We start from the raw sequence: 55852 nt of genomic DNA on the forward strand, positions 1-55852 counted from the left end.
CGGGTGGGCAGGGCGGACACGTAGGCCGACGTAAGACCGTGCCAGAGACCACCGCGCCCGCGATGGCCGCTGACCAGCGGCTAACGAGAGGCCCGCTATCACGGTCGGCCGGAGTGTCCGCCCTGCCCACCCGCTACGGACCCCAGCCCTCCAAAGGTACGGCGAGAACCTCATCGCCCACCCGGCTACACACCAGCCCTCCAAAACGGCACGGCGAAAACCTCACCCGGCTACAGACCAGGTCCCCCACAAAGCAGTCCGCCGCGTGACCAAGGGCACACGCGGCGGACAGGAATATCTGGTGGTCAGGTGTTGAAGACGTGGTCGACCACAGCCGCGGCGGATTTGCCGGAGTCGTGGGGGGCATACGTGCGGGCGAAGGCCGCGTACCGGTCCGCGAGGCGGAGGGAGACCGTGTCGATGGTGCGGAGGACCTCGACCACCTCGGCGGAGCTGGCCAGGCGAGGGCCGGGGCGGTTGGCTTCCAGGTCCAGGTAGAGGCCGCGGGTGGAGCGGTACTTGTCCAGGTCGGGGGTGAACAGAACGACCGGACGGCCGGTGGCGACGAAGTCGAACAGGGCCGAGGAGTAGTCGGTGACCAGCACATCCGCGATGGCCATCAAGTCCGCCATATCCGGATAAGTCGTGACGTCGATGGCGAAGCCGTCATGCGAGTGCACGTGCGGAAACGCCTGCATCAGATGACCCCGGACCAGCACCACATGATCGTCACCCAGCGCCCGCTTGGCATCGGCAAGATCCAGCTTGACCGCCGCGTTCCTGCGGTCGTAGTCCCGGAACGTCGGCGCGTACAGCACGACGCGCTTCCCCTCCGGAATGCCGATGCGCTGCCTGATCTCGGCGGCGGTGTCGCCGACGTTGAACAGGCTGTCGTTGCGCGGATAGCCGGACTCGAGGATCTCGCCCTCGTAGCCGAAAGCCTTGCGCAGGATCGAGGACGCCCACGGCGATTGCGAGAGCAGCACATCCCAGCCGCGGACCTCGGCCGCCTGGCGGTGCCAGACCGGCGGGCGCGGCTCGCGGCGCATGTGGGCCAGGTCGCGGCCGACGTGCTTGACGGGGGTGCCGTGCCAGGTCTGCAGGCAGACCTGCTCCTCCCGGGTGCGGAACCAGGCGGGCAGGAACTGGTTGCCGACGATGTAGCGGGAGCGGGCCAGCGCCTCGTAGTGCTCGCCGCTGCCCTCGCGGACCACGGTCGGCTCGATGCCCTCGCCCAGGCCGAGCTCGCGCGAGCCCGGCGGGACGAAGGCGCCGTCCCGCACCACCCAGATGTGCTCGCTGTCGTCGCCGCGCCGCAGCCGCTCCTCGTAGATCGCCCGCGGGTTGTCGGAGTACGCCCGCCCGTCGAACGAGGAGTAGACGGTCGCCTCGCGGATCGGCTTGGCCCGGTGCGCGGGGTAGAGGTTGCGGCTGAGCGCCCAGAGCCCGGCCGCGCTGCGCTCGTCGCCGGGGCGCTCCTCGGCGGCGACCAGCACCGGCACGTCGAAGCGGGTGGCCACGAAGCGGTAGACGCGTCCGTCGATGGTGCGCGAGTCCTCGTCCAGCTCGGCCAGCGAGGCATGGTGCACCCGGACCGGGACCATGGACGGGCCGTACTTGCCGGGCGGGGCCACGGACAGGTTCCAGGTGCCCTCAGACAGCGGGGCAGAGCCCCCGAAGCGGGGCATCGCGCCGGGCGCGAGCCGTACCTCGAAGGAGGTGCCCGAGCGGGTCAGCGGGACCCGGAAGGTGAGGCCGCCGCGGTGGCGGAGCACCAGGTCGCGCGGGCCTTCCTCGGGGTCGGGGTAGTCGCCGGCGAGCACCAGCGCGCCGTCCTGCCAGCCCATCGTGGTGATGATCGGCTGGATCTTGTGGCCGGAGACGACCACCCGGTCCCGCCGGTCGCCCTGGACGGTGATCTCGCGGTCGCCGACCAGCAGCCGGGTCTCCGGCGTGCCCTCCAGCATGACCGAGGCGGCCGGGTCGCCCTTCGGCTCCACCCACAGGCGGCGCGCGTCGGCGGTCAGCAGCGTCTGCACGGCCAGCGACAGCGAGAAGCGGCTGCCGCCCTCGACGGGGGTGAAGTCGGCGGCCATCCGGTGGCCGCCCACCCTGGCCTTGCCCTTGTTGACCGGACGGCCCGGCAGGAAGCCGGTCAGCTCGATGGTGTCGCCCTCCAGCGCGACGCCGGTGAGCTCGGCCCTGGTCGGATGGAGCACGACCTGCAGCGCCTTGTCGGAGGTCCAGACCGGGCGGACCCACCAGCGCTCGCGGACCTTGAGCCCGGCGGGGCGCTCGGTCCTGCCGATGGCCGGGCCGCGCAGCACGCCGGTGGAGCGGGCGGCGCGGCTCCAGATCACGATCTCGGCCCGCCACGTGGTGGTGTCGCGGACGGTGTGGCGGCGGCGCAGCACCCGCTTGCCGCCGCGGACCACCGCGCGCAGCGCGGCCCGCCAGCGCAGCGCGAACGGGTTCAGCTCGGCGGTGAAGCCGGCCCAGTCGTAGTTGCAGCCGGGCTCGCGCGCCGCGTGGGTGGCCTCGGGGCGGAACGTGCGCTTGGTCTTGAGGGTCACCGACGGCAGCCAGCGCGGCCCGCGCAGCACCACGGTGGCCCGGTTGAACCGGCCGCTGCGGACCGACAGACCGGCCAGGTAGGCGTGGCCGCTGATCTGGAGGCGCTTGCCGTTCCAGGTGATGTCGTCGATCTGGGTGACCGGCACCATGTCGGCGGAGCGCAGGCGCAGCAGTTCGCGGTCCACCTCGACCGGCAGGTCGGCATACCACCGCAGCCCGTGGCGGACCCGCCGGGACGGCTCGGCCCCCGCGGCGGCCAGCTTGGCCAGCGCGTCACTCTCGGCCAGCTCGGCCGGGTCGACGGTTTCGATCAAGTGGTACGCCACCCGGCGACCGACCGGAAGGGCCTTCTTGACCTTGGGGTCTACGCTCTCCAGGTAGGGGCGGAGGACCGCGATCGCTTGAGCTCGGCGGGCCGCTCCCCGCTTGGCCGCGGCGTCCAGCCGCAAGCCCAGGGGTCCGGCCAGGACCTCGCCGTCCAGAGTCCGGCGCGCGGCCTTGTCAAGGCCTTCCGCGCGGACGAGCTGGACCAGAGCGTCGATGGTCTCGCCCCGGTCATAGAGCTCCTGGACAGCCCGCAGTCGTTCAGCGGCGACATCGCCCTGGCGTGCGGGTGTCATAAGGGGGCACCACCCTTCAGATGACCGGGTTTCTGGAAATAGTAATGCCGGTCACAGAGGAGTTCCGTCCCATCGTGCGGTACGCATCTGGGCCCGGGCCCCTTTAACCGGTGTTCCTTCCTCACGCCACCTGCGCAGACACTCGGTTTCGTGCCCAGGCGGCGGAGTTCCATCTGTTCGGATGACGCGCCACCACGGAACACCGCCACCCCAGACCGACAGAACGCGGCCGACCTGCCGCGGCCCACCCTCACCGAGGAACTCGGCCACGTCGCCGTAGGACATGACCCGGCCCGGCGGGATGCGCTCGACCAGGTCGAGCACCCGCTCCGCATACGGGGTCAGGTCCGACGTCATTCGCTCCAGCTGCTCGGCCCGGCCGCCAGGAGTTCCTCCAGCTTGCCGAACTCGAGCACCGAGGCACTGCCGGTCTGTTCCAGGATGCCATCTCTGATCGAGTAGATTTCGCCATCTTCCCCGGTCAGACGGCCGCCGACCAGCTCCGACAGGACGGCCAGCTGGGCCAGCTGCCAGTCCGACGCGGGCTCGCCGACCAGGCGGCAGGCGGAAGTGGACCAGGTGGCGATGGTGTGTGTCGCGTCGCCGAAGCGCACGACCACCTCGCCGGCCTCCCGCAACCCGCGCAGGTCGAACCCGGCCTCGGCCGCCTCAGGCGACGTCTCGGCCGACAGCGATCTCGCGAGTTCGGTGTAGCCGAGCGGTATCTCCCGCTCCACGCGCAACTCGTAACCCATGACGCGCGACCTTAGCGAAACTTTGCCCCGCCCTGTGACCAGATGGCCTAACTTGCGACAGCCCGCAGCCTAAAAGCACTCGAATCGCCACCGTTATGTGATCAGCTGCCACGGCGCGCCAGCAGTATTACCGAGACGCCGAAAGCGCCCAGGCCCAGCATCACTCCGATGCCGTACACCCAGAGCCTAACGGGATCCGGGCCCGGGCGCGTGGGTCCTTCGGAGAGTGGGCCGCCGCCGAAGTGGAGCTCGCCGGAGATCTCCAGGGCGCGGCGGTAGCCGGCCAGCTCACCGGCCCGGGCCAGGGCGGTCTCGGCGTTCACCACCCCGAAGCCGATCTTGTCGTCGTAGCCGTCCGGGGGGCGCGTGCGGGTGGCCGAGGTGAGGGCGCGGCTGACCAGGTCAGGGGGGAGGTCGGGGTATTTGGCCTTGATCAGGGCGACCACGCCGGCCACCAGGGCGCTGGCCGATCCGGTGCCGGTCAGCTTGGCGCCCCCGGCCACCGGGATCTCCACGCCGGGCGCCCCGACCAGGACGGAGAGGTTGTCGCTGCTGAACGGCGCGCCGACGTTCTTGTCGTCCACCGCGGCCACGCCGATCACGCCGGGGTATCCGGCCGGGAACTGCCAGTAGGAGGAGCTCATCTCGCGCGCGTACGGCGACTGCCCGTAGTCCCCCACGCCGGAGACGACCGAAACCCCCCGGGACAGCGCGTACGACACCGCGTCGCGGTCGATCCTGGCCACGCCGAACATGCCGACCGGCACCAGGATCACCTGCGCGCCGTGGTTGGCCGCGTAGCGGATGCCGCGGGCGATCGGGCTGTCGACCATGCCGCCGTTGCCGGCCTGAGGGTCGATGAGCTCGTCGTCCAGCGGCGGCGCGAACACGGGAACCGACAGGATGCGGGCTTCCGGAGCCACCCCGAGCACGCCGCCACCAGCACCGTCCCCGGCGATCAGGGTGGCCAGCGCGGTGCCGTACGGCCCGGAGCGGTTGTCAGGACCGGAGTAGTACGTGCCCGTCATATCCGGCGCCTGCACCACCCGCCCGCGAAGTCCCGGCGCGTCCGCGTCGACCCTCTGGTGCAGCACGGCCACCGTGACGCTGGACCCCTTGGTCTGCTTCCAGGCCGCCTCGACGTTCAACCGGTCCAACGGAGTCGGCGCGGGCGCGGCCACCAGGGCCAGGACGGTGGCCGCCACCGAGGCGGCGGCTCTCAGCACACGTTCCCCTGGGTGCAGCGCGGCACGTCGGGTTCCTCGCCCAGGGAACGCGCCACCCGGCCGCCGATGGCCTGCGCGGCGGGCCACATCTCGCTGTTCAAGGCCTCCTCCGGCGGGATCGCGTCGCGGGTCCTGCCGTCGGTATACCCCGTGGTGACGAAGACAATGTAGGGACCGACGCCGACCCAGGCGGAGCGCTGCCGCTGCGCGGCGCCGAACAGGTCGGTGATCGTGCCGGGGAAGGCCACCGGGCGCACCCCGACCCGGTCGTCCACCGGGAGCTTGGCGGCGGCGCTGATCCGGGCGTCCTCGTCCTTGAGCACGGCCACGCCGATCGTGATCGCGAACGTGGCCGACTGGTCCACGTAGGTGGAACGAAGCAGGACCCGGCAGCCGCTCTCGTTGAGCACCGAGGCGACCGGCGCGTCCACCCCCGCCCAGCACGGGATCTCCGGCGCGACGCCGATCCGGCGGGCGAACTGCTGGGTGCGGGCCAGGCCCATGTATTCGAGCTCCTCCGGGAAGACCACGGTGGCGGGCCAGTCGTACCAGCGGCGGGCGACGTCCTGTTTCACGTATTCCGCGCGCTCCGCGCCGGTGAGCGGGCGGGACCTGGTCTCCTGGAGCAGGGCGGCGGTGCCGAGCAGCACGACGATGGCCGCGGCCCCGAGCACCGCGGCCATGATGGCCAGGAAGATGGAGCGCAGGCGCACGCCGCGCGCTAACTCAGCCCGCTCCCTGGCGGCCTGCGCGGCGGCGGCACGTCCCCGCGAGGCAGGCCACGGGCGCACCCGGGTACGGCCGGTCCGTGGCTGCTGTGGCGACATACTCTGATGTTACGTCGAAGCGTCCGTATGCCAACGATTCGGTAGAGGTATCTCAGCGGGTGGCATACGTTTCACGCCTGACGGCGACCACACCGGCGTTGCGCCTGGCCCTTCTGACCAGGAAGACCACCACCATCAGGCCGCCCGCCGCGCCGAGCAGCCCGGCCAGGCCGACCCCGGCGAAGACGGTGATGGCCTGCTGGTTGCGGTTGACGATCACGACCGGGCCCGGCGCGGCGGTGGCGATCGGGCGGTCCGGGTGCTGCACGCCGGGTCCTGAGGCGGTGACCCGGTGCTTGGACAGCACGGCGGCCATCTTGAGCGCGCGGGTGGCGTTGACGACGCCGAAGCCGGTGCCGGTGTTGTAGCGGGCGCCGCGCGGGGCCACGGCGGAGGAGGCGAGCGCCTGCGCCACCAACGCGGGCGACATTTTCGGATATTTCGCCTTAATAAGGGCGGCGACGCCGGAGACGAGGGCGGTCGCCTGGGAGGTGCCCCGGCCCACCCAGTATTCGTTGTCGGGTCCCGCGCCCAGGATGTCCACGCCGGGCGCCGACAGCATGACCGAGGAGTTGCGGTTGGAGAAGGAGGCCCGGGTCATCGTGCTGGTCACTGCGGCCACCGAGATCACGCCCGGGATCGAGGCCGGGTAGGAGTAGGGCGCCGTCCTGCGTCCCGCGCCGTCGTTGCCCGCCGCCGCGACCAGCACCACGCCCTTGGAGATCGCGTAGCGGATGGCGGCGCGCTCGGCCTCGGTGGCCAGGTCCTTGGAGATGGACAGGTTGATCACGTGCGCGCCGCTGTCCACCGCGTGCCTGATGCCCTTGGCGACCACGCCCTCGTAGCGGGCCTCGGCGTTGAACGTGCGGAACCCCGGCTCCTCGTCCTCCAGGATCACCCGCACCGACAGCACCCGCGCCTCGGGCGCGACGCCGATCACGCCGTCGCCGCGTCCTGGACCGTGCCCGTGACCGGCGATCAGGGAGGCCATGTACGTCCCGTGCAACCGCACCGGCGGGGCGCCGCCCGGGTTCGCGCCCTCGGTGAAATCCCTTCCGATCCGTACGGACCCGACCAGGTCCCGGTGGTTCGGATCCACCCCCGAGTCGAGCACGGCGACCAGCACGCCCCGCCCCTTGGTGACCTGCCAGGCCTGCGCGAGCCCCAGCGTCCGCAGCACGGCGGCCTGGCTGCCGCGCACGTCGTCGGCAGCGGCGGGACCGCCCAGGAAGCACGGCAGTAGGAGTAAGGCCACCAGGGCCCCGCGCAGCGGTCTCAGCACTGGAACTCCTTCGCCGCACAGTTGGGCAGCACGGGGTTGAGCAGTTCCTTGGCGATCCGGTCGGCCAGGTCGCCGGTGAAGGTGAACATGGTGGGCCGCTGCCGCCCGAGCGCGCGGGCCGGTCGCCCATCCGTCTGGCCCGCGGTCGTCATGACCAGGTACGGCCCCGCTCGCCGTACCGTGGCGACCTGGCGGCCCGCGGCGGTGAAGCGGTCGGCCACAGTGCGCGGGAAGGAGAGCGCCCGCAGGCCGGGCGCGGGTTTGCCGCCCTGCGGCAGGGCCGCGGCGGCGCTGTCGGCCGCGCCGGCGTCGGGGAAGGCGGCGACGCCGACGGTGACCACGATGCCCTGCAGCGCGTCCAGGTAGGTGGCACGCAGCACGCCCTGGCAGCGGGCGGCCTTCATGGTCTCGCGGAGGGCGGCGTCCACGGCGGCCACGCAGTCGGTCCTGGCCGAGATGCCGACCCTGCGGGCCCGCTCCGCGCCGCCCTGCTCGCCGGTGTAGGCGACGGTGGCGGGGAAGATCCGCCCGGCCGGCCAGACCCGCCAGCGGCGGGCGATCTCGGTCGCCGCCGCCTGGCGGAGTTCCTGCTGGCTGGGCTGCCTGGTCAGCTCAGCCAGCGCGGCGCTGGCCCCGACCCCGGCGACGATCGCGCAGCTCACGGTGAGAGCGGACGCCACCAGCATCGTCGGCCAACTGCGTCTCTCCCTCACGGCCCCGACCTTAACCCCCAGTAGGGACTGCCATCCCCACAAACGGGCTTAATCAGTAAGCGGGCAGCGAGGGGTCGACGGTCTTGACCCAGCTGAGCACGCCGCCGCCGACGTGCACGGCGTCGGCGAATCCGGCGCTCTTCAGCACCGCGAGCACCTCGGCCGAGCGGGCGCCCGACTTGCAGTGCAGCACGATGCGCTTGTTCTGCGGCAGGTCCGCCAGCGCGGCCCCGCTGAGGAACTCGCCCTTGGGGATGAGCACCGAGCCGGGGATGCGCACGATCTCGAACTCGTTCTGCTCGCGGACGTCGATCAGGTAGATGTTCTCGCCCTGGTCCTGCATCTGCTTGAGCTCGGCGGCGGTGATGGTGGCGCCCTGCGCGGCCTGCGCGGCCTCATCCGAGATGGTGCCGCAGAACGCCTCGTAGTCCTCCAGCAGCTGGGTGACCGTGGGGTTCTTGCCGCACAGCACGCACTCGGGGTCCTTGCGGACCCGGACGTCGCGATACTTCATCTCCAGCGCATCGTAGATCATCAGACGCCCGACCAGCGGGTCGCCGACGCCGGTGAGGACCTTGATGGCCTCGTTGACCTGGATCGAGCCGATCGACGCGCAGAGCACGCCGAGCACGCCGCCCTCGGCGCAGGAGGGGACCATGCCGGGGGGCGGGGGCTCCGGGTAGAGGCACCGGTAGCAGGGGCCGTGCTCGGCCCAGAAGACGCTGGCCTGACCGTCGAAGCGGTAGATGGACCCCCACACATACGGCTTGCCGAGCAGCACGGCCGCGTCGTTGACCATGTAGCGGGTGGCGAAGTTGTCGGTGCCGTCCACGATCAGGTCGTAGCCGGCGAAGATGTCCATGACGTTGTCGTTGGTCAGCGCGACGTTGTGGATGACCACGTTGACCAGCGGGTTGATCTCGCGGACCGAGGCGGCGGCGGATTCGGCCTTCAGCCGGCCCACGTCGGACTGGCCGTGGATGATCTGCCGCTGCAGGTTGGACTCGTCCACGATGTCGAAGTCGACGATGCCGAGCGTGCCCACCCCGGCCGCGGCCAGGTACATGAGCGCCGGGGATCCCAGCCCACCCGCGCCGACACAGAGGACCTTGGCGTTCTTCAGCCGCTTCTGCCCGGCCATCCCGATGTCGGGGATGATCAGGTGGCGCGAGTAACGACGCACCTCGTCGACGGTGAGCTCGGCAGCCGGCTCGACCAGCGGTGGCAACGACACAGTTCTCTCCCATTTCAGGGCACTTTGGGTACGGCTCACGCGGACTCACATGCCCACGTGTCACATCTCAACCTAGCTCGGGTATCCCCGCATTCCCCAATTAGGCAACCGCTTACCGCACAGCCGCACGGCTCTCCGCGATCAGGCGCCTGGCCTCCCTGGCGACGACCTCGGGGAACTCCATCTGGGCCACGTGGCCGGCCTTGGGCAAGGTGACGATCCGCACGTTCGGGAAGGTGCGCCCGGCCCGCATCGCCATCCGCGCGTCCACCAGGCGATCCCGGCCGCCGTGTACTACCAAGGTCGGCACGGCGATCTTGGCGGCCTCCCGCCAGAGGTCGTTCTTGAAGTACTCCCGGACGATCCCGCGCGCCGAGGAGATCAGGGCCCCCGCCGCGTACGGCAGGCCGTCCCGGCGGCGCAGCTCCTCGACCGCCTCGCGGAGCCGTACCGGATGGACCCGGGCCAGGTCGGCGTAACACATCTCCAGGGTCGCCTGGATCCGGCGCTCTGCGGGCACGGCGGTGAGCCGCTTGACCGCCCATTCGGCCAGCACCGGGGTGACGGACATGGCCACCCGGGCCGGACCGACCCGGGGCAGCAGGTCCGGCAGAGCCGGGGAGACCAGGGTGAGGGAGCGCACCAGGTCCGGCCGGGCGGCGGCCAGCCGGACCGAGACCGCGCCGCCGAGGGAGTTGCCGAACAGGTGCACCGGCGCGCCGAGATGCTCGATCAGGCGGACGACGGCGCGGGCGTGGGCGTCGATGGAGTAGTCGCCGTCGGCGGGGGCGGGCGAGTAGCCGGCGCCCGGGAGATCGACCGCGTGCCCCGCCACGTCCGCGGCGAGCAGCGCCATCAGATCGGTCCAGTTGGTGGCGGAGCCGGCCAAGCCGTGGACGTAGACCGCCCGCTCGGCCGGGCCAGGGGGCCCGGTCCGGACATTCAGCTCAAGGTCGCCAAGGTCGATCAGCTCCGCCGCCCAGGCGGGGACAGGCTCCGGAAACCCCTGCTCCATCGCACATCCTCCTGCCGTTTACGCACTGTCTGTCCCAGCATATGCCACAACTACGCTAAGTGAGCGCAAAGGTGCCTATCTGCCCGTTTTGGCACGGAGAGTGAGGACATAACACGATTAGGCACCAGCCGAACACAAGGAGTAACGATGCGGTTCAACACGATCGCCGGGGCGCTGATCGCGGCCACCGTCGCCACCGGTGGGCTCGCCCTCGCGACGGCCGCCACCGCGGCACCAGCCCAAGCACACGCGGCCAGCTGGGATTCGGGGGACGGGGACTTCGAGGGGGGCCTCGGCAACGAGGGCTTCGGCCACAACCAAGGCTTCGGCCACGTCAACCACTTCAACAACTTCCGCCATCACAACTTTAACTTCGGGCACTTCCACCACCGGCACCACGCCCACGGGCACTTCCACCACCGGCACCACCACTTCGGCCACATCAGGCACTCCCACCACCATCACGGCCACCACCACCACGACTGCGGCGGACGCGGCGGCTGTGGTGGCGGCGGCTGGTGGTAACCCTAAGCGTTCAAACCAACACAAGGAGTAGCAAAATGCGTTACAAAAGAATCGCCAGCACCCTGATCGCCGCCGCTCTCAGCGGGGGTGGGCTCGCCCTGGCGACAGTCGCCACCGCGGCGCCCGCTCAGGCCCACGCGGCCAGCTTCGACGGGGGAGGCTTCGACGAGGTGGGTTTCGGCAACGAGGGCTTCGGCAACGAGGGCTTCGGGTTCGGCCACTTCAACAACTTCAACAACTTCAACAACAACTTCCACCACGGCTTCGGGCACCACCGCCACCACGGCTTCGGTCACTTCCACCACCGGCACCACCACTTCGGTCACGTCCGGCACCATCACCACCACCACGGCTGCCACCAGCACCGCGTCCACCGGAACTGGGGATGCAACCGCGGCTGTGGAGCCCGCTGGAGGGGCGGCTGCGGCCGCTGGTAACCGCCAGAAGACCTGCGAACAGGTGACCTGCCAAAGCACCTGACGTTGGAAAGCGTGCCGTGATGATCCTTCATCACGGCACGCTAGGCGTCAGGCGGACTTCTTGGCTCGGCGCTTGGGAGCCGCGGGCTTCTCCTCCGCGGGCTTGGCGGCCTTGGCGGCGGGCTTCTTGGCGGCCTCGCGCTCCTTCTTCGCCGCGTCCACGCTGGCCCGCAGCGCCGCCATCAGATCCACAGCCGGGCCCGCCTCGACCGGGGCCTCCGGGGCGACCACCTCGCGCCCGGCCACCTTGGCCTCGATGACCTCCTGCAGCGCCTCCCGGTAGGCGTCCTTGTATTCGGCCGGATCGAAGTCGGCGACCATCGTCTCGATCAGCGACTCGGCCATCTTGAGTTCCTGCGGGCGCACCTCGACGTCCTCCTCCAGGAAGGGGAAGTCGGCGACCCGGACCTCGTCCGGCCAGAGCATGGTCTCCAGCACGAAGATCCCGTCCCGGACCCGGAGCGTGGCCAGCGACTCCCGCTGCCGCAGCGCCACCTTGACGATCGCCACCTGGCCCGACCGCTCCAGCGCGTCCCGCAACAGCACGTACGGCTTGGCGCCCTGGGCGTCCGGCTCCAGATAGTAGGTCTTGGCGAAATAGATCGGGTCGATCTGCTCGGCCGGGGTGAACTGCAAGACGTCGATCCGGCGGGACGTGCTCAGCGGCAGCCCCGCGAAGTCGTCATCGGTGAGCACCACGATCTCGCCGGTGGCCAGCTCATACCCCTTGGCGATGTCGGCGTAGGGCACCTCCTCGCCGTCGGCCTGGCAGACCCGCTTGTACTTGATGCGGCCGCCGTCGGCGCGGTGCACCTGGTGGAAGGTCACGTCCTTCTGCTCGGTCGCCGAATAGAGCTTCACCGGGATCGTCACCAGACCAAAAGAGATGGCGCCCTTCCAGATGCTACGCATAGCCACATACTCGTCTCTTTGTTCGAATACCGCTATATCGGGATTCAAGGGACTTACCTATTGGGCAGATACCCAGTGTGGCAATGCCATATCCGGTCGAACCAATGCTCGCCGTCCCGGGGACCCTGCCGGCGGACGCGTCCCACTATGCCCTGGAGGTCAAGTGGGACGGCATCCGCGCGATCGTGTACATCGATCAAACGATCCGGGTCACCGGCCGTAAGGGCACCGACTTCACCTCCCGTTATCCCGAAATTTCGGCATTGCGGGTGCCGGGGCATGAGCTGATCCTGGACGGTGAGGTGGTCGCTCTGGACGCCGACGGGCGGCCCAGCTTCGAGCTGCTCCAGCGGCGCATGCACATCACCGATCCGGCCGCCCACGGGCTGCTGACCCTGGTGCCGGTCAGGTACATGCCGTTCGATCTGCTCTACCTGGACGGCGAGAACCTGATGCGGCTGCCGTACTCCGCCCGCCGGGAGTTACTGGAGGAGCTGCCGGGCCTCGATGTGCCCCCCACCTTCCCGTGCGATCCTGATGTGGTGGCGGCGACCCGGGCGCAGGGGCTTGAGGGCGTGGTGGCCAAGCGGCTGGACTCGCCGTACCGGCCTGGCCTGCGGACGCCGTGGTGGATCAAGGTGAAGAACCTGCGGGAGACCGAGGTGGTCGTCGGCGGCTGGCGGCCCGGCAAGGGCCGCCGCGAGGGCGGCGTCGGCTCACTCCTGCTCGGCATGTACGCCGGGCTGCCCGAAGGCGGCGCCGAGTTCGTCTTCGTCGGCCACGTGGGCACCGGCTTCAGCGACGCCGCGCTGGACGAGCTCTACCGCATGCTCCGGGCGCGGGAGGTGCCGCGCAGCCCGTACTCCCAGCCGCTGCCACGGGAGATCGCCAGGAACGCGCACTGGGTGCGCCCCGAGCTCGTCGGCGAAGTGACCTTCACCATGTGGACAGAGGAACGCCGCCTGCGCCACCCGGCCTGGCGCGGCCTGCGCCCCGACAAGATCCCCGCGGAGGTGCGGCTGTGAAGGTTCCGGTGGCCGTGGACGGCCGGCAGCTGGTGCTGACCAACCTGGACAAGGTGCTCTACCCGGAGGCCGGATTCACCAAGGCCGAGGTGATCGACTACTACTCGCGGATCGCGCCGGTGATGCTGCCGCACCTGCGCGGCCGCCCGCTCACGGTCAAGCGCTACCCGAACGGCGTGGGCGGCCAGTTCTTCTTCGAGAAGAACGCGCCCCGGCACACCCCGTCCTGGGTCCGCCGGGTCACCCTGCCCGTGCCCGGCAGCACGAAGGACCGGGAGAGCATCGATTTCGCGATCATCGACGACCTGCCCACCCTGGTCTACTACGCCAACCTGGCCGCGCTGGAGATCCACGTCCCGATGTGGCGGGTCTCCGCCGAGGGCACGGCGCTGCCGCCGGACATCCTCGTCTTCGACCTGGACCCGGGCCCCCCGGCCACGATCGTGGAGTGCTGCCGGGTAGCCGCGCTGCTGCGCGACGCGCTGGCCGCCGACGGCCACGACAGCCATCCCAAGACCAGCGGCAACAAGGGCATGCAACTACACGTGCCCTGGCCGGACGGCGAGCGCGGCACCACCGCGTACGCCAAGGAGCTGGCCCAGCGCCTGGACGCCGAGCACGCCCTGGTCACCAGCGTGATGACCAAACGGCTGCGGCCCGGCAAGGTGTTCATCGACTGGAGCCAGAACAATCCGGCCAAGACCACCGTGGCCGCCTACTCGCTGCGCGCCAACCCGCGTCCCACGGTCTCCACTCCGCTCTCCTGGGACGAGGTAGAGGAGTGTGAAAGCCCAGATCAGCTGGTGTTCACGGGGCCCGATGTGCTGGCGCGGGTCGCCGAAGTCGGCGACCTGTTCCCGTAGGGTGGAATCAAGGCAACCACCGCGGGAGGCACCGTGTCCGAGATGAACTCGCTGGACGCATCCGAGGCCGACCTGGCCGAGCAGAACCGCGCGCTGCGCCCGGAGGATGGCCCCTGGCCGTTGGAGATACCCCTCGAGGCGGACCCGGCGGACGCCGCGGAGCAGGGCCGCGAGGTCGGCCAGGACGACGAGGACGACTATCGCTGACCAGTTATCCGCTGACCGTAGTTACCCACGCGTAGGATGAGTCCCCGTGACCGCCAGGCGCGGGACCCGCAAGAACCCCTCAAGGAGACCGTCGTGACCGCTACCCCGGACGCCAAGCCCCGGGGCACCCGGCTGCCCCGGTTGGCCCGCCGCCGCCAGCTGCTCAGCGCGGCGCAGGAAGTGTTCGTGGAGAACGGCTACCACGCGGCCGCCATGGACGAGATCGCCGAGCGGGCCGGGGTCAGCAAGCCGGTCCTCTACCAGCACTTCCCGGGCAAGCTGGAGCTCTACCTGGCGCTCCTGGATCTGCATGTGGACGACATGGTGGGGCGCTGCAAGGAGGCGCTGGCCGCCACCACCGACAACAAGCAGCGAGTGCAGGCCGCCATCGGCGCCTTCTTCGACTTCATCTCCAGCCAGGGCGAGGCGTTCCGGCTGGTCTTCGAATCCGACCTGCGGAACGTGGCGCCGGTGCGGCAGCGCATGGAGCGCTCGCTGCGCGAGAGCGCCGACGCGATCGCCCAGGTCATCCAGGAGGACACCGGCTGCTCCAGCGACGAGGCCCACCTGCTCGGGGTCGGCCTGGTGGGCATGGCCGAGGTGAGCGCGCGCTACTGGCTGACCGCGCAGGGCTCGATTCCGAAGGAGGCCGCCACCCAGCTGATGGCACGGCTGGCCTGGCGGGGCATCAGCGGCTTTCCGCGGCACACGCCGGAAATGTCGTAAGACCGTTCGCTTGCCGCGATCAGCCGCCCGGATGGTGTCCCGACAGGCCACGATGGAAGTCTGTCGAAAGGAATCCCGATGGAAATCAAGATCGGCGTGCGATCGGTGCATCGCGAGATCGTGCTGGAGACCGACGAGTCGGTCGAGCAGATCGAGGAGGAACTCCGCAACGCGCTCGCCGCCGACCGCGGCGTCTTCTCCATCACCGACGTCAAGGGGAACCGCTACATCGTGCCCGTGGCGGCGCTGGGCTTCGTCGAGATCGGCGAGGGCGAGAATCGCTCGGTCGGTTTCGGCGGCACCCTGTAACCCTGTAGTAAGAGGTTCCCCCCGCTTTCCGGCGCGCCGGGAAGGTCCCGGCACGCCCGAAAGCGGGCTCAGTGTTCTCGCAGATCACACCCGGGTGGCCGGCGGCGGGGATGTGGGCGGTGTTCTCGCCGCTGCCCGATGGTCGGGCAGCCCGTGCTCCCCCTTCTCAGCACGGCGCGGGATACCCAGCGGTTCGGTCCACATCTGGTCAAGGAACTGCCGTAGCGGCGCGAGGCCCTCATGTCTCGCACGGTACAACCGTTTGGACCCTTCACGCTCCTCGAACGGCAGACGGGTTCCCATCGCCGGGCTCCCCGTCATGCTCCAGGAGTGAGGCCGATGGCGGCCATGCGCTTGCCGTGTTCCTCGGTGATCTGGGCGAACATCTTCCCGATTCCGGCCAGATCGACGCCCTCCGCGGGATCGGCGAGCAGCACCGCGAGTTCCGGCCGGGCCGCCGCCACCCGGTAGGCCTGGCTGAGCGCCTCGCCCACCAGCCGCCGCGCCCACAGCGCCAGCCGCCCGTTCAGCTTCGGATCCTCGGCCAGCGCCTGGCGGACCCGCTCGACGGCGAACTCCGAGCGGCCGTCGTCGGCCAGCGCCTGGTCGACCAGCTCCCGGGTGGAGGCGTCCACGTGCCTGGCCACCTCGCGGTAGAAGTCGCCGGCGATGCCCGTGCCCACGTAGGCCTTGACGAGGGCCTCGTACCAGTCGCTGGGGCGGGTCTGCGCGTGCCAGGCGTCCAGGGCCTCGGTGAAGGGGGCCATCGCCTGCTCGGGGTCGGCGCCGAGGGAGTCCAGGCGGTCCCGTACCAGCCGGAAGTGGCCGTACTCGGTCGCCGCCACGTCGCCGAGCGCGGCCCGGTCGGTCAGCGTCGGGGCCAGCAGCGAGGCGTCCTCGGCCATCCGCAGGAAAGCGGTGAGTTCGGCGTAGGCGAGCACGCCGAGCAGGTCGACGACGCCGGGCGGGGAATCTGTCATGGCAGCAGCGTAGGGGCACACTCTCCCCGGAAAACATGCGGAACACGCGGAAATCGGTTCACGGTTGTGGTATCGAGTAGACTGCTCTGTGAAAGTGCGACCGCACTGTGTTGATCCGGGGTATAAGTTCCCGGAACCCCCAGAAATCTTGGATGCCGCGGTCGCTCATGACGTCGAAGGCGTCACCTCCGCGAGGACCCGGCACGGGGATGGCTCGAACGAGTTCGACGAGCTCCAAGACGCCGGAGGTCCGCAAGGCCGTCTTCGACCAACGACTGAGGCAGGCGACGATTACGACGACGTTCCGAGACCTGGGAGTGATCCCGGAGATCGCCGATGCCCTGGAGACCGAGGGCATCACTTCACCATTCCCGATTCAGGAAATGGCGCTCCCGCTGGCACTCGCCGGACAGGACGTCATCGGACAGGCGCGCACCGGAACCGGCAAGACCTACGCCTTCGGTGTCGCGATGCTGCAACTCGTCGGGAAGCCGCGGAAGAACCGGAAGAAGCCGCGGGGCCTGGTGCTGGTGCCCACCCGCGAGCTCGCCCTGCAGGTGACCGAGGACCTGGTCCTCGCCGCCGGCAAGCTCGGTTCCCGCATTCTCACCGTGTACGGCGGGCGCGCCTACGAACCCCAGATCGAAGCCCTCAAGAACGGCGTCGACGTGATCGTCGGCACGCCGGGCCGGCTGCTCGACCTGATCAAGCAGAAGCATGTGGACCTGGGCCAGGTCGGCATGCTGGTGCTGGACGAGGCCGACCGCATGCTGGACCTGGGCTTCCTGCCCGACATCGAGCGGATCATCAAGCTGGTCCCGGCCGAGCGGCAGACCATGCTGTTCTCGGCCACCATGCCCGGCGAGATCGTGGCGCTGTCCCGGCGCTACCTGACCCGGCCCATCCGGGTCAGGGCCGAGCACGAGGAAGCCGACCCGGAGCAGCCGCCGCAGACGGCCCAGTTCGTCTACCGCACGCACCGGATGGACAAGATCGAGATCCTGGCCCGGCTGCTGCAGGGGCGGACCACCGGGCTCACCATGGTCTTCTGCGAGACCAAGCGGGCCTGCGACATGGTCTTCGAGCAGCTGCGCGAGAAGGGGTTCGCGGCGGCTGCCGTACACGGGGATCTCGGGCAGGGGCAGCGTGAGCAGGCCCTGCGCGCGTTCCGGAACGGCAAGATCAACGTGCTGGTGGCCACCGACGTGGCGGCCCGGGGCATCGACATCGACGACGTGACGCATGTGGTCAACTACGACTGCCCGCAGGACGACAAGACCTACGTGCACCGGATCGGGCGGACCGGGCGGGCCGGGCGGACCGGCGTGGCCGTGACGTTCGTGGAGTGGACCGAGATGACCCGCTGGAAGGTCATCAACAACACGCTCGGGCTGAGCTTCGCCGAACCGGCGGAGACCTACTCCAGCTCGCCGTCGCTCTTCACCGATCTGGACATCCCGGAGGGCACCAAGGGCGTGCTGCCCCGGGCCAACCGGTCCAGGGCGGGGCTGGACGCCGAGCGGATCGAGGACCTCGGCGAGACCGGGCGCACCCGCAGCCGGTCGCGTCCCGGGTCCGGGGGATCCGGCGGTTCCGGTGGCGGCGAGGAGCGGGAGCGGCGGGAACGCCCGGTCCGCACCCGGGAGCGCCGCCGCACGCGCAGCGGCCGGGCGTTGGACACAGCTGGCGAGTTGGACACAGAGCAGACTGCCGGGGAGGTCGAGAGCATGGTCACCGCGATTCCAGAACCGTCGGCTCAGGAACCGCCCGTGGAAGCCGTCGAGGAGCGCAAGCCCGCGCGCCGGACGCGGACCCGCAAGGTGGTCGAGGCGCCCGCTGTCATCGAAACCCCTACCGAAACCGCTGTAGAGGCTGTCATCGAAACTGTCGCCGAGTCTGTTGCCGAGCCTCTCATCGAGCCCGAGCAGTTCTACGAGCCGGTCGCACCGCGGCCGGAACCGGAGCGGATCATTCCGGCCAGCCCGTTCTCGGTGATCTTCCAGTCTCCCGACCTGGCGACCGACGACGACGCTCCGGCGCCGTCCGCGGCCACCGAGCGGAAGGCGCAGCGCCGGCAGTTCAACCGGCCGCGGCCCCGCCGCAACGGCTGATCGACGGGACGGACGGAAAGGTGCTCTCGTCATGGTGATCATTCGTGGTGTGATCACGCTGCTGGTGATCGGGTTGTGGCTGTACTGCGTGCTCGACGTGATCACGACGGAGCCCGCCCGGATCCGCAACATGCCCAAGCTGCTCTGGCTGCTGGTGGTGATCCTGCTGCCGACCGCCGGGTCGCTGCTCTGGCTCATCGCCGGCCGGCCGCGCCTCCCGAAGGGTTACACCACCTATACGGACCAGGCCGTCCCGCCGCGCGAGCCGCGGCGGCTCAGCCCGGACGACGACGAGGAGTTCCTCCGCAAGCTCAGGGAGCGGGCGGAGGAACAGCGCAGGTCAGCACGGGAAAAGGCGGATCCGGAAAGTCCGGACGCGCCCAAACCTGAGCCGGCTCCGGACGAGTAACCGGCTAAGCTTTTTCGCCGGTGTCCCTGCCAGGCTTGTTAAGTATTGTGGCTTCACGTGAGTACGCCGAGATTCCTTACCTTGCCGCCGGGTGTGACCGCTCAGCGGATCCAGACGCCGGTGGGCGGCTTCGCTGTGCTCGAAGCCAGGCCCGTGACCGGTGTCGCGGAACGGTGGCCTGCCCTGCTGGTCCCCGGCTACACCGGTAGCAAGGAGGACTTCATCGCGATCCTGCAGACGCTGGCCCAGGCCGGGCGGCGGGTCTTCGCGATGGACCTGCGGGGACAGTTCGAGACGCCGGGTCCCGAGGATCCTTCGGCCTACACCTGCGCCGCGCTGGGCGCCGACGTGGACGTGGTCGCCACGGCGGTCGGCGACGGCGAGCCGGTGCACCTGCTGGGGCACTCCTTCGGCGGTCTGGTGACCCGGGAGACCGTGCTCGACGGGACCGCGAAGCTCGCCTCGTACACGCTGATGAGCTCGGGGCCCGGCGGGATCGTCGGGCCGCGCGAGCACGCCGGGCGGACCATGCTGGCCGACCTGCCCACGCTCGGCGTGGAGCGACTCTGGACCGACCGGCTCGAACCGGAGGCCATCAGAGCCGGAGTGCCCGACGACATCGTCGCGTTCCTGCGACGGCGACTGCTGGCCAACTCCGTCACCGGCCTGCTCACCATGGGCCGCGCGGTGCTGGACTCCACCGACCGCGTGGACGAACTCTGCCAGACCGGCCTATCCACCCTCGTCCTGTACGGCGAGCACGACGACGGCTGGCCCCCCACCTTGCAGGCCGAAATGGCCGACCGCCTGGACTGCGACTGCGTGGTCGTCCCCGGCGCGGCCCACTCCCCCGCCGTAGAGGCCCCAGAGACAACCGCCGCCGCCCTCACCCGCTTCTGGAACGCAGCCGAAAGCGCGATCCTGCACCGCTAGACGGCGGGTTCTGGGGTGGCCAGGCCGTCCCAGGGGGACTTGTCGGGGGCTGCGGTCTGGCCTTGGGGGCAGTGGCGGCGGAAGTCGCACCAGGAGCAGAGCGGGCCGGGGGATGGTGGGAAGAGGGCGTCGATCTCGGGTGGCAGTGATGCGCCTGCGGGGCCGTTGGATTCGGGGGGCGCGGATCGGGCGGCGGCGGATCTGCGGGCGGGACGTTTGCCGGTGTTTGGGAGGTGGGCGCGGTAGGTTTCGTCGGCGGTGGAGGCCTCTTCGGCGATTTGTTCGGCGCGGGTCAGGTGGCGGGTGAGGGTTTCGTCGGTGTGTTCCCAGTCGGCGATCTGGCCGGTGGGGAGATGGTGGAGTTCGACGCGGTGGCAGGGGCGGCGGAGGACGCGGGAGGCGGCTATCGCGTAGATGGCCAGGGCCAGGGAGGAGCGGGCGTCGTCGGGGCCGGGAGGGCGGCGGCCGGTTTTGTAGTCGACTACGACCAGTTCGTCGCCGCGGCGGTCGAGGCGGTCGATCCGGCCGGAGACGGCGATGATCGCGGTGCGGGTGGCGACGGTGCGCTCGACCCCGACCGGCTCGTCCGCCGCGTCTAAAGTCGCGACATATCCGGACACCATCTCGCGGGCTCTGTCCCGCCACGCCAGCGACTGCTCCTGGTCCCTGAAGCCCTCGGCGATCCAGCCGTTGCTGACCAGGATCGCCGCCGTCATGGGCGTGCGCCGCTCATACGGCTCCCGCCACCACGCGGCCAGCGCGTTGTGCACGGAGGCGCCGACGCTGTTGTGCGCCCATGGCGGACCCTTGGGCGGCGCGGGCCGGACCAGATAGGAGAACAGGTAGCGCCTGCGGCAGTCGAGCCAGGAGTTGAGCCGCGACGGCGTGCACGAGTACAGCCGCCGGGGCATGCCCTCAAGACCGAGCTGCTCCACTACTCGTCGTCGTCGAGGTTGAGCTTGATCCCGGACGCGCGGGTGCCGTCGGCCAGCGGCGGCTCCGTCTCCTCCAGGGTCCCGGTCAGCGAGCCGGACAGCCACCGGTCGAACTGGGGCTCCAGATCGCCGATGGTGGTCTCCTCGCCGTGCGCGGGCAGCACCCGGGTCTCGTGCGGCAGCGTGAACAGCCGCTCGCCGATCGAGGTCAGCTGGTCGGCCAGCGACGGATACTCCCCGCCGAGCTTGCCCGGCCCGTCGGCCAGCAGCGTCTCGCCGGTGAACACCACGCCCAGCGACTCCGACAGCAGCGACACGCCGCCGGGGGTGACCCCGGGCGTGGTCAGCACCTCCAGCTCGGTGTCGGCGACGGCGAACAGGCCCTCGTCCTCCATGTCGATGTCCGGCCAGGTGTCCTCCCAGGTCTGCCGCCAGAGGCGCTTGTCCTTGGGATGCAGGGCGATCACCGCCTCGTCCTTGGCCGCCACCTCGATGGCCGCGCCGACATGGTCGGCCAGGCCGTGGGTGCAGATGACGGCGAGGATCTCGCGCTCGCCCACCTGCTCCAGGATCTTCTCGGCGTCCCGCGCCGGGTCGATGACGATGACCTCCTCGTCATCGCCCACGATCCAGGTGTTGTTCTCCACCTTGTGCTCGACGTCGTCGATCTCCACGACCCCGGCGGTCACCACTCGCTCGATACGCGCTGTCACGCCTCAGAACCTTACCCGTCCCCAGCCGCGAGCGGGATTCCTGCGCTATTCCGCCTCCAGCCGGGGCGAGAATGCCCCGAACGGAACATCCCAGTCGACGTCCCGGAAGTCGGCCAGGGTCAGCTGGGCGAGCACCAGCAGCGCGCCGGCGTCGGCCGGCCAGGCGATCGTCCACAGCCAGCGGCCGAGCGCCTCCCCCGCGTACGCGGCCCGGTCGCTGGGCACGTCCTGCACGCACCAGAGCGGGGTCGGGTGGCCGTTCACGTTGACCTTCGCGTGCGGCGGGCCCGCGCCCACGCCCTCGCCGGGATCGGGTCCGGCGAGCCCGGCGTAGCCCGCGCCCAGGCCGACGCCGGGTTCCTCGGCGATCAGCAGCAGGTCGGCCGGGCCGTGCGTGATGGACGGGCCGGAAAGGGCCACCACGCTGCCGCGTACGCCGGTGCGCTCGTCACCCGCCGCCCCGAAACCGGTCACCAGCCAGCCGATGGGCAGCGGCCAGGGCAGCCAGAGAGGGACGACGGCGGACTCCCGTACCAGGGTGAGGGCAGCCAGGGAGGGGCGGTGGGCGTTATAGGGCAGCACGTCGCCGTGCGGGCCGCAGCGCCAGGAGCTGGACCAGATACTCGGCTCCTGCAGCGGTCCGAAGCAGCGCGGGCAAGTGGGCGCGGCTCTCACACCTCCCCACGGTGCGTCGCGGGGAGCGACCTCGTCAAGGGTTTTCCTGTTATCCAGTCGTAATCTTGGGCGTATGCGATGTGTAGGGGCCGTAATCCGCGACGCCGACGGGCGGCTGCTGCTGGTCAAGCGGGGGCGACCACCGGGGGAAGGGCTCTGGTCGCTTCCTGGCGGGCGAGTGGAAGCCGGGGAGAGCGATTTCGAGGCGGTGGTACGGGAGATCCGCGAGGAGACCGGGCTCGAAGTCGTGCCTGGAGAGTTAGCTGGGACCGTGTGGCGGCCGCCGTATGAGATCCATGACTATTACGCGACCGTGGTGGGGGGCCTCCTCCAAGCGGGGGACGACGCGGCGGACGTGCGCTGGGTGCCGCAAGCGCAACTCGGCCTCCTGCCGCTGACGGACGGGCTGCTCGACTTTCTCAGCGATCTTCCGAGGTGAGCGTGCTGCGCCAGATGATGATGTTGTCGGTGGTGCCGGTGGTGGAGCGGCCGATGGCGATCACGCGCTGACCGGAGATGGTGACCGCGCCCAGCCACTGCGCGCCCGCACCGCCCAGACCGTCCTCGACCAAGGCGTGCCGCTGCCAGGTGCCGCCGTCAGCCGAGGCCCAGACCGAGCTGTCGCCCTCGCTGGAGCGGCCGTGCGAGCCGACGGCGACGATGCCGCGCTCGCTGGCGGTCAGGTCCAGCACGACGGCGGCCTCCTCGGCGGGCAGCCAGCTGTACTCCCAGGTCTCTCCGCCGTCCACGGAGACGGCGGAGAACGGGCGGGAGCCCTCGTCGGTGACGGCGGCGCCGACCGCGACGATGCGGTCGTCGCGGGCCACCACGTGCCGCAGCCCGGCGGAGCGGGCGTCCTCGGGGATCACCCGGCGCTCGGCCTTCCAGCTGAGCCCGTCCGAGGAGATCCACACCACCCCGGACTCGCGTTCCGCGGGCCCCGAGCCGCCGACGGCGATGAACCCGGACGGGGTGGCGGCCACGTCCTGGATCCGGATCCCGGCCCCGCCCGCCGGGAGCTTGCCCACCCGGGTGAAACGTTTGAGGTCGGGGCTGAACCAGAGCGCGGGGACGATGCCGGAGGCGGTCTGGTCCTCCCCGGCCAGCACGTAGCCCGCCGGTCCGGCCGCGACTGTACGTGGCGCCAGGAAGAGATGCCCGTCCGGCACGTCGATGACCGGTCCTGGCCGCCACGCCTTGCCGTCGCCGGAGGTGACCAGGAGCGGTTTGGTGATGACCGGGTCGGCCATCGTGCTGCCGACGGCCAGCCAGCCCTTCTCGCCGTGGGCGACGTCGGTGAGTTCCTGCCGCCCCAGGCCGCCCAGCCATTCCGACTCAATGGCCTTCCAGTTGGCGCCGTTGTTGCCGCTGGTCCAGATGCCGGCGTCGCCGTTGGCCGAGCCGACGGCCACGAAGGCGCCGCCGGAGGCGAGCACGCTGGCGGTGTTGCGGGCCAGCCGGTTGAGACCGGCCACCGCGTCCAGCGGCACCGCGCGGGCGGCCTTGCCCCGCTCGGCCGTCATCAGCACGGCCAGGTTCTCCACGTCGCCGGGGCCGCGCGCGTCGCCGCCCGCCACCAGCAGGCCGTCGCCGGTCATGGTGACCGCGCGCAGGGTGCCGGGGATGTGCCCGAGGTCGGTGCTCTTGGCCCATTTCTTGCCGTCGCCACTGCGGAAGACCACGTACTCCTCCCAGGCCGACTCGGCGACGGCGGCGATCCCGTCGGAGGAGGAGGCCAGGCCGCGGACGCCGGTGCCCTGCGGGCTGAGCGGGCCGATGGCGCCGCACTCGTTCCACTGGCCGCCGTCAGGCGAGCAGTGCACCGGCACGCCGTCGCCGCCGAACCGCTGGCCGGTGGGAACCAGCACGAAGCCATCCTCGCCGACCGCCAGCGCACCCGGTTCCGGGCGGATGTCGGGCAGTTCGGTGGCGGTGCGCAGCCAGCTCGCGCCGCCGTCGTCGGAGCGCAGGATCACGGTCGCGGTGCCCGCGCCCGGGTCGGCCAGCGCGACCACCTGGTCGCCCTTGGCGATCACCGACTGGATACCCCTGATCTTGTCGGAGGTGCCGATCCTGGCGTTGTCCACCCGGGACCAGGACTGGCCGTCCGGCGAGACCCAGGCGACCGCGCCGAGCGTGCCGTCGCCCAGCACGGTGGTGCCGACGGCGACGAAGCCCGAGGTGGTCCTGGCCAGGTCGGTGATGCGGTCCTGGGCGAGGAACGGGCTCAGCCGGGCGGGGTCCACCGCCGTCCAGGTGCGGCCGTCCGTCGAGGTCCACATGCCGCGGCCTTCCGGGCCCGGCTCGTCGGTGCCGACGGCCAGCCAGCGCCCGTTGCCGCCGGTGACCCGGCCGGGCGAGCCGGGGACGGGCTCGTAGCCGGGCGGGCCGATGACGGTGCCGAGCTCCCAGTCCTTGCCGCCGTTGACCGAGACGATGAACAGGGGGCGGGCGATCGGGCTGGTGGTGTCGGTGCCGACGGCCACGATGGTGGATCCGGCGGAGGCGACCGAGGTGAGCAGCTGGCGGGAGCCGTTGCCCGGCTGTCCCGGCGCGGCGAAGGCCGAGTCGCCGGACTGCCCGTCGCCGACCGCGAGGGTGATCCCGGTGGTGGTGGGCGCGCTGGCCCACTGGACGGCGAACCAGCCGAGCACGGCCACGGCGAGCAGGGAGGCGACCACGAGCAGCGGCAGCCGGAACGACATGGGGGTGGCCCGGCGCGGCACCCGGACGCTCCTGCGGTGGTGCCGTCCCCCGCGCGGCGGTCCTAACGAGACCAGCACGTCCGGGCGGGCCGGGCGGCCGCCGGGCGGGCGGCCGATGCGCTGCGGAGGGGGAGGCGGTGGAGGCGGCGGCGGGGGCGGCAGGAGGGGCTGCCTCGGCGGCGGGAGTTCCTCGGGCTCCGCCTGGATCTCCGGGCTCCTGCGGATACCGCTGGGCGTGTCAGCGGGCGGCGGTCCTGAGGCGACGAGCTTGTCCGGCCGGGTCACCAGCCGCCGGGGCGGCCGGGGCTCCTCCTCGACTTCGGCCTGCCAGGACCAGCTCGGCTGCGGGCGCGGCTGCTCTCCGTAGGGCGGCCGTCCGGTCCTCGGCTCCGGGGGCTCCGGCTGGCTGTACGGCTGGCCATGCCGGAACTCGGCAGGCTCGGGCGGATCGTCGTACGGCCGGCGCCCGGTCCTGGGGCTCGGCGACCAGGTGTGCTCCTCCGGAGGTTCCTCCGCGTCCTCGGGAACGGGCGCGCCGAACGGCGGCAGCGCCCATGGTGAAGAGCCCGGGGGGCGGGGCGACCGCTCCTCAGCGGGTCCCGGCGGCGAGTGGTGCAGCGCCGGGGGTGACTCCGCAGGCTCCTCGTCTTGGGGGGGCACGACCGGTACCTCCTATATCAGGACCGTTCCAGACATATCGGGGACGCGTTCGTCTTTTACCCCCTCACTGCCGAGCGATCACCTCTTCTCTAGTCAGATTTATCGCGACACCGTCTGAACTGCGGTTTTTCGCGCGAATGTCAGGACGACGATGGTGTACACGGCGAACTGCACGACGGTTCCGACCACCGTCTGCCACGGCAACGACCCCTGTTCCAGGGCTCCGTCCAAATTTCCATCCGCCGCGCTGAACCCGAACGCGACCACGTTGTTGACCACGTGCAGCGCGATGGGCGCCTCCAGGCCGCCCGTCCGCACCGCCAGCCATCCGGACAGGATCCCGAACCCGAAGACGTACGCGATGCCCCAGTCGGTGTACCCGTGCAGCGCGGCGAACCCGGCGGACCCGATGATGAAGGCCGGCCACGGGTTGCGCATGTAGGCCCCGAACGCCTGGATGACCCAGCCGCGGAAGACGTACTCCTCGGCCGCGGCCTGGAACGGCACCAGTAGCAGGATCACGGCCATGGCCTGCACGAACGGGGTCCAGCCTCCCCATTCGTAGGTGACGGGCTCGCCGCTCAGGAACACCGTCAGCTGCTGGGAGGCCTCGCCGACCACCACCGCCAGCAGCCCCAGGGGCACGCAGGTGAGCAGCCATCGCCAGCGCAGCCGCCCCACCACCGACGAGACCGTGCCGGGCCGCCGCCGCTGGACCAGCCAGACCGTACCCAGGACCACCGGGATGGCCGCCGCCAGCACCAGCAGCTGGAAGGCCACATCCAGCAGCGGATCGGTGAAGACCCGAGAGCCTTCGGCCACCATCGGGATGCCCGCCATCCGGGCCAGCAGGCCGACGACCAGGCCGAGCACCAGCGAGCTGATCAGGAAGCCGACGATCAGAAAGACCGTGCCGAGGATCGGCCGCCACCAGCTGTTGATCGCGTTGCGGGCCAGGTGGTCGAACCGCAACCCGGAGGGAGTCGGCAGCGACCACGGCTGTGGCTGGGGGGGCTGCGGTGTCGGGAACCACCCTCCTGGGGGGTACTGCTGCTGATACCCTGACTCACCCGATTGTGCCGCATATTGTGCCGGATATTGTGGCGCGTCCGAAATGCTCGGTGTACCCGAAGGAGGCGACGGGTCAGTCGGTGCGGGATTGGCAGATGCCCAGGTCGGAGGGTGGGCAGGCGGCGGCGTCCGGTCCGGGCGCGGCTCATGGTCGTTCATGTGACCCATTCTCCGTAATCAGAGCCGGTTTCGTCGCGATCCACTTTGCGCATTTGTTCACAGACAGAACGGGGCCGGAAGAGTTCACTCACCGGGGTACGAACTATCCCAGGAGAAGGCAATGAGTCGGTTAGGACCTGTCTATACATTGGCCGTCGGCGCGGTGCTCACCGTCGCCCTCGGCGTCGCAAGCGCCCAAGCCTCGCCCGCGGTCGAGCAGGCGACGGCGACACCCATCGAAACCGCGTCCACCGCCCCTCCCGCCGCCGAGGAGGAGGCCCCCACGCCCGAGGAGACCGCGCCTCCTGAGGAGGCGGCACCCGCCGACACGACCCCCAAGAAGGTCGACTACGCGGGCGTGGTGCAGGGCAACGGCGGCTTGGTGGCCATCTCGATCAGGAACGGCAAGGCGGTCGCGTACTTCTGCGACGGTCACATCGAGTCCTGGCTGAAGGGCACGGCGGAGAACAACACGGTCACCCTTGAGGGCAAGGACTCCTTGATCACCGCCAGCCTGGGCGGCGGCAAGGCGCAGGGCCGGGTCGAGTTCAAGGGCAAGTCGTGGCGGTTCTCCGCCGCGGTGGTGAAGAAGCCGTCCGGTCTCTACCGGGCGACGGCCCAGGTCCGGGGGGCCAGGATCGTCGGCGGCTGGATCAAACTGCCGAGCGGCCAGTCGGTCGGCCGGCTCAGCATCGGCGAAAGCGGCGCCGGCGAGGCCGCGGCCGCGTTCGAAGGCGGCGTCGTCACCTGGTACGGGATCCCCTTGACCCCGCAGGAGCCTGACGCTTTCATCGACACAATCAACCCCTGATAGCGAGCCCGAGATGAGCCACACACAGCAGTACTCCACCCCCCGTCGGGGCTCCGCCGTCGTCCTGCTCGTCGTGCCCGCCCTGGTCGGCGGCGCCATCGCCACCGCCCTCGGCGTGTACGGCGAGCTCCACCCCCCCACCGGCTTCGCGGTCGGCCCCGGCGGTTTCACCGGACCGCTGGCCATGAAAGCGTGGCTGACCACCGGCGCGGCCCTGCTGGCCATCCTGCAGGTGCTGACGGCCATGGCGATGTGGGGCAAACTCCCGTTTCAAGGCGCCTGGGTGGAGCCCACCCACCGCTGGTCGGGCCGGATCGCCTTCCTGCTGACCGTGCCGGTGGCCTTCCACTGCCTGTACGCGGTCGGCGCCCGCTACGACGAGCCCCGGGTGATGATCCACTCCATCCTGGGCTGCCTGTTCTACGGCATCTTCGCCACGAAGATGCTGGCCCTGCCGAAGCGCGGCGTGCCGGGCTGGACCCTGCCCGTGCTCGGCGGCCTGCTCTTCACCCTCCTGGTCGGCCTCTGGCTGACCTCGTCGTTCTGGTTCTTCACCACGATCGGCGTGCAGTTCTGACACCCCGGGACCGCTTCAGGGGCCACCCCACAGCCCCTGAAGCGCCCGGAAGTCAGGGCCGCTGGAACGACGTGGTCCGGGTGAGCCCGGCCGCCCGGCCCTTGGCGGAGATCACCAGGGCCATCTTCCGGGACGCCTCGTCGATCATCTCGTCCCCCAGCATGACCGCGCCGCGACCTTCCACAGTCGTGTAGTACTCGTACGCGTCCAGGATCAGCTCCGCGTGGTCGTAGTCGGCCTGCGACGGCGAGAACACCTCGTTGGCGGCCTCCACTTGGCCCGGGTGCAGCACCCACTTGCCGTCGAATCCCAGCGCCGCCGCCCGCCCGGCCGCCCGCCGGAACCCCTCGATGTCCTTGATCTGCAGATAGGGCCCGTCGATGGCCTGCAGGTCCCGGGCCCGGGCCGCCATCAGGATCCGCATCAGGATGTAGTGGTAGGCGTCTCCCTCCGCGTACCCGGGCGGCTGCTCCCCCACCACCAGCGTGCGCATCCCGATCGAGGCCATGAAGTCGGCGGGCCCGAACACCAGCGTCTCCAGGCGGGCGCTCGACCCGGCGATCTCATCTACGGCGACCAGGCCGCGCGCGCTCTCGATCTGGGCCTCGATCCCGATCCCGCCCACCGGCAGCCCGACCGTCCGCTCGATCTGGCTGAGCAGCAGGTCCAGCCAGCGCACCTGGGCGGCCTCCTCGACCTTCGGCAGCATCACGCAGTGCAGCCGGTCGCCGGCCGCCTCCACCACCTCGATGACGTCCCGGTAGGTCCACGGCGTGGACAGGTCGTTGACCCGGACGACCACGGTCTTGCCGCCCCAGTCGCCTTCCTTCAGCGCCGTCACCACCGTGCGGCGGGCGCCCTCCTTGGCGATCGGGGCGACCGAGTCCTCCAAGTCGAGGAAGACCTCGTCGACGGGCAGGCTCTGGGCCTTCTCCAGGAACCGGGGATTGCTGCCGGGCACGGCCAGGCAGGATCGTCGCGCGCGCATGCGCTCCACGCTAGCGCTGTGGCCTTCCTACAAACGGCGGCGGGCGACCTTGGTCGTGACGTCGTACTGCGCGCCCACCATTCATCCCAAGAATGGGCAAAGGAAACAAAAGTCGAAGGGACGCAGAGCGATGGCCAACGCCACCATGAGGGAACGCCCCGCCGTTTTGTCCGATCTCATCCCCGGACGGCTGGTCCGGGACGTCGTGCTCGTCGTGGGCGCGGCCGCGCTCACCGGGCTGGCGGCGCAGATCAGCGTGCCGCTGCCGAACACGCCCGTGCCGATGACGCTGCAGACCATGGCGGTGCTGCTGTCGGGCGCGGCGCTCGGCCTGCACCGGGCGTTCCTCGGCATGGCGATCTACTTCCTGGTAGGCCAGGTCAGCGATGTGGCCGGGCTCGGCCTCACCTGGTTCGCGCCGTCCGGGGGCAACGCCACGCTGGGTTACATCGTGGGGTTCATCGCGGCGGCCTCGCTGGTCGGGCACCTGGCCGGGCGGGGCGGTGACCGCACCGTGGGGCGGACGATCCTCACCATGCTGGCCGGGACCGCGGTCATCTACGCGGTCGGCGTGCCGTGGCTGATGGTCTACACGGGCATGGATCTGGGCGCCGCGTTCGCCGCGGGCGTCGTGCCGTTCCTGGTCGGCGACGGGGTCAAGCTGCTGATCGCGGCCGGGCTGCTTCCGGCGACCTGGAAGCTCATCGGCCGGACGAAGCCGTGAAAGTCTGAAAAAGTAGGAGCATGACCCTGCGGCTGATCGAAGAGGGCGCGAAAAAGTCCAGTGTGCTCTGGCTGGCGCTGCCGTCCGGGACCCGGCTGGCCTGGCACGTCTGGCACGACGGCGCGATCCACGTCGTGACCGGCGGCGGCGAGCAGGAGCTCCCGGGCCTGGCGGGCAGCCCGGAGATCGAGGTCATCCTGCGCAGCAAGGACAACGGCGCCCAACTCGTGCGCTTTCCCGCCACCGTGACGGTGCTCAACCAGGCGGAGCACCCGGAGGTGGTGGCCGCGCTGGCCAAGGAGCGCCTCAACGCCATCGACAGCACGGCCCTGACCGCCCGCTGGGCAGCCCACTCCTTGGTTGTACGGCTAACGCCCCTGAACGCCGGTTAGCACGGGTTCGCCCACCGGAGGGACCGCCTGCCGGGCGGCGGTGGCGGTCTGGGCGAGCAGCGCGCCCAGCAGCACCACCGCGCCGCCGGCGATCTGGGCGACCCCGAGATGCTCGTCGAGCAGAATCCAGGCGAGCAGGGCCGCGCCGATGACCTCCAGGCTGGCCACCGTCGCCCCCACGGCCGCCGAAAGCCGCCGCACCGCCGTCACCCCGGCCACGTACGCGATGACGGTGGCCACCACGATCAGCCAGGCCAGCGCCCCCGCCACCGGCAATGTGAAGTCGCTCACCGTGACGGTCCGGCCGAACGCCGCCCAGTCGATGCCCCACGGCTGTGAGATCGGCACCAGGACCACGGCGGCCCCGATCATGCCCCAGGCCACCAGCCCGAGCGGATCGACGTGCAGGTTATCGCTCATCAGGAAATATCCGGCGCAACACGCGGACGCCAGCAGCGCCAGCAGCAGCCCGAGCGCGTCCAGCCGCAACCCCTGCCAGACCTCCACGACCACCCCCAGCCCGATCACCGCCACCAGCGCCCCGAGGTAGGCGGCGCGCGGGAGCCGTACCCGCCGGATGAACCGCACCCACAGCACCACCAGCACGGGCGCGGTGTATTCGATCAGCAAGGTCACCCCGACCGGGAGCCGGGTGATCGCCAGGAAGAACAGGGCCTGCACTCCGGCCACCGCGATCACCGCGTACGCCGCGAAGAAGCCGAGCCGGTCGCGGGGGATGCGCAGCGCGCCCGGCCGGGCCACGGCCAGGATCACCAGCAGCACCAGGCCGGCGCCGGCCATCCGCACCCAGACCGATTCGAGCGGGCTCAGCCCGGCGGCCCCCAGATACTTGGCCATCGGCCCGGAGAACCCGAAGCACAACGCCGAAACGACCGCGATTCCCAGGCTTATTGACCGGATCATGACCCATCCATGTAACTACCGTTTAATAGTATTGATCCTGTCATACCGTCCCGGGCGGGCGCAGCGCCATACCGTCGAGGAGTGGATCGGATCTTCGTGGCCCGGCTGGCGGGGCTCGCGGTGTTCGACCCGGCCGGGGACCGGATCGGCCGGATCAGGGACGTCGTGGTCGCGCTGCGCGGCGCCCAGCCGCCCCGGGTGCACGGCTTCGTGGTCGAGGTCCAGCCGCGCCGCCGGGTGTTCCTGCCGATCACCCGGATCATCAGCGTAGAGGTCGGCGCCGTCATCTTCACCGGCCGCCTCAACCTGCGCCGCTTCGAGCAGCGCGCCTCCGAGACGCTGGCCATCGGCGAACTGCTGGACCGCGGCGTCACCCACGACGGCGAGCCCGGCACCGTGCTCGACCTGGCGATGGAGCACCACCCGCCGGCCTGGCTGATCACCAAGGTGGCGGTCAGGCACGGCACCCGCCGCCGGGGCCAGACGGTGATCTCCGACTGGAACCAGGTGTCCGGCCTGGAGCAGGCGCAGGTGGACCAGGGCGCGGCCAGCCTGCTCGCCGCCTTTGAGACCATGCGCCCCGCCGACCTGGCCAACCTGCTGCAGGAGCTGCCGGACAAACGGATGGCCGAGGTGGCCGCCGCCCTCAACGACGACCGCCTCGCCGACGTGCTGGAGGAGCTGCCCGACCGGGACCAGGTCGTGGTGCTCGGCAACCTGGACGCCGAACGGGCGGCCGACGTGCTCGCCGAGATGGGCCCCGACGACGCCGCCGACCTGCTCCAGGACCTGCCCACCGACCAGGCCGAGACCCTGCTCCAGCTGATGATCCCGGAAGAGGCCGATCCGGTACGGCGGCTGCTCGACTACCCCGAGGAGACCGCCGGCGGCATGATGACCACTGAGCCCGTGATCCTGCCCCCCGACGCCACCGTGGCCGAGGCCCTGGCGCACATCCGCAACCGGGAGCAGACCCCGTCGGTGGCCGCCCAGGTGTTCGTCTCCCGCCCCCCGACCGAGACCCCCACCGGCCGCTACCTGGGCCTGGTGCACTTCCAGCGGCTGCTGCGGGAGCCGCCGTCCGCCCTGCTCGGCGGCCTGGTGGACCCGTCGCTGGACCCGATCAGGCCGGAGTTCACGCTGCCCGAGGTGGCGTCGTACCTGGCCACGTACAACATGGTCGCCAGCCCGGTGGTGGACGGCGTGGGACGCCTGATCGGCGCGGTGACGGTGGACGACGTGCTGGATCACCTGCTGCCGGAGGACTGGCGGGAGCGGGATGACTGAGCGGCTGGACCAGCCCAGGGAAATGCGGATGCGGCTGCGGCCGCACTACGACCCGGAGGCGTTCGGGCGGCTGTCCGAGCGGATCGCCCGGTTCATCGGCACGGCCAGGTTCCTGGTCTACATGACCGTGTTCGTCGCGGTGTGGGTGCTGTGGAACGCGCTCACGCCCCTGAAATTCGACCCCTATCCGTACATCTTCCTGACGTTGATGTTGTCGTTGCAGGCCTCGTACGCCGCCCCGCTGATCCTGCTGGCGCAGAACCGGCAGGCGGACCGGGACCGGGTGCAGGGCGAGCAGGACCGGCTGGCCGCCGAGCGGAACCAGGCTGAGATCGAATATCTGACCCGGGAGATCGCCGGGTTGCGGGTCGCGCTGGGCGAGGTGGCCACCCGCGACTACCTCAGGGCGGAGCTCCAGCGGCTCGGGGAGCAGCTCGGTTCGTCGGAACGCCGCTGAGTTCGTAGCATGAACGTATGGCACCGACCCCTGAACTGGTGACGGCAGCGCTGGCCACGGTCAACGACCCCGAGATCCGCCGGCCGATCACCGAGCTCGACATGGTGAAGAGCATCGACATCGCCCCCGACGGGGCGGTGCGTGTGGGCATCTATCTGACGGTCGCCGGATGTCCGATGCGGGACACCATCACCCGCGACGTGACCGCGGCCGTCTCCGCCATCTCCGGCGTCGCCCGGGTGGCCGTGGAGATGGATGTGATGAGCACCGAGCAACGCAAGGTGCTGCAGACCAAGCTGCGCGGCGACCGCGGCCCGGAGAAGGAGATCCCGTTCGCCAAGCCCGGCTCGCTGACCCGGGTGTTCGCGGTCGCCAGCGGCAAGGGCGGGGTGGGCAAGTCCTCGGTGACGGTCAACCTGGCCGCCGCCATGTCGGCGAGCGGCCTCAAGGTGGGCGTGCTGGACGCCGACATCTACGGGCACAGCGTGCCCCGCATGCTCGGCGTGGGCGACCGCCCCACCAAGGTGGAAGACATGATCATGCCGCCGGTGGCGCATGACATCAAGGTCATCTCGGTGGGCATGTTCAAGCCGGAGGGCAACAGCGCGGTGGTCTGGCGCGGCCCGATGCTGGACCGGGCGCTGCACCAGTTCCTGGCCGACGTCTACTGGGGCGACCTGGACGTGCTGCTCATGGACCTGCCGCCCGGCACCGGCGACATCGCCATCTCGGTGGCCCAGCGCATGCCCACCGCGGAGCTGCTGGTGGTCACCACGCCGCAGCAGGCGGCGGCCGAGGTGGCCGAGCGGGCCGGGTCGATCGCCGCCCAGACCCACCAGCAGGTGGCCGGGGTGATCGAGAACATGTCCTGGCTGCCCTGCCCGCACTGCGACGAGCGCATCTCGGTGTTCGGCGAGGGCGGCGGCCAGACCGTGGCCGACGCGCTGACCAGGACGCTCGGGTCGCGGGTGCCGCTGCTCGGCCAGGTGCCGATCGACACCCGGCTGCGCGAGGGCGGCGACGAGGGCAAGCCGCTGGTCCTCACCGAGCCCGACGCCCCCGCGTCGGTCGAGCTGCGCCGGATCGCGCAGGGGCTGAGCAAGCGTTCCAGCAGCCTCAAGGGCATGAAGCTGGACCTCACCCCGACCGGCCGCTGAACCCTCACACGAAAGCCCGCCCGGATCGGGCGGGCTTTCGTCAGGTCGCCTCGTTGTCGTACGGCGGGATCTCCCCGAAGTTCAGCTCCACGTAAGCCGGGACCGGGGGTTCGAGCGGCGGCAGGTCCGGCTCGTCGTCCTTCCAGTCCTTCTCCACGTCGTCCAGCAGGTGCTTGCGGACGAACGTCTTGGGGTTCAGGTCGGCCGGGTCGAAGTTCTTGAACTCCGGCCCGAGATTGGCCTCCAGATCGCTGCGCGCGTTGTTGGCCATCTGCCTGAGCTGCCGCAACGTCCGTCCCGCCTGGGAGGCCGCCTGCGGAAGCTTCTCCGGGCCGAAGACGAGCAGCGCGATCACCACCAACGCTATGATCTCCGGCCAGCCGAGTCCGAACACGGCGTTCTCCCTCCAACTACCAATGCGCTCAGACTACTCACGAAGGCTGAGCACTGGGTGCGGGGGCGGCTCCGATGGTCACCGTCGCGGTGCGTTCGGAACCCGCGCGCTGGTACTTGAAGACCACCTTGTCGCCGGGGGCTTTGCTGCGGATGGTGACGATCAGCTCGCGGCTGTCGCTCACCGGCTGGCCGTCCACCTCCAGGATCACGTCCCCGGGCCGCAGCCCCGCCTTGTCGGCGGGCCCGTCCGGGGTGACGGGCTCGATCCCGCGCTCGGCCTGCGCCGCGATCCGCACTCCCTGCCCCTGGTACTGCTGGTCGATGCTGATCCCGATCCGGGACGTACGGGCGCTGCCCGTGGTGATGAGCTCCTCCGCGATCCGGCGCACCTGGTTGACCGGGATGGCGAAGCCGAGGCCGATGCTGCCGGTCTGCTGCCCGAGCGGGGACCCGCCGTTCAGGGTGGCGATGGCCGAGTTGACCCCTATCACCTCGCCCGCCGCGTTTACTAGCGGGCCGCCCGAGTTGCCGGGGTTGATCGCCGCGTCGGTCTGGATGGCGTTGATCAGCGCCGAGTCCCTGCCGCTCTCCCCGCCCGCCTCGACCGGGCGGTTGAGCGAGCTGACGATGCCCGTGGTGACCGTGCCGGTCAGGCCGAGCGGGGAGCCGATCGCGATCACGGGATCGCCGACCACCATCGAGTCGGAGTTGCCCAGCGCCACCTCCGGCGAGCCGAACGTCTCCTCCGGCTTGACCACGGCGATGTCGGAGTTGGGGTCCCGGCCCACGATCCTGGCGGTGGTGGACCTGCGGTTGCTGAACTTGATCCGGATCTCGCCGCCGGCGGAGGCCACCGCGACCACGTGGTTGTTGGTGACGATGTAGCCACCCTTGATCAGGAAGCCGGAGCCGGTGCCCGACTCGCTGCCGCCGCGCACCTCCAGCGAGACCACGCTGGGCAGCACCCGGGAGGCCACCCCGGCGACCGACTCCGGCGGCCGTGCGGTGCTACCGGCCGGGGTCGTCGGAATCGCGTAGTTGGGGTCCAGGCCTGAGCTCGACCCGGTCAGCAGGTAGGTGCCGTAGGCCCCGGCCCCGCCCGCGAGCAGGGCGATGATCACCGCCAGCAACACCATGAGGCCGGAGCGCGGCCCCTTCCGCTCGTCCGGCCGCGCCGGCGGGGCACCGGGCGGCGGCGCCCAGGCCGGACCCATCCCGTACGCGTTGACCGGCGGCGGCGGACCCGGCGGCTGGCCGTACTGGTCGCCGAACGGGTCGGTCGGGTGCTGTGACTGGATAAAGTCGGGAGACTGAACGAAGTCAGGCCCCTGCTGCCGGTACTGCGGGCTGGGGCCGCCAGAAGGGCTGCCCCAGCCGGGGTGGGGTCCTTCCGCCGGAAGGAACTCAGGCCGGTCCGACGCGTTGAAGGAACGCGTGTCGTCGGTCATCGGTGTTTTTCACTCCCACGCGAAGTCAGCGGTGGCCCGGTGCCATCCTCAGCCCAACGGCATACGACTGATGTAAAGCAAAATCGTATGCCGTCTAGTTCCCCACATTCGGCAGGGTAGCCGCCCGATCAGGACATCACCGCGCAAGCGAGGGTCGCGGGCTCGGGGTGGCGGACGGCGAGCTGAGCCGGAACGGCGCCGCGGTGTTCGGCGCGGGCACCATCATCTCCGGCGGCGTCGCCGGGCGAGGCTCACCGCTGACCATGAACAGCGTGCCGAGCGCGACCGCGGCCGAGGCCACGCCCACCGCGACATAGCCGATGCGGCGACTACCGCGTCCGGGGCCGGAAGATCCGGCGGCCCGGCGGGGGCGGTTGTCGACCGGGGCAAGGCTGTAGATACCGGGCAGAGCCCGGAGATCAGGGGGGCCGGGTGGCGGCATCCTCAGCAGCGACATGGTCAGATCCGCCGGAACCGGAGGCGGATCCATCAGGCGCAGGCGGCTCTTGAGCGCGCGGAACGCCTCCACCTCCGCCCGGCAGTCGGCGCAGAAGGTCAGGTGGGCCAGGGCGCGTTCCCGGTCGTTGTGGCCGAGCTCGCCGTCGATCAGCGCGGAGACGCGCTCTCCAAGGTGCGTCATGCTCCCTCCTCGTGGTGCTGTCGGGGGCAGGCGGCGCGCGAGTCGCTCATCTGCCCTCCCGGGTGAACGACGAAGGGGGGAGCTGGTCGTCGCGGGGCGCCCGATGGTCCAGGGCTTCGCGCAACTGCGAGCGGGCCCGGTGGATGCGGCTGCGGACGGTGCCGAGCTTCACCCCGAGCGTCGCGGCGATCTCCTCATACGACAGGCCTTCGATGTCACAGAGCACGACGGCGGCCCGGAAATCCGGCGGCAGCGCGTCCAGCGCGGCCTGGATGTCGGGTTCCAGATGGGCGTCGTCGTATGCCTGGGCCGGAGACGGCTCGCGGCCGCGTAACCGCTCCGCCGCGTCGTCGGCCAGACCTTCGAACCGGATGCGCTGCTTGCGGCGCGCCTGGTCCAGGAACAGGTTGGTGGTGATGCGGTGCAGCCAGCCCTCGAACGTCCCAGGCGTGTAGCTGGACAATGATCGGAACACCCGGACGAAGACCTCCTGGGTCAGGTCCTCGGCGTCGTGCACGTTCCCGGTCAGGCGGTACGCGAGCCGGTATACCCGCGCGGAGTGCGTGCGAACGACCTCCTCCCAGCTGGGAGGCGTCCAGTCGGACACCGAGGTGTCCGGCTGGCGGTCGGCGTCGTCCACCAGCAACCCTTTCTCCAAGACCGTCGCTACCCCCATTGTGCCCTTCTGTTCTCAATGCCGCGCCCGCTGCGCGGCTGCTGCTTGATGCCGCGAGAATAAAGACCGTTCAAAGCGTGCAACGTCCTCGTTGTGGCGTGAGTTCCCGTTCGGGGCTTACTCCCCTACGCTTCAGAACCATGAATACGGCGAGCCTGGCTCATGCGGAGGATTTCGTCCCCGAGGACGAGGTGCTGCGGGCCGCGCGGCAGCGGGGCACGGAGGTGGGCGCGCCACCCATCCTTCCTGGTGGTGGGGCCGCGCTGAGCTTCCTCGCGACCGCGATCAACGCCAGAGCGGTGGTGGAGATCGGGACCGGGTGCGGGGTGTCCGGGCTCTGGCTGCTGCGCGGCATGCGGGCGGACGGCACCCTGACGAGCGTGGACGCGGAACCGGAGCACCAGCGGCTGGCCCGCCAGACCTTCGCCGAGGGCGGTTTCTCCGGGAGCCGGATCCGGCTGATCGTCGGCCGCGCCCTGGACGTCCTGCCCCGCCTCGCCGACGGCGGGTACGACCTGGTCTTCTGCGACGCCGCCAAGCAGGAGTACGGCGACTACCTGGCCGAAGCCATCCGGCTGCTGCGGGTGGGCGGCATCGTCGCCTTCGACAACGCCCTCTGGAACGACCGGGTGGCCGACCCCACCCAGCGCGACCCGGACACCGTCGCCGTCCGCGAACTGGGCAAGCTGGTCCGCTCCGACGAGCGCCTACGCCCCCTGATGTTCCCACTAGGCGACGGCCTGCTCGCCGCCATAAAGCTCAGCTGAGCCAGTCGAGAAGCATCCGCACCCCGAACCCGGTCGCGCCCTTCTCGGCCCTGGCCGGTCCGGCGATGTCCAGGTGCGCCCACGGCCGCTTGCCGGTGAACTCGCGCAGGAACAGCGCCGCCGCCACCGAACCGGCCGCGCCGGTCATGCGCTTGTCCACGTTGGCCAGGTCGGCCACGTCGGAGTCCAGGTCGCCGACGTAGTCGTCGATGAGCGGCATGCGCCACAGCCGGTCGCCGGTCCGCTCGCTCGCGGCCAGCAGCTGGGCGGCCAGGGTCTCGTCGGTGGCGTACAGCGCGGCGATGCCGGGGCCGAGGGCGATCTTGGCGGCGCCGGTCAGGGTGGCGATGTCCACCAGCGCGTCCGGGTCGAGTTCTGCGTCGGCGTAGGCGAGCGCGTCGGCCATCACCAGGCGGCCCTCCGCGTCGGTGTTGAGGACCTCCACGGTGCGCCCGCCGTACTGGACGATGACGTCGCTGGGGCGCTGGGCCGAGCCGGAGAAGGCGTTCTCGGCGCAGGCGATCAGGCCGGTGACCTTGACCCGCGCGTTGAACTCGGCGAGGGCGCCCATGGCGGCGATGATGGCCGCGCCGCCCGCCATGTCGGTCTTCATGGTCTTCATGCCCTCGGAGGTCTTGATCGACAGGCCGCCGCTGTCGAAGGTGATGCCCTTGCCGACCAGCACCACGTGGCGGTCGTACGAGGCGGGCTCGTAGGACATCTCGACCAGGCAGGGCGGGTTGACCGAACCCTGGCCGACCGCGCGGATGCCGCCGAAGTGGGTGAGCTCGGTGTCGACCCGGACGCCGAGGCCCGCGCTCGCGCCGATCTCCACGGCCTGGGCGGCCAGCCAGCCGGGGGTCTTGATCGAGGCCGGGGTGTTGACCAGGTCCCTGGCCACGCTGGTGGCGCGGGCGATCGCCTCGCCGCGGCGGACGGCGGCGGCGTCCCCGCCGACGAACACGATCTCCGCTACCGATTTGGTCTTGATCTCGCCGATGGTGAACGTGTAGGCGGCCAGCAGCGCGGCCTCCACCAGGGGCGCCGCGTCGCCGTCCGGGGGGAGCAGCACGGTCAGGCTCGGGCGGCCCTTGGCCCGGCCGGTCAGCGCGGCTCCGGCCTTGCGCAGGTCCTTGGGGGAGCTGTCGCCGACGCCGTACAGGAGGATGCGCCTGACCCCGTCGCCCTGGGCGACGGGGATCTCCAGCACCTCGCCCGCGTCGCCTTTGACCTGGTAGTGGGCCAGCAGGGCGGGGAGCGGGATGGGGAGCTCGACCGCGGCGTCAAGGCCGGCGCCGAACGGGACGGCCAGGAATTCGGCGTCGGACGCGGCGTGGGGCGCGACGGTCAGGCGAGTGTGAATGGGCACGATCACTCCTCGATGGGGAGAAACAAGAGCGGCCCCGGCGCGGGATAGCACCCGCTGCCAGGGCCGATATCAAGTGAAAGGCGGCGGTCAGCCGACCACGTTCTTCAATGCGTCACCGAGGGCGCTGGCCTCGTCCGCGGACAGTTCGACGACGAGCCGCCCACCACCCTCCAGCGGGACCCGCATGACGATGCCCCGGCCTTCCTTGGTGACCTCCAGCGGACCGTCACCAGTCCGCGGCTTCATCGCCGCCATGCGTGTATCCCTTCCCGCGTTGTCGACCGCCCCCGAGGAGGCGGTCGGCGCATTCACGTCTTCTGTGATGTCCTATTATCCCGCCTCCGAGCTCAATAGGGTAATGCCCTGGGCTCTTTTGTGGATCAAAGCGTGCCCAGCCTATGGCCGTGAGGGTGCGCCGGTGTCTGGACTGAGGAGCGGAGCGACGAGGGAAGACACCGGGGTTGAGCACCCGAACCCGCGATGCGCAGCATCGCAATCAGCATTGTCGGAGACAGATCCTGACCCCACACTGGGTGGGGTGAACGCCCGAGCCGCGCTTTTCGATCTCTACGGGGACCACCTGCGCACGCGGGGCGGGCGCGCCTCGGTGGCGGCCCTGGTCCGGCTGCTCGCGCCGCTTGAGGTCGCAGCTCCCGCCGTGCGCACCGCCATCTCTCGCATGGTGCGACAGGGCTGGCTGGACCCGGTACGGCTGCCGCAGGGCCCCGGCTACGGGCTCACCCCCAAGTGCGCCAGACGGCTCGACCAGACCGCCGCGCGGATCTACCGGGGCGCCACGGTCACCTGGCCGGGCCGCTGGCACCTGCTCGTGCTGGAGCCGATCCGGGACCGGCCACGCCGCGAGCGGCTCAGAGCCGATCTCTCGTTCCTGGGCTACGCCCCCCTCTCGGAAACGACCTGGATCGGTCCTAGACCATCGCCCGAACTCGACGCACTGGGGGTAACGGCCGACCGATTCGAGGCCGTGCTGGACGGGGATCCGCGCGATCTGGTGGCCAGGGCGTGGGATCTGGAGGGCATCGGGCGGGCGTACGAGGAGTGGCTGGCCGGGGCGATGACCTTGGTCGCCTCGCTGCCGGACGACGCCCCCGACGACCGGGTGTTCGCGACCCGCAGCCGGCTCGTGCACACCTGGCGGAACTTCCTGTTCCGCGACCCGGGGCTGCCGCCCGCGCTGCTGCCGCCGGGGTGGCCGGGCGAGAAGGCACGGACCTACTTCGAGCAGGAGGCCGCCAGGCTGCATCCTCGGGCCGCCGCGTTCGTGGACCGCAACCTCGGTCACTGACCGGGTCGCCTCGCGACGCAGTCGGCGATGTGGTCGTTGACCAGGCCGATGGCCTGCATCAGCGCGTACGCGGTGGTGGGCCCGACAAAGCGGAAACCGTGCTTCTTGAGATCCTTGGCGAGGGCGGTGGAGCCGGGGGTGGTGGCCGGGACGTCGGCCATGGTCTGCGGGACCGGCGCGTCCGGGTCGGCATATTTCCAGACCAGGGCGGAAATGCCGTCGGGCAGCTCCTGGGCGGCGCGGGCGTTGGCCACCGCGGCTTCGATCTTGGCGCGGTTGCGGACGATGCCGGGGTCGGCCATCAGGCGGGCCACGTCGCCCTCCCCGTACGCGGCGACCTTCGCGATCGAGAACCCGTCGAAGGCCGCCCGGAAGTTCTCCCGCTTGCGCAGGATCGTGATCCAGGCCAGGCCCGACTGGAACGCCTCCAGCGTGACCCGCTCGTAGACGCCGTCGTCATCGCGGACCGGGCGCCCCCACTCCTCGTCGTGATAGGCCAGGTAGAGCGGATCGGAGGTAGCCCAGGCGCACCTGACTACCACGCCTCCTCCACATCGCCCGAGTCGACCACGTCGACCCGGTCCTTCTCCCAGCCGCCCGCGCCGTTGGGCACATCCGGCTGGTGCTCGGTCCTGGGCGGCTCGGCCGGGCGCGCGAACGCCTCCTGCCGGGCCTGCAACCGCCCGGCCAGCAGCTCGGCCACCCGCTGCTCCAGCACGGCGATCCGGGTGTCCCGCTCGCTCAGCGCGGTGGCGGCCCGGTGCAGGGTCTCGTCCACGGTCTGGGTGTGGTAGCCGACCAGGCCGATGGGCAGGTGCAGGGACGCGAAGTCGACCGCGTTCAGCTGCCCCGCATCCGGCAGCTCCAGCGGCGGCACGTCGGGGAGGAACTCGGCCATCTCACCGCCACGGCCCAGCGAGACCAGCACCACGCATCCCAGCACGGCGAGAGCGGCGACCACGAGTACGACCAGCACATACGAATCGTGCCACAACTCCCAGGGGGCGCATGCCGTCCTCAGCCGGGATCGATGGCCGGAATGATGTGGGGTCGTTTGTCCAGAAGGTCGAACGCCTCGGCCGTGGAGGTGGCCCAGGAGATCGCGTCGAAGACGTCCGGGCGGGTGAAACCCTGGTCGTACATGCCGTCGAGCAGGGCTCTGAGTGGGTCGTACAGGCCCCAGGGGTCGAGGATCACCAGTGGCTTGGTGTGCAGGCCCAGCACCCGGGCGGTCCAGATCTCGAACAGCTCCTCCAGGGTGCCGATGCCGCCGGGCAGCACCAGGAAGGCGTCGGAGCGGGCGTCCATGATGCCCTTGCGCTCGCGCATGTCCGAGGTGATCACGAGCTCGGCCGAGTCGGTGTCGGCGATCTCGATGTCCACCAGCACCCGCGGGATCACCCCGATGGTGGCGGCTCCGCCCGCTCGCGCGGCGCGGGCCACCTCCCCCATGCAGGACACGATGGCGCCGCCGCTGACCAGCGTGTGACCGCGCCGGGCCAGCTCGCCGCCGACCTCCCGGGCCAGCGCGAAGAACTTGGGGTCGATCCGCTGGCTGGAGGAGCAGAACACACAGACATGCATTTAGCCCCCCTTATCTGATGTATAGGGCATGGTGCCTATTGGGCGTCTGACACGGTTTGTTCGGCGGCTACCCGCTCGCGGGCGTCGGTCTCGCTGCGGGTGCGGTCGGCCTCCACGATGATGTGGATGGCCTCCTCGACATCGTCCACGCACCGGATCAGGTCGACGTCCGGCGGCGAGATCTTGCCGTCGGCCAGCAGCGTGCCCTTGATCCAGTCGATCATCGGCCCCCAGAAGCGGGTGCCCATCAGGACCACGGGGAAGGAGGTGACCTTGCGGGTCTGCACCAGGGTGAGCGCCTCGAACAGCTCGTCCAGGGTGCCGAAGCCGCCCGGCAGGGTGATGAAGCCGGAGGAGTACTTCACGAACATGGTCTTGCGGACGAAGAAGTAGCGGAACTCGACGCCGAGATCCACGAACTCGTTCATGCGCTGCTCGTGCGGGAGCTCGATGCCGAGGCCGACCGAGACGCCGCCCGCTTCCAGTGCTCCCCGGTTGGCGGCCTCCATGCAGCCGGGGCCGCCGCCGGTGATGACCGCGTAGCCCTCCTCGGCGAGCGCGCGGCCAAGCTGGACGCCCATCTCGTACTCGGGCGCGTCCGGTTTGGTACGGGCCGAGCCGAAGACGGTCACCGCGGGGGGCAGTTCGGCGAGGGCCCCGAAGCCCTCCACGAACTCGGCCTGGATGCGGAGCACCCGCCACGGGTCCATGTGCACCCAGTCGGCGGGGCCGCGGCGGTCGAGAAGGCGCTGGTCGTGGGTGGACTGGGACACCATGCTGCCGCGCAGGAGGGCCGGTCCCTGGCGTCGTTCAGGGCGGATCGTGTTCATGCCGACCCACCGTACCCGCGGCTCGGAAAGAATCTTGAAATTCTTCGGAAACGAGCGGAACCGGTTTTCGCGGAGGCCGCGTCTAAGAGTCGAGGGTGCTGCTCGGGACTGAAAGTGGCTTTCCCCGCCAAATGGCCGGCGAGGAAAGCCACTTTCTCCGTTCTGGGGGTGTTTCCTCAGGTCAGCCAGCTGGTCATGACCCGCTCGGCTTCGACAATCCTGGCAAGTTCGACGTACTCGTCCCGTTTGTGGGCGACTTCCGGATTGCCGGGTCCGTAGTTCACGGCGGGCACGCCGAGCGCGGAGAAACGCGCCACATCCGTCCATGCCACCTTCGCCTGGGGCGTGCCCCCGACAATGGCCGCGAACGCCGAGGCGATCGGGTTGTCCAGGCCGGGCCGGGCGCCGGGCGCGCTGTCCACGATCCGGACCTCGAAGCCGGTGAAAACCTCGGCCAGGAACGCCTGCGCCTCCTCCTCGGTGCGATCCGGGGCGAACCGGTAGTTCACCGTCACCACGCACTCGTCGGGGATCACGTTCCCCGCGTGGCCACCGTTGATCAGGACCGCGTTCAGGCCCTCGTGGTACCGCAGGCCGTCCACCACGGGCCGGCGGGGTTCGTGGGCGCGCAACCGGTTCATGATCTCGGCAGCCTCGTGGATCGCGTTGACGCCCAGCCACGAGCGGGCGCTGTGCGCGCGCACCCCGGTGGCGATCACGTCGGCGCGGACGGTGCCCTGGCAGCCGCCCTCGATCGCGCCGTCGGTGGGCTCCATCAGCACGGCGAAGTCGCCGCGCACCCAGTCGGGGTGATCACGGACCAGGCGGGCGAGGCCGTTGCGGGCCGCCTCGACCTCCTCGCAGTCGTAGAAGACCAGGGTGAGGTCGCGGTTGGGCTCGGCCAGCAGGGCCAGTTTGAGCTGGACGGCCACGCCGCTCTTCATGTCGGTGGCGCCGCAGCCCCACAGGCGGTCGCCCTCGACGCGGCTCGGCACGTTCCCGGCGATGGGGACGGTGTCCAGGTGCCCGGCCACCACCACCCGCTGGGCCAGGCCGAGGTGGGTGCGGGCCACGATGTTCGCCCCGTCCCGGTCCACGGTGAGGTGGCCGAGCCCGGCCAGCGCCCGTTCTATGGCGTCGGCGAGCGGTTTCTCCTGACCGCTCTCGGAGGCGATGTCCACCAGTTCGGCGGTGAGCGTCCTGACGTCCTGATCCAATCGCATGGAACACCAGCCTAGGGAACGCGGGTAGGTTCTGGGACGTGACAACGCGCGTCCCCAGAACAGCTCTGATCATCCTGGCCATCGTCGTCGTTCTGGGCGCCGCCATCTTCTTCGCGGTCTACCGGCTGATCCGCCAGGCAGAGCCGTACGTGCGAGGCGAGAACTGCCGGATCACCACCCCGGACGGCACGATCGAACTCGACATCGAGCAGTCCCAGGTGGCCGCGACCATCGCCGCCGTGGCGTCCCGGCGCAAGCTGCCCGAGCGGGCCCTGGAGATCGCCTACATCACCGCCATCCAGGAGTCCAAGCTCAGCAACATCCCGTACGGCGACCGCGACTCGGTCGGCATCTTCCAGCAGCGCCCCTCCCAGGGCTGGGGCACGGTGGAGCAGCTGATGGACCCGGTCTACTCGACCAGGAAATTCTTCGCCGCCCTGGAGAAGGTGGACGGCTACCTGGACATGCCGCTGCACGACGCCGCCCAGGAGGTGCAACGTTCCGCCGACGGCGGCGCGTACGCCGACCACCGGGCCACCGCGATCATCCTGGCCGGGGCGTTCGGCGGCCGGGTCCCGAAGTCGGTGCACTGCTGGTACCCGCCCGCCGAGAAGCCGGTCAAGACCACCCTCGCCAAGGCCCGCACCGAGCTCACCCGCGCGCTGGGCGCCGCCGCCAAGAAGGACAGCTGGCTGGTCGCGACCTGGTACGTCACCCACGCCCAGAAGTACGGCCTCCACCAGATCCGCTACCAGGGCGTGAAATGGGCCGCGGAATCCGGCTACGACGGCTGGCAGGAGGACGAATCAGGCAAGGACGCCCCGATGGCGGTCGCCTAACCCAAACGTTCCACTTGGATCGAACCAGGGGTCAGCGGCGAGGCGTACGAGGCCACCCACTGCCCGCCCTGCACCCGCTGGAACGACAACAACCGCCCGTCATTGGCCCGGTAGTCGGCGAAGTCGAGCAGCCCGCGGTCGGGCAGGCCGGTCATGCCCTCGGCCCGGAACGCGACAGTGCCGCGCTCGGTCGGGAAGAACTCCACGCCCTCCATGATCAGCATGCTCTTGGCGGGCACCATGCCCTGCGCCGGAACCTGGGTCCAGAGCAGGACCTCCAGGTGGACGGCCTCCTCCCGCTCGCCGCGCTCCTGGACCGAGAGCCACTGGTAGCGGCGGGTGCCGTCGTCCAGCAGATGCTCGGTCCACTGCTCGCCGTGCCAGGAAAGATGCAACGCTCCCATGGCTTTGTAGCGCACACCCGCGATATGCACGGTGTCGCCGACCTTGATAGTTCGAGGGTCGAAGAACGCCGGTCCGTCGTCAGAGCCGAAGTCCAGTCCCCCGTTCGCCGGAACCACCCGCCGGTCCTGGCGGGTGGTGGCGATGAACGCGCCCAGCACGACGATAAGCGTCGCGACGCTCAGTCCGAGCACCACCGCTGTCGTCATGGCGCGCGATCCTACTGGAGCCGACGCACAACCGCATTTATCCGTTCATCTGTGGCCGTAATCGCGATGCGAATGTGTTGCTTGCCGGCCACTCCGTAGAAATCTCCCGGAGCCACCAGGATCCCGGACTCCGACAGCCGCCGCACCTGCTCCCAGCAGCCGGAACCGTCGCTCGCCCACAGGTAGAGACCGGCGGTGGAATACTCGATCCGCCACCCCGCCGATACCAATGCGGTCCTGAGCGCGCTTCGGCGCGCCGCGTATCTGGCCCGCTGTTCCTCGGCGTGCGCGTCGTCATCGAGGGCGACGGTCATGGCGGCCTGGACCGGTCCCGGCATGATCATCCCGGCGTGCTTGCGGACTTCCAGCAGACGCGCGACGAGATCAGGATCACCAGTGACAAAACCGGCGCGATACCCCGCCAGATTGGACCGTTTCGACAGCGAATGCACCGCCAGCAGGCCCTCGTGGGAGCCGCCGCAGACGTCCGGGTGCAGGATCGAGACCGGCTGTTCCTCCCAGCCGAGGCCGATGTAGCACTCGTCGGAGGCGACGATCGCGCCGCGCTCGCGGGCCCAGGCCACCACCTTGGCCAGGTGCCCGGCCGGGAGCACCCGCCCGGTCGGGTTGGACGGCGAGTTCACCCAGACCAGCGGCACCCGCTCCGGCCCGAGCGCGACCAGCCCGTCGGTCGCGAACGGCTCCGCCCCCGCCAGCCGCGCGCCCACGTCGTAGGTCGGGTAGGCGAGCTCGGGGAAGATCACCCGGTCGCCCGCGCGGACGTCGAGCAGGGTGGGCAGCCAGGCGACGAGTTCCTTGGTGCCGATGACGGGGAGCACCGCCTCCGGGTCGACCGTGACCCCGTGCTGCCGGGCCAGCCAGCCCGCCGCCGCGGCGCGCAGGGCGGGTGTGCCGTGCGTCTGGGGGTAGCCGGGGCTGTCGGAGGCGGCGGCGAGCGCGTGCCGTACCACATCGGGCACGGAATCCACCGGCGTGCCGATCGACAGGTCGGCGATACCGTCCGGGTGGGCCTGGGCCACCTCCTTGTACGGCGTGAGCCGATCCCACGGAAAATCAGGCAGTTTGATCACGAAACTCCCCCCAAACGGGCATGCGGAAGCCGCCCACCAAGTATCAGCGGGCGGCCGAAGCGATATTCAAACTTAGCTCAGTGATCCTCAGCCTGCGGGGGCAGCACGGCGACGACCTCGTGGTCTCTTTCGATCTTGCCGACCTTGGAGGCGCCGCCCGGCGACCCCAGCTCCTCGAAGAAGTCCACGTTGGCGCGGTAGAAGTCCTTCCACTGCTCGGGCAGGTCGTCCTCGTAGAAGATGGCCTCCACCGGGCAGACCGGCTCGCACGCGCCGCAGTCGACACACTCGTCGGGGTGGATATAGAGCATGCGGTTGCCCTCGTAGATGCAGTCCACGGGGCATTCCTCGATGCACGCCTTGTCCAGGACATCCACGCAAGGCTGCGCGATGACGTAGGTCACCTCAGGCTCCTTCTCTCCAGCACGACATGGGCCGCGGGTTGCTAACGCCTAGTATTGCGTTGCCTGCCAGGTGGCTGAAACAGGAGGGGGTCAAACCTGTGTCCTTTCGCCTCACGGTGAGCATTTCCGCGGAAGACGTGGGCCGCAAGGTGACCGTGCGCCGCCAGGTTCCGGAGGGATTTCGCGACGTCGTCGGCATCCTGGAGGCCTGGTCAGACGGCACGCTGGCGGTCCGCAAACGGGACGGCACGCTGGTGGAGTTTCCCGAGAACACCATGGTGGCGGCAAAGGTCGTCCCCAGCTGACGGCGTGCCTCCTCGACCAGCCGGAAAATCACGCCAAGTATTCGAATCGTGACCACACGTGCTCTAGGTCTGGTAGCCCTGCTCGCGGTGGCCGCGGCCGCCTGCTCCGCCCCGGCTACGGACAACAAGAACCTGCCGCCGGTGAACCCCAAGGCCGCCAGCCTGCAGTCGGGCTTCACCACCATGGACCGGCTGATCGAGGCGGCGCAGAAGGAGGGCGAGCTCGTCCTCGTCGGGGTGCCCAGGGACTGGGTGAACTACGGCGAGATCATCGACGAGTTCGCGGACAAATACGGCGTGAAGGTGACCGCCCTCAAGCCCGAGGCCACCAGCGCCCAGCAGCTGGCCGCCCCCGAGAACCCCGACGTGTACGACCTGAGCCTGGACGTGGCCGTCGCCAACGCGACCAGGTTCGCGCCCTACCGGGTACTCGGCTGGCAGGACATCGCCGACGACCTCAAGGACACCGCCGGCGCCTGGTCCGCGGGCTACGGCGGCTACATGTCGATCGGCTACGACCCCGCCAAGATGGCCGCCCCGGCCTCGTTCGCCGCCCTGCTGAAGCCGGGCACCACGGTGGCCCTGCCCGGCGACCCGATCCGCACCGCCTCCGGGTTCGGCGGCGTGATGGCCACCTCGCTGGCGGGCGGCAAGCCGGACGCCGCGCGCGGCCTGAAGTTCTTCGCCGACCTGAAGAAGGCGGGCGTGCTGGCCACCCCCGACCGGGCGGCCGCGCTGCTCGACTGGGACTACCTCAACATGGCCAGGGCCGCCGCCGCGGCCGAGCAGGACAAGCCCGAGCTGCGGGTGACGATCCCGAAGAACACCGTGCTCGCCTCGCACTACGTGCAGGCCGTCAACGCCAACGCCAAGCATCCGGCCGCCGCCCGGCTGTGGCAGGAGTTCCTGTTCTCCAACGAGGGCCAGAACCTGTTCCTGCGCGGCTACGCCAGGCCGGTCCGGCTGGAGGCCATGGAGATGCGCGGCGGGCTCGACGAGGAAGCGGCCGCCAAGCTGCCCAAAGTGTACGGAACCCCAGTGACCCTCACGATTCCCCAGCAGGACGCCGCGAAGACCTACCTTCAGCAACATTGGCCCCAGCAGATAGGCTGACCACCACCCATTCCACGAATGGCCTTACAGTAGGCCTATACCGTGGAATGAGAGCCGATCTTGCGATATGACACCCCTAGTCTCATCCGGTGGAACGCTCGCGCCTACGACAGCTCCTTCGGCTATGTCTCGGCGCAGGGCGCTCCGCTGGTGGACCTGCTGGATCCGCAGCCGGGCGAGCGCGTGCTCGACCTGGGCTGCGGCACCGGCGTGCTGACCGCCGAGATCGCTTCGCGCGGCGCCAGGGTGCTCGGCATCGACGGCTCGCACTCGATGATCGAGACCGCCATCGCCCAGTTCCCCGGCCTGGACTTCACAGTCGGGGACGGGCACGACTTCACCGTCGCCGAGCCGTACGACGCGGTCTTCTCCAACGCGGCGCTGCACTGGCTGAGCCGCGATCCGGACGCGGTGATCGAGTGTGTCCGGATGGCGCTGCAGCCGGGCGGCCGGTTCGTGGGCGAGCTCGGCGGCGCGGGCAACTGCGCCGCGCTCATCGCCGCGATGCTCACCGCCTGGCGGGAACACGGCCTGCGCGACCCGCACCTGCCGTGGTATTTCCCCAGCCCTGCCGAGTACGCCGTGCGCTTGGAGCGTGCCGGTTTCACGCTTCGCCTGGTGGAGAACTTCGACCGGCCGACCCCGCTGGACGACTGCCCCAACGGCGCCGCTGACTGGGTCCGCATGTTCGCCCCCTCGCTGCTGGAGGGCGTGCCGGTGGGCACGATGGAATCCCTGCTCCGGCGGGTGAACGAGCTGGCCGCCCCCGCCCTGCGCCGGGAGTCCGGCTGGATGGCCGACTACGTGCGCCTGCGTTTCGCTGCCGTTCGGCAGTAGACGCCAATAGCTAAGCGCCAATATCAAGGTCGTCACCGAGAAACTCCCGCCAACGCGGGGGATTTGCCAGACTATGGTCTGGTCTTACGTACGTGATGGGGATGGCGATGAACTTCTGCCTGAGTGACCTTGTGCCACCGCTGCGCTGGAGTGATGCCGCCACCATCCCCACCCCGCCGGAATTACCCGCGGCCTGGTGGCGGAGCCTGCCCATGAGCCGGGTGCTGGCCACCGTCGGGCCCGGCAACATCGCCGAGCTGCTGACCGATCTGACGCTGAGCCAGTGGCGGGCCGCGGCGATCGGCGACATCCTGCCCGCTCTGCACGTGCTCCACCCCGACGACGCCGACGACCCGCAGGTGGCGATCGCGCTGGACCGGGCCGGATCCTGGACCGGGCTGCTGGCGCTGACCGGCAGGGAGCTGGCCGACCAGCCGTTCGTGAAGGTGCGGCCGGTGCTGATCGCCCTGTTCGGCGCGGTGTTCGCCCGGCTCGGGCAGACCCAGGGCGTGCGGCCCGCGCTGCCGGTGCGGCCCGCCCTGGTGGCGGACGACGTGGCCGTGGATGTGGCCGTGGTGCTGCCGCCCGCCGCCGGGGATCTGTCCGCGCTGCTGGACGGGGTGTTCGCGGCGCTGGACGACCAGACCTGGATGGTGGCGCAGAACAGGGTCTTCACCGACACGCCGACGGCCGTGGCGGAGCTGGGGCGGCTGCTGGCCGTGCCGGCCGGGCTGATCGAGGCGATGGAGAAGGCGCTGCGGGCCCGGCTGGAGGAGTGGCTGGAGTCGGCCGAGTCGGCGCCGTTCCGGGCCCACCTGGAGCGGGTCGCCGAGGTGCTGGGGGTGGCCGCGCCGAAGACGCGGCTCATCAACGCGGCCGACTGGCACGAGGAGGAGCTGCGCTCGCTGGACGTGCTGGCCTGGCAGTTCGTGCTGGCCTCGCTGCCGGGTTACCAGGTGTCCGGCGAGTGGCTGGTGGCCGGGGACATGGCCGAGCTGCAGGAGAAGACCCGCAAGCTGATCGTGAACTCCGACCGGCCGCCGACCGTGAACCGGGCCCGCGAGCTGGTCTCCAGCCTGGGGATCCGGCCCGAGGTGGCCAAGGAGTGGCTGGAGAACGTGCCCCAGCTGCGCATCCAGAGCGGCAGCAACGGCGCGCCCAAACCCCGACCCCGGCCGCGCCCCAAGCCCGCTCCCCCGCCGAAACCGGCGATCGAGGCCGAGCCGGAAGCGCCGCAACCGGAGCCGGAGCCCAAACCGGAACCCAAACCGGAACCCAAACCGGAACCCAAACCGGTGCCGAAGCCCGTCCCCAAGCCGAAGCCACCGCCGCGGACCGACCCGAAGCCCAAGGCCGAGCCAGGGCTGAAGGACGTGGCGCACACCGTGCGCTGCTTCCGCCAGCCCGACGGGCGGTGGTGGCTGCGGGTGGACGTGACCGCCGACCACCTGGCGGGCGCGGAGATCCCGCTGCCCAGCGGCTTCGCCTCCTATCTGGGGCTCACCCCCGGCGAGAGCAGGACCGTGCGGAGCGCGGCCGGGGACGTGGAACTGACCTGGGACGGCCGCCCGGCGGTGGGCTCGCTCCAGCGCATCCTGACCGAGGTCGCCGCCAAGGAGGGCGGCCACATCTTCCTGACCCTCTCCGAGGAGGGCATGCTCCGGGTCAGGCACCTGCCCTCGGCCACCGGCGGTGACACCACCGCGCGAGCGCTGCGCCTGGTCGGCTACACCGCCCCCGGCGGCACCCCCGACCAGGCCACCAGAGTGATCGCCACCCGGATCGGCCTGACCGGACCGGTCGGCACCGTGGAACTCCTGGCCCGACTCCGAGAACGCGGGGACCGCGATCTGCTGTCCCTGCTCGGGTAGCCGCCCATGCCCCGGCTCGCGGTCTCCCTGGAGTTCACCAAGGAACTCGGCGCACTGGCCCGGCCGGTCCGCCGGGACGCCGTGGTCGCGGTGCGCCGTTTCCTGCACAACTCCCCCGCCGGACCCACCCCGGAACGGGTGCGCAACGCCCGCGACCCCCGCGTCTTCACGCTGCGCCTCAGCGACCGCTACCGGGGCGTGGTGCTGCGCCAGCGCGACGTCTACTGGCTGGTCGCGATCCTGCCCGACGCCGAGGCCTGGACCTACGCGCAGCGCCACCGCTTCACCGTCAACCCCGCCATCGGCGTGATCGAGGTCTGGGACGCCGAGGCGCTGGAGCGGGTCGAGCCCGCGCTGCGCCGCTCCTCGGCCGGCTCCCCCCGCCGCCTGTACGGCCACGTCTGCGACAGCGACCTGCTCAGCATCGGCATCGACCCCCAGCTGCTGCCGCTGCTACGGCTGATGAGCACCGACGCGCACCTGGCGGCGGTGGAGCCGCTGCTGCCGGAGAGCCAGTTCGCGCCGCTGAGCGCGTTGGCCCAGGGCGGCTCGCTGGCCGAGGCCTGGCGGGAGCTGGACGGGTGCCGGTGCGTGCTGGCCGACGTGATCGACACCGAGGACCTGGCCACCGCGCTGTTACGCAGCCCTGGCAAGGCCGTGTTCGCCGCCGACCGGATCGAGCTGGACCGGATCCTGACCGTGCCGGACTGGTGCACGTTCCTGTATCCGCCGCAGCACACGTACTCCAACTGGGAGAGCTACGAGCAGCCCGCGCTGATCACCGGGGGCGCCGGCACCGGCAAGACGATCATCGCGCTGCACCGGGCCGCCCACCTGGCCCGCCACGGCACCGGACCGGTGCTGCTGGCCACCTTCTCCCAGGTGCTGGTGAACGAGCTGGCCACCAAGCTGGACATGATCATCGATGACGAGGTGCTGCGCAAGCGCGTCGAGGTGACCAACGTGGACCGGCTGGCCTACCGGATCGTGGCCGAGCACGAGGGGCGGCCGCCGAAGGTGGTCGGGGACGTGGCCAAGCTCTGGCAGGAGGCGGCCGGGAGCAGGTTCGGGGCCGCGTTCCTGCTGCGCGAGTGGGAGCAGGTGATCCTGTCGCAGAACCTGCGCTCGCTGGAGGAGTATCTGGCGGCCGAACGTCCGGGGCGGGGCACCCAGCTGTCGCCGGAGATCAAGAGCAATGTGTGGCGGGCGGTCGAGCACGTGGAGGGGCAGTTGCGGGCGTCGGGGCGGCGCACGCTGCTGCAGCTGGTCAGCGAGGCCGCCGATCTGCTCGGGCAGGCCACCGGGGACATGCTGGGCGACCAGGCGCCGGGGCGCGAGCCGTACAAGCATGTGGTGGTGGACGAGGCGCAGGACCTGCACCCGGCGCAGTGGCGGCTGCTGCGCGCGGCGGTGCCGCCGGGGCCCAACGACCTGTTCGTGGTGGGCGACCCGCACCAGCGCATGTTCGACACCCGGGCGGCGCTGGCCGGGATGGGCATCCCGGTCCGGCGGTTCCACCTGAAGATCTCGCACCGGCTGCCGCACGAGATCCTCTCCTTCGGCGTACGGCTGCGCGGCGGCGGCCCGGTCGACGGCCTCGCCGAGGGCGTCTCCGAGATGTACGGCTACCGCTCGCTCCAGCACGGCCCCCGGCCGATGGTGCGCAACTACGTCAGCCCGGAGGCGGAGATCACCGGGCTGGTCGCGCACGTGACCGACTGGCTGGCCGACGGGGTGCCGCCGAACCAGGTCGCGGTGGCGGCCAGGACCGTGGAACTGGTCAGGACCGCGCGCGCGGCGCTGCGCGCGGCGGGCATCGAAGTGAAGGTGACGATGCTGCACGGCATGAAGGGTCTGGAGTTTCGCCGGGTGGCCGTGATAGGCGTTGCAGACGGGATCGTTCCGGCGCCAGAGCAGCTCACTCCGGCCTCGGAGGACCCCACGGCCCGAGCCCATGACCTGCAACGAGAACGGGGGCTGCTCTATGTGGCCTGCACGCGGGCGAACGAGCTGCTCTACGTGTCCTACTCCGGCCGGGCGAGTCCCTTCCTGCCCACCTGATCCCCTAATCTGAACTGCGGAGATATTCCCCTTGCCGGTTGGACCTGCATGAATCTAAGCCTGAGCGACATCGTGCCCTCCCTGCGCTGGACCGCGCCCAGCCAGGTCGAGCCGATCGCCAGCGACCCAGGCCTCCCCGACGCGTGGTGGCAGGCGCTTCCCCTGGACCGGGCCTGCGCCGCGGTGGGCACGGAGCGGGTGGCGTCCCGGCTGGCCGATCTGACCACGGCGTGCTGGGGTCATCTGGTGCTGGGCGACATCATGCCGTTGCTGAGGTTCACCAACCCCGTGGAGAGCCAGCAGCTGCCGGGCGGCAGGGAGAGCGTGCTCCAGCTTTTCTCCGGCGTGCTGGACAAGCTGCTGGAGACCGAATCGGGCGATCCGGTCTCGACCCCGCCCGCGGTGCCGGAGCGGCCGCTGCCCGAGCTGGTGGACGAGGTCTTCGCCCGGCTCGACGACCGCCAGCGCGCCATCGCCAGGGACCGGCTGTATGCCGAGCAGCGCGCCACCCTGGACGAGCTGGCCCAGCGTTTCTCCGTCACCCGGGAGCGGATCAGGCAGATCGAGCGGGATCTGCGCGACCACGTGGACGCCTGGCTGTCCAGCCAGGACGCGGCCCCGCTGAGCGCGCACCTGAGCTGGCTGCGCACTCGGCTCGGCTCGGCCGTGCCGGCCGACGACCTGACCGCCGCCGTGCCGTGGCACCGCACCGAGCTGGCCACCCTGGGGATCCCGGCCTGGCGGTTCGTGCGCACCCTGCTCACCGGCTACGAGCAGGTGGACGGCTGGCTGATCGCCGGCGGCGCGGACGAGCTGCGGGAGAAGACCCGGGGCCTGTTCACCGACGGCCCGGTCCCGCTGGCCGAGGCGATCGTGATGGTCTCCCAGCTGGGCGTGCGCGAGGACGTGGCCGAGCGGTGGCTGGCGGCGGTGCCGCACCTGCGGGTGCTGGAAGGGCACGTGGTGCCGTGGCCGCGCAGCGTGAACGACAAGGCCGAGGCGGTGCTGGCGGTGGCCGGGATGCCACTGTCGCCGGAGGAGATCCAGACCAGGATCGGCGAGGACTACAGCCTGGTCGGCATCCGTAACCAGCTGACCGCCGATGAGCGGTTCCTGCGGCTGGATCGCAACAAGTACGGACTCACCCGGTGGGGCGGCGAGGAATATCTGGGCATCCGCGAGATGATCGCCAGGGAGATCCAACGGGCCGGGGGTGAGGCGTCGGTGAACACCATCGTGACTAGCCTGACCTCGCGGTATGAGGTGAGCGAGAGCTCGGTGCGCGCGTACGCGGGCGGGCCGGGGTTCGAGCGCACCCAGCGGGGGTGGATCCGGGTGGCCGGCGCGGAGCAGGGCGAGTACCAGCCGCGCCGGGACGTCTCGATGACGCGGCGCTGCTTCCGCAGCCGGGACGGGCGCTGGTGGCATCGGGTGGACGTGAACGCCGAGCATCTGCGGGGTTCTGGTTCGCCGCTGCCGACCGGGTTCGCGGCCCATCTGGGCATGGCGCCCGGCGGGCAGCTGACGGCGTCCACGGCGTCGGGCGAGGTCGTGATCAGCTGGCACAACCAGCCGACCATGGGGTCGATCCGGCCGGTGCTCGCGGAATACAACGCGGCGGAAGGCGATCATGTCTTCCTGACCGTGTCGGACGGCGGCGAGTTGCTGACCCGGTTCCTGCCCGCCAGCCCGCCCGGGCTGCCGACGCTCAACCGGGCCCTGCACCTGATCGGGTATACGGCTCCGGTGGCTTCGGAGGCGGAAGGGTTGCGGCTGATCGGGGCCCGGATCGGGCTGCCCGACGGAGCTGCGCGGGATGAGGTGCTGACCCGGCTGCGCGAGCGCGGCGACCGGGACATTCTCACGTTCCTGTAACGGCCTTTGTCGGGATCTGCCAGGATCTTGGGGCAATTGTCCGTTCAGGGAAGGATTTATCGTGAAATTTCCGGCGATTTGGGCCGGGTCGGCGGTGATGTTCGCTGGGGTGCTGGGGGTGGCGGTGGCCGTTCCGGCGGAGGCGGCGACCAGGGTTCTCGGTGTCGATGTGAGCAACTGGACCGGGGACGTCGACTGGGATTCGGTGGCCGATGGCGGGGCCGGGTTCGCGTACGTGCACGCGACCGAGGGGTTGGATTATCGCAATCCGCGTTTCGCCGATCAGTTCGGTGGGGCGAAGGAGGCGGGCATCTTCCGGGGGGCCTATCACTTCGCGCAGCCGCATGAGTCCAGTGGGGCCGCGCAGGCCGATTTCTTCGTGCGCAACGGGGGGCGGTGGATCGCCGACAGTAAGACGCTGCCGGGGGTGCTGGATGTGGAGGACAATCCGTACAAAAACCGGAATGGCCTGAATCACTGTTACGGGTTAGGCCAGGACGAGATGGTGAAGTGGATCAGTGACTTCACCAAGCGGTATCGGGCCAGGACGCACCGGGATGTGGTGATCTACACGACCACGGCGTGGTGGCGCAGTTGCACCGGTGACGCGAAGGGGTTCGGCCGGAATCCGCTGTGGGTGGCGCGG

General features: G+C 70.5%; 60 protein-coding genes (1 of these 60 cut by a window edge). 28 read left to right on the forward strand and 32 right to left on the reverse strand.

What is annotated here, in order from left to right; all coding sequences use genetic code 11:
* Window positions 1-305 precede the first annotated feature (305 nt).
* The 9 genes from Aple_RS40945 to Aple_RS40985 all read right to left on the reverse strand — a co-directional run bounded on the left by Aple_RS40945 (window position 306) and on the right by Aple_RS40985 (window position 10246).
* Entirely contained in the window at window positions 306-3194 is a 2889-nt protein-coding gene (locus tag Aple_RS40945; RefSeq protein WP_155350164.1) for a CDP-glycerol glycerophosphotransferase family protein, read from the reverse strand.
* Window positions 3195-3245: 51 nt separating this feature from the next.
* Window positions 3246-3551 (reverse strand): MGMT family protein, encoded by a 306-nt coding sequence (locus Aple_RS40950; RefSeq protein WP_155350165.1) that lies wholly within the window; start codon window positions 3549-3551, stop codon window positions 3246-3248.
* Complete coding sequence (locus Aple_RS40955) at window positions 3548-3949, reverse strand: hypothetical protein (protein ID WP_155350166.1); 402 nt, start codon at window positions 3947-3949, stop codon at window positions 3548-3550. Before Aple_RS40955 ends, Aple_RS40950 begins: the two co-directional genes overlap by 4 nt.
* Before the next feature lie 101 nt (window positions 3950-4050).
* On the reverse strand, window positions 4051-5175 hold the full coding sequence (locus Aple_RS40960) for a S8 family serine peptidase (protein WP_155350167.1): 1125 nt from the start codon (window positions 5173-5175) through the stop codon (window positions 4051-4053).
* Window positions 5169-6002, reverse strand: a complete 834-nt coding sequence (locus Aple_RS40965) for a hypothetical protein (protein ID WP_155350168.1) — start codon at window positions 6000-6002, stop codon at window positions 5169-5171. The genes Aple_RS40960 and Aple_RS40965 overlap by 7 nt, the downstream gene beginning before the upstream one ends.
* Window positions 6003-6054: 52 nt before the next feature.
* On the reverse strand, window positions 6055-7284 hold the full coding sequence (locus Aple_RS40970) for a S8 family serine peptidase (RefSeq protein WP_155350169.1): 1230 nt from the start codon (window positions 7282-7284) through the stop codon (window positions 6055-6057).
* On the reverse strand, window positions 7278-7997 hold the full coding sequence (locus Aple_RS40975) for a hypothetical protein (RefSeq protein WP_246265103.1): 720 nt from the start codon (window positions 7995-7997) through the stop codon (window positions 7278-7280). The genes Aple_RS40970 and Aple_RS40975 overlap by 7 nt, the downstream gene beginning before the upstream one ends.
* 52 nt (window positions 7998-8049) lie before the next feature.
* Entirely contained in the window at window positions 8050-9231 is a 1182-nt protein-coding gene (moeZ, locus tag Aple_RS40980) for an adenylyltransferase/sulfurtransferase MoeZ (protein ID WP_155350170.1), read from the reverse strand.
* A gap of 112 nt (window positions 9232-9343) precedes the next feature.
* On the reverse strand, window positions 9344-10246 hold the full coding sequence (locus Aple_RS40985) for an alpha/beta hydrolase (protein ID WP_155350171.1): 903 nt from the start codon (window positions 10244-10246) through the stop codon (window positions 9344-9346).
* 147 nt (window positions 10247-10393) lie between these two features.
* Between Aple_RS40985 and Aple_RS52480 the strand changes: the two genes are divergently transcribed.
* Window positions 10394-10771, forward strand: coding sequence for a hypothetical protein (locus tag Aple_RS52480; RefSeq protein WP_170321920.1), 378 nt, complete (start codon window positions 10394-10396; stop codon window positions 10769-10771).
* Window positions 10772-10806: 35 nt separating this feature from the next.
* Window positions 10807-11208, forward strand: a complete 402-nt coding sequence (locus Aple_RS40995) for a hypothetical protein (RefSeq protein ID WP_174889943.1) — start codon at window positions 10807-10809, stop codon at window positions 11206-11208.
* A gap of 90 nt (window positions 11209-11298) precedes the next feature.
* Here the strand turns inward: Aple_RS40995 and ku are convergent, their stop codons facing one another.
* Window positions 11299-12162: a non-homologous end joining protein Ku gene (gene ku / locus Aple_RS41000; protein ID WP_155350172.1), complete on the reverse strand. Its 864-nt coding sequence runs from the start codon at window positions 12160-12162 to the stop codon at window positions 11299-11301.
* Window positions 12163-12266: 104 nt separating this feature from the next.
* On the opposite strand from ku, the gene ligD (Aple_RS41005) reads away from it, so the two are divergent.
* From ligD (Aple_RS41005) to Aple_RS41020, 5 genes are all read left to right on the forward strand, one after another.
* The gene (gene ligD / locus Aple_RS41005) at window positions 12267-13187 is read left to right on the forward strand and encodes a non-homologous end-joining DNA ligase (protein ID WP_155350173.1); all 921 of its coding nucleotides are present in this window, start codon (window positions 12267-12269) and stop codon (window positions 13185-13187) included.
* Entirely contained in the window at window positions 13184-14050 is an 867-nt protein-coding gene (gene ligD, locus Aple_RS41010) for a non-homologous end-joining DNA ligase (RefSeq protein WP_246265104.1), read from the forward strand. The genes ligD (Aple_RS41005) and ligD (Aple_RS41010) overlap by 4 nt, the downstream gene beginning before the upstream one ends.
* 33 nt (window positions 14051-14083) lie before the next feature.
* On the forward strand, window positions 14084-14257 hold the full coding sequence (locus Aple_RS52485) for a hypothetical protein (RefSeq protein ID WP_170321921.1): 174 nt from the start codon (window positions 14084-14086) through the stop codon (window positions 14255-14257).
* A 93-nt stretch (window positions 14258-14350) separates the two neighbouring features.
* Window positions 14351-14983 (forward strand): TetR/AcrR family transcriptional regulator, encoded by a 633-nt coding sequence (locus Aple_RS41015; protein ID WP_155350174.1) that lies wholly within the window; start codon window positions 14351-14353, stop codon window positions 14981-14983.
* A 78-nt stretch (window positions 14984-15061) separates the two neighbouring features.
* A complete protein-coding gene (locus tag Aple_RS41020) occupies window positions 15062-15292 on the forward strand; it encodes a DUF3107 domain-containing protein (RefSeq protein WP_155350175.1) in 231 nt (76 codons plus the stop codon).
* 317 nt (window positions 15293-15609) lie between these two features.
* Here the strand turns inward: Aple_RS41020 and Aple_RS41025 are convergent, their stop codons facing one another.
* A complete protein-coding gene (locus Aple_RS41025; protein WP_155350176.1) occupies window positions 15610-16272 on the reverse strand; it encodes a ferritin-like fold-containing protein in 663 nt (220 codons plus the stop codon).
* Window positions 16273-16481: 209 nt separating this feature from the next.
* Between Aple_RS41025 and Aple_RS41030 the strand changes: the two genes are divergently transcribed.
* From Aple_RS41030 to Aple_RS41040, 3 genes are read left to right on the forward strand one after another with little or no spacing between them, the layout of a single operon-like run.
* Window positions 16482-18383, forward strand: a complete 1902-nt coding sequence (locus tag Aple_RS41030) for a DEAD/DEAH box helicase (RefSeq protein WP_246265105.1) — start codon at window positions 16482-16484, stop codon at window positions 18381-18383.
* A gap of 31 nt (window positions 18384-18414) precedes the next feature.
* Entirely contained in the window at window positions 18415-18792 is a 378-nt protein-coding gene (locus tag Aple_RS41035) for a PLDc N-terminal domain-containing protein (RefSeq protein WP_155350177.1), read from the forward strand.
* Window positions 18793-18849: 57 nt separating this feature from the next.
* On the forward strand, window positions 18850-19725 hold the full coding sequence (locus Aple_RS41040; protein WP_155350178.1) for an alpha/beta fold hydrolase: 876 nt from the start codon (window positions 18850-18852) through the stop codon (window positions 19723-19725).
* Here Aple_RS41040 and Aple_RS41045 read toward each other — a convergent pair.
* From Aple_RS41045 to Aple_RS41055, 3 genes are read right to left on the reverse strand one after another with little or no spacing between them, the layout of a single operon-like run.
* Window positions 19722-20660 (reverse strand): RecB family exonuclease, encoded by a 939-nt coding sequence (locus Aple_RS41045; protein ID WP_155350179.1) that lies wholly within the window; start codon window positions 20658-20660, stop codon window positions 19722-19724. The genes Aple_RS41040 and Aple_RS41045 overlap by 4 nt on opposite strands.
* Complete coding sequence (locus Aple_RS41050) at window positions 20660-21373, reverse strand: MBL fold metallo-hydrolase (RefSeq protein WP_155350180.1); 714 nt, start codon at window positions 21371-21373, stop codon at window positions 20660-20662. Before Aple_RS41050 ends, Aple_RS41045 begins: the two co-directional genes overlap by 1 nt.
* 45 nt (window positions 21374-21418) lie before the next feature.
* Window positions 21419-22048, reverse strand: coding sequence for a DUF6758 family protein (locus Aple_RS41055; protein WP_155350181.1), 630 nt, complete (start codon window positions 22046-22048; stop codon window positions 21419-21421).
* Window positions 22049-22121: 73 nt separating this feature from the next.
* On the opposite strand from Aple_RS41055, the gene Aple_RS41060 reads away from it, so the two are divergent.
* Window positions 22122-22487 carry an NUDIX hydrolase gene (locus Aple_RS41060; RefSeq protein WP_155350182.1) on the forward strand — a complete coding sequence of 122 codons (366 nt, stop codon included), beginning with the start codon at window positions 22122-22124 and terminating at the stop codon, window positions 22485-22487.
* Here Aple_RS41060 and Aple_RS41065 read toward each other — a convergent pair.
* Both Aple_RS41065 and Aple_RS41070 read right to left on the reverse strand, forming a co-directional pair.
* Window positions 22468-25413 carry a hypothetical protein gene (locus Aple_RS41065; RefSeq protein ID WP_155350183.1) on the reverse strand — a complete coding sequence of 982 codons (2946 nt, stop codon included), beginning with the start codon at window positions 25411-25413 and terminating at the stop codon, window positions 22468-22470. The two genes, Aple_RS41060 and Aple_RS41065, sit on opposite strands and share 20 nt — an antisense overlap.
* Window positions 25414-25512: 99 nt before the next feature.
* Window positions 25513-26385, reverse strand: a complete 873-nt coding sequence (locus Aple_RS41070; protein ID WP_170321922.1) for a CPBP family intramembrane glutamic endopeptidase — start codon at window positions 26383-26385, stop codon at window positions 25513-25515.
* 379 nt (window positions 26386-26764) lie between these two features.
* Here Aple_RS41070 and Aple_RS41075 point away from each other — a divergent pair, with 379 nt between their 5' ends.
* Both Aple_RS41075 and Aple_RS41080 read left to right on the forward strand, forming a co-directional pair.
* Window positions 26765-27454, forward strand: a complete 690-nt coding sequence (locus Aple_RS41075) for a hypothetical protein (protein ID WP_155350185.1) — start codon at window positions 26765-26767, stop codon at window positions 27452-27454.
* A gap of 13 nt (window positions 27455-27467) precedes the next feature.
* Window positions 27468-28031 carry a DUF6529 family protein gene (locus tag Aple_RS41080; RefSeq protein ID WP_155350186.1) on the forward strand — a complete coding sequence of 188 codons (564 nt, stop codon included), beginning with the start codon at window positions 27468-27470 and terminating at the stop codon, window positions 28029-28031.
* Window positions 28032-28083: 52 nt separating this feature from the next.
* Here Aple_RS41080 and Aple_RS41085 read toward each other — a convergent pair whose 3' ends face one another.
* Window positions 28084-29019: an HpcH/HpaI aldolase/citrate lyase family protein gene (locus Aple_RS41085; RefSeq protein ID WP_155350187.1), complete on the reverse strand. Its 936-nt coding sequence runs from the start codon at window positions 29017-29019 to the stop codon at window positions 28084-28086.
* 130 nt (window positions 29020-29149) lie between these two features.
* On the opposite strand from Aple_RS41085, the gene Aple_RS41090 reads away from it, so the two are divergent.
* Both Aple_RS41090 and Aple_RS41095 read left to right on the forward strand, forming a co-directional pair.
* The gene (locus tag Aple_RS41090; protein WP_155350188.1) at window positions 29150-29743 is read left to right on the forward strand and encodes a biotin transporter BioY; all 594 of its coding nucleotides are present in this window, start codon (window positions 29150-29152) and stop codon (window positions 29741-29743) included.
* A 20-nt stretch (window positions 29744-29763) separates the two neighbouring features.
* Window positions 29764-30135, forward strand: coding sequence for a hypothetical protein (locus Aple_RS41095; RefSeq protein ID WP_246265106.1), 372 nt, complete (start codon window positions 29764-29766; stop codon window positions 30133-30135).
* On the opposite strand, the gene Aple_RS41100 is transcribed toward Aple_RS41095, so the two are convergent.
* Window positions 30112-31059, reverse strand: a complete 948-nt coding sequence (locus Aple_RS41100) for an EamA family transporter (RefSeq protein WP_170321923.1) — start codon at window positions 31057-31059, stop codon at window positions 30112-30114. The genes Aple_RS41095 and Aple_RS41100 overlap by 24 nt on opposite strands.
* A gap of 81 nt (window positions 31060-31140) precedes the next feature.
* Between Aple_RS41100 and Aple_RS41105 the strand changes: the two genes are divergently transcribed.
* The 3 genes from Aple_RS41105 to Aple_RS41115 are packed head-to-tail and all read left to right on the forward strand — an operon-like array spanning window position 31141 to window position 33960.
* A complete protein-coding gene (locus tag Aple_RS41105) occupies window positions 31141-32346 on the forward strand; it encodes a magnesium transporter MgtE N-terminal domain-containing protein (protein WP_155350189.1) in 1206 nt (401 codons plus the stop codon).
* Window positions 32339-32803, forward strand: coding sequence for a DUF1003 domain-containing protein (locus tag Aple_RS41110; RefSeq protein WP_155350190.1), 465 nt, complete (start codon window positions 32339-32341; stop codon window positions 32801-32803). The genes Aple_RS41105 and Aple_RS41110 overlap by 8 nt, the downstream gene beginning before the upstream one ends.
* Before the next feature lie 17 nt (window positions 32804-32820).
* Window positions 32821-33960 carry an Mrp/NBP35 family ATP-binding protein gene (locus Aple_RS41115; RefSeq protein WP_155350191.1) on the forward strand — a complete coding sequence of 380 codons (1140 nt, stop codon included), beginning with the start codon at window positions 32821-32823 and terminating at the stop codon, window positions 33958-33960.
* A 40-nt stretch (window positions 33961-34000) separates the two neighbouring features.
* Here the strand turns inward: Aple_RS41115 and Aple_RS41120 are convergent, their stop codons facing one another.
* From Aple_RS41120 to sigE, 4 genes are all read right to left on the reverse strand, one after another.
* Window positions 34001-34354, reverse strand: a complete 354-nt coding sequence (locus Aple_RS41120) for a sec-independent translocase (protein WP_155350192.1) — start codon at window positions 34352-34354, stop codon at window positions 34001-34003.
* 37 nt (window positions 34355-34391) lie between these two features.
* Entirely contained in the window at window positions 34392-35804 is a 1413-nt protein-coding gene (locus Aple_RS41125; protein WP_155350193.1) for a S1C family serine protease, read from the reverse strand.
* Window positions 35805-35940: 136 nt separating this feature from the next.
* On the reverse strand, window positions 35941-36444 hold the full coding sequence (locus Aple_RS41130) for an anti-sigma factor family protein (protein WP_155350194.1): 504 nt from the start codon (window positions 36442-36444) through the stop codon (window positions 35941-35943).
* A gap of 46 nt (window positions 36445-36490) precedes the next feature.
* Window positions 36491-37120, reverse strand: a complete 630-nt coding sequence (gene sigE / locus Aple_RS41135) for an RNA polymerase sigma factor SigE (RefSeq protein ID WP_174889944.1) — start codon at window positions 37118-37120, stop codon at window positions 36491-36493.
* Window positions 37121-37260: 140 nt separating this feature from the next.
* Between sigE and Aple_RS41140 the strand changes: the two genes are divergently transcribed.
* Window positions 37261-37887: an O-methyltransferase gene (locus Aple_RS41140; protein WP_155350195.1), complete on the forward strand. Its 627-nt coding sequence runs from the start codon at window positions 37261-37263 to the stop codon at window positions 37885-37887.
* Here Aple_RS41140 and Aple_RS41145 read toward each other — a convergent pair.
* Window positions 37880-39256 (reverse strand): leucyl aminopeptidase family protein, encoded by a 1377-nt coding sequence (locus tag Aple_RS41145; RefSeq protein WP_155350196.1) that lies wholly within the window; start codon window positions 39254-39256, stop codon window positions 37880-37882. The genes Aple_RS41140 and Aple_RS41145 overlap by 8 nt on opposite strands.
* A gap of 87 nt (window positions 39257-39343) precedes the next feature.
* Window positions 39344-39511, reverse strand: a complete 168-nt coding sequence (locus Aple_RS41150) for a DUF3117 domain-containing protein (RefSeq protein ID WP_083502187.1) — start codon at window positions 39509-39511, stop codon at window positions 39344-39346.
* Between the two features lie 283 nt (window positions 39512-39794).
* On the opposite strand from Aple_RS41150, the gene Aple_RS41155 reads away from it, so the two are divergent.
* The gene (locus tag Aple_RS41155; protein WP_155350197.1) at window positions 39795-40562 is read left to right on the forward strand and encodes a PaaX family transcriptional regulator; all 768 of its coding nucleotides are present in this window, start codon (window positions 39795-39797) and stop codon (window positions 40560-40562) included.
* Here Aple_RS41155 and Aple_RS41160 read toward each other — a convergent pair.
* The 5 genes from Aple_RS41160 to dapE all read right to left on the reverse strand — a co-directional run bounded on the left by Aple_RS41160 (window position 40556) and on the right by dapE (window position 44199).
* The gene (locus tag Aple_RS41160; protein ID WP_155350198.1) at window positions 40556-41104 is read right to left on the reverse strand and encodes a DNA-3-methyladenine glycosylase I; all 549 of its coding nucleotides are present in this window, start codon (window positions 41102-41104) and stop codon (window positions 40556-40558) included. The genes Aple_RS41155 and Aple_RS41160 overlap by 7 nt on opposite strands.
* Window positions 41098-41538 (reverse strand): hypothetical protein, encoded by a 441-nt coding sequence (locus tag Aple_RS41165; protein ID WP_155350199.1) that lies wholly within the window; start codon window positions 41536-41538, stop codon window positions 41098-41100. Before Aple_RS41165 ends, Aple_RS41160 begins: the two co-directional genes overlap by 7 nt.
* A gap of 41 nt (window positions 41539-41579) precedes the next feature.
* Entirely contained in the window at window positions 41580-42146 is a 567-nt protein-coding gene (locus tag Aple_RS41170) for an LOG family protein (protein ID WP_155350200.1), read from the reverse strand.
* 35 nt (window positions 42147-42181) lie between these two features.
* Entirely contained in the window at window positions 42182-42976 is a 795-nt protein-coding gene (locus Aple_RS41175; protein WP_155350201.1) for an LOG family protein, read from the reverse strand.
* A gap of 176 nt (window positions 42977-43152) precedes the next feature.
* Window positions 43153-44199 (reverse strand): succinyl-diaminopimelate desuccinylase, encoded by a 1047-nt coding sequence (gene dapE / locus Aple_RS41180; RefSeq protein WP_155350202.1) that lies wholly within the window; start codon window positions 44197-44199, stop codon window positions 43153-43155.
* Between the two features lie 38 nt (window positions 44200-44237).
* Between dapE and Aple_RS41185 the strand changes: the two genes are divergently transcribed.
* On the forward strand, window positions 44238-45038 hold the full coding sequence (locus Aple_RS41185) for a hypothetical protein (protein WP_246265107.1): 801 nt from the start codon (window positions 44238-44240) through the stop codon (window positions 45036-45038).
* Here Aple_RS41185 and Aple_RS41190 read toward each other — a convergent pair.
* The 3 genes from Aple_RS41190 to fdxA form a co-directional block, all read right to left on the reverse strand.
* Window positions 45035-45649, reverse strand: a complete 615-nt coding sequence (locus Aple_RS41190; RefSeq protein ID WP_155350203.1) for a DUF4178 domain-containing protein — start codon at window positions 45647-45649, stop codon at window positions 45035-45037. The two genes, Aple_RS41185 and Aple_RS41190, sit on opposite strands and share 4 nt — an antisense overlap.
* Before the next feature lie 11 nt (window positions 45650-45660).
* Window positions 45661-46740 carry a succinyldiaminopimelate transaminase gene (gene dapC, locus Aple_RS41195; RefSeq protein ID WP_155350204.1) on the reverse strand — a complete coding sequence of 360 codons (1080 nt, stop codon included), beginning with the start codon at window positions 46738-46740 and terminating at the stop codon, window positions 45661-45663.
* A 77-nt stretch (window positions 46741-46817) separates the two neighbouring features.
* Window positions 46818-47144 (reverse strand): ferredoxin, encoded by a 327-nt coding sequence (gene fdxA / locus Aple_RS41200; RefSeq protein WP_155350205.1) that lies wholly within the window; start codon window positions 47142-47144, stop codon window positions 46818-46820.
* A gap of 98 nt (window positions 47145-47242) precedes the next feature.
* Between fdxA and Aple_RS41205 the strand changes: the two genes are divergently transcribed.
* The 7 genes from Aple_RS41205 to Aple_RS41235 all read left to right on the forward strand — a co-directional run.
* Complete coding sequence (locus tag Aple_RS41205; protein ID WP_155350206.1) at window positions 47243-47449, forward strand: putative acetyltransferase; 207 nt, start codon at window positions 47243-47245, stop codon at window positions 47447-47449.
* A 48-nt stretch (window positions 47450-47497) separates the two neighbouring features.
* A complete protein-coding gene (locus Aple_RS41210; protein ID WP_246265108.1) occupies window positions 47498-48562 on the forward strand; it encodes an ABC transporter substrate-binding protein in 1065 nt (354 codons plus the stop codon).
* A gap of 60 nt (window positions 48563-48622) precedes the next feature.
* A complete protein-coding gene (locus Aple_RS41215) occupies window positions 48623-49399 on the forward strand; it encodes a class I SAM-dependent methyltransferase (protein WP_155350208.1) in 777 nt (258 codons plus the stop codon).
* Between the two features lie 107 nt (window positions 49400-49506).
* The gene (locus Aple_RS41220) at window positions 49507-51270 is read left to right on the forward strand and encodes a hypothetical protein (RefSeq protein ID WP_155350209.1); all 1764 of its coding nucleotides are present in this window, start codon (window positions 49507-49509) and stop codon (window positions 51268-51270) included.
* A gap of 6 nt (window positions 51271-51276) precedes the next feature.
* Window positions 51277-53331, forward strand: a complete 2055-nt coding sequence (locus Aple_RS41225) for a UvrD-helicase domain-containing protein (RefSeq protein WP_155350210.1) — start codon at window positions 51277-51279, stop codon at window positions 53329-53331.
* A gap of 48 nt (window positions 53332-53379) precedes the next feature.
* On the forward strand, window positions 53380-55206 hold the full coding sequence (locus Aple_RS41230; RefSeq protein ID WP_155350211.1) for a sigma factor-like helix-turn-helix DNA-binding protein: 1827 nt from the start codon (window positions 53380-53382) through the stop codon (window positions 55204-55206).
* Window positions 55207-55267: 61 nt separating this feature from the next.
* On the forward strand, window positions 55268-55852 hold the 5' portion of the coding sequence (locus Aple_RS41235; RefSeq protein ID WP_155350212.1) for a GH25 family lysozyme. Its footprint extends 444 nt past the window's final position; 585 of the gene's 1029 nt are visible here — the first part of the coding sequence; its start codon is at window positions 55268-55270; its stop codon lies off the right edge, out of view.

This window comes from Acrocarpospora pleiomorpha (assembly GCF_009687885.1).
In the GTDB taxonomy this organism is placed as follows: Bacteria; Actinomycetota; Actinomycetes; order Streptosporangiales; family Streptosporangiaceae; genus Acrocarpospora; species Acrocarpospora pleiomorpha.

Excerpts from the sequence above, each read along its gene's own strand:
- Aple_RS41225 (WP_155350210.1), top strand. The coding sequence starts at position 51,277 with ATGCCCCGGCTCGCGGTCTCCCTGGAGTTCACCAAGGAACTCGGCGCA.
- Aple_RS52480 (WP_170321920.1), top strand. The coding sequence starts at position 10,394 with ATGCGGTTCAACACGATCGCCGGGGCGCTGATCGCGGCCACCGTCGCC.
- Aple_RS41100 (WP_170321923.1), bottom strand. The coding sequence starts at position 31,059 with ATGATCCGGTCAATAAGCCTGGGAATCGCGGTCGTTTCGGCGTTGTGC.
- Aple_RS41110 (WP_155350190.1), top strand. The coding sequence starts at position 32,339 with ATGACTGAGCGGCTGGACCAGCCCAGGGAAATGCGGATGCGGCTGCGG.
- Aple_RS41080 (WP_155350186.1), top strand. The coding sequence starts at position 27,468 with ATGAGCCACACACAGCAGTACTCCACCCCCCGTCGGGGCTCCGCCGTC.
- ligD (WP_155350173.1), top strand. The coding sequence starts at position 12,267 with ATGCTCGCCGTCCCGGGGACCCTGCCGGCGGACGCGTCCCACTATGCC.
- Aple_RS41125 (WP_155350193.1), bottom strand. The coding sequence starts at position 35,804 with ATGACCGACGACACGCGTTCCTTCAACGCGTCGGACCGGCCTGAGTTC.
- Aple_RS41140 (WP_155350195.1), top strand. The coding sequence starts at position 37,261 with ATGAATACGGCGAGCCTGGCTCATGCGGAGGATTTCGTCCCCGAGGAC.
- Aple_RS41220 (WP_155350209.1), top strand. The coding sequence starts at position 49,507 with ATGAACTTCTGCCTGAGTGACCTTGTGCCACCGCTGCGCTGGAGTGAT.
- Aple_RS41190 (WP_155350203.1), bottom strand. The coding sequence starts at position 45,649 with ATGACGACAGCGGTGGTGCTCGGACTGAGCGTCGCGACGCTTATCGTC.
- Aple_RS41095 (WP_246265106.1), top strand. The coding sequence starts at position 29,764 with ATGACCCTGCGGCTGATCGAAGAGGGCGCGAAAAAGTCCAGTGTGCTC.
- Aple_RS41060 (WP_155350182.1), top strand. The coding sequence starts at position 22,122 with ATGCGATGTGTAGGGGCCGTAATCCGCGACGCCGACGGGCGGCTGCTG.
- Aple_RS41115 (WP_155350191.1), top strand. The coding sequence starts at position 32,821 with ATGGCACCGACCCCTGAACTGGTGACGGCAGCGCTGGCCACGGTCAAC.
- Aple_RS40945 (WP_155350164.1), bottom strand. The coding sequence starts at position 3,194 with ATGACACCCGCACGCCAGGGCGATGTCGCCGCTGAACGACTGCGGGCT.
- Aple_RS40995 (WP_174889943.1), top strand. The coding sequence starts at position 10,807 with ATGCGTTACAAAAGAATCGCCAGCACCCTGATCGCCGCCGCTCTCAGC.
- Aple_RS40955 (WP_155350166.1), bottom strand. The coding sequence starts at position 3,949 with ATGGGTTACGAGTTGCGCGTGGAGCGGGAGATACCGCTCGGCTACACC.
- Aple_RS41025 (WP_155350176.1), bottom strand. The coding sequence starts at position 16,272 with ATGACAGATTCCCCGCCCGGCGTCGTCGACCTGCTCGGCGTGCTCGCC.
- Aple_RS40950 (WP_155350165.1), bottom strand. The coding sequence starts at position 3,551 with ATGACGTCGGACCTGACCCCGTATGCGGAGCGGGTGCTCGACCTGGTC.
- Aple_RS41035 (WP_155350177.1), top strand. The coding sequence starts at position 18,415 with ATGGTGATCATTCGTGGTGTGATCACGCTGCTGGTGATCGGGTTGTGG.
- Aple_RS40965 (WP_155350168.1), bottom strand. The coding sequence starts at position 6,002 with ATGTCGCCACAGCAGCCACGGACCGGCCGTACCCGGGTGCGCCCGTGG.
- Aple_RS41020 (WP_155350175.1), top strand. The coding sequence starts at position 15,062 with ATGGAAATCAAGATCGGCGTGCGATCGGTGCATCGCGAGATCGTGCTG.
- Aple_RS41150 (WP_083502187.1), bottom strand. The coding sequence starts at position 39,511 with ATGGCGGCGATGAAGCCGCGGACTGGTGACGGTCCGCTGGAGGTCACC.
- sigE (WP_174889944.1), bottom strand. The coding sequence starts at position 37,120 with ATGGGGGTAGCGACGGTCTTGGAGAAAGGGTTGCTGGTGGACGACGCC.
- dapE (WP_155350202.1), bottom strand. The coding sequence starts at position 44,199 with ATGCGATTGGATCAGGACGTCAGGACGCTCACCGCCGAACTGGTGGAC.
- Aple_RS41085 (WP_155350187.1), bottom strand. The coding sequence starts at position 29,019 with ATGCGCGCGCGACGATCCTGCCTGGCCGTGCCCGGCAGCAATCCCCGG.
- Aple_RS41075 (WP_155350185.1), top strand. The coding sequence starts at position 26,765 with ATGAGTCGGTTAGGACCTGTCTATACATTGGCCGTCGGCGCGGTGCTC.
- Aple_RS41090 (WP_155350188.1), top strand. The coding sequence starts at position 29,150 with ATGGCCAACGCCACCATGAGGGAACGCCCCGCCGTTTTGTCCGATCTC.
- Aple_RS41230 (WP_155350211.1), top strand. The coding sequence starts at position 53,380 with ATGAATCTAAGCCTGAGCGACATCGTGCCCTCCCTGCGCTGGACCGCG.
- Aple_RS41030 (WP_246265105.1), top strand. The coding sequence starts at position 16,482 with ATGGCTCGAACGAGTTCGACGAGCTCCAAGACGCCGGAGGTCCGCAAG.
- ku (WP_155350172.1), bottom strand. The coding sequence starts at position 12,162 with ATGCGTAGCATCTGGAAGGGCGCCATCTCTTTTGGTCTGGTGACGATC.
- Aple_RS41130 (WP_155350194.1), bottom strand. The coding sequence starts at position 36,444 with ATGACGCACCTTGGAGAGCGCGTCTCCGCGCTGATCGACGGCGAGCTC.
- Aple_RS41170 (WP_155350200.1), bottom strand. The coding sequence starts at position 42,146 with ATGCATGTCTGTGTGTTCTGCTCCTCCAGCCAGCGGATCGACCCCAAG.
- Aple_RS41175 (WP_155350201.1), bottom strand. The coding sequence starts at position 42,976 with ATGAACACGATCCGCCCTGAACGACGCCAGGGACCGGCCCTCCTGCGC.
- Aple_RS40985 (WP_155350171.1), bottom strand. The coding sequence starts at position 10,246 with ATGGAGCAGGGGTTTCCGGAGCCTGTCCCCGCCTGGGCGGCGGAGCTG.